Annotated in this window: 52 protein-coding genes, 1 pseudogene and 1 riboswitch (2 of these 54 cut by a window edge); of the genes and pseudogenes, 30 read left to right on the forward strand and 23 right to left on the reverse strand. The window is 51.7% G+C overall.

What is annotated here, in order from left to right:
- From LVQ77_RS15120 to LVQ77_RS15155, 8 genes are all read left to right on the forward strand, one after another.
- A protein-coding gene (locus tag LVQ77_RS15120) for a chemotaxis protein (RefSeq protein ID WP_232904835.1) crosses the window boundary here: on the forward strand, positions 1-254 show its 3' portion. 712 nt of this gene lie to the left of the window's left edge; the window shows 254 of its 966 coding nt (coding positions 713-966); its start codon lies beyond the left edge, outside the window; the stop codon is at positions 252-254.
- A gap of 136 nt (positions 255-390) precedes the next feature.
- Positions 391-555, forward strand: a complete 165-nt coding sequence (locus LVQ77_RS15125; protein WP_232904837.1) for an ash family protein — start codon at positions 391-393, stop codon at positions 553-555.
- A 22-nt stretch (positions 556-577) separates the two neighbouring features.
- Positions 578-1027, forward strand: coding sequence for a hypothetical protein (locus LVQ77_RS15130; protein WP_232904839.1), 450 nt, complete (start codon positions 578-580; stop codon positions 1025-1027).
- A 105-nt stretch (positions 1028-1132) separates the two neighbouring features.
- Complete coding sequence (locus tag LVQ77_RS15135; RefSeq protein ID WP_232904966.1) at positions 1133-2653, forward strand: type I restriction-modification system subunit M; 1521 nt, start codon at positions 1133-1135, stop codon at positions 2651-2653.
- The gene (locus tag LVQ77_RS15140) at positions 2646-3860 is read left to right on the forward strand and encodes a restriction endonuclease subunit S (protein ID WP_232904840.1); all 1215 of its coding nucleotides are present in this window, start codon (positions 2646-2648) and stop codon (positions 3858-3860) included. The genes LVQ77_RS15135 and LVQ77_RS15140 overlap by 8 nt, the downstream gene beginning before the upstream one ends.
- A gap of 39 nt (positions 3861-3899) precedes the next feature.
- Positions 3900-4946 carry a virulence RhuM family protein gene (locus LVQ77_RS15145; RefSeq protein WP_232904841.1) on the forward strand — a complete coding sequence of 349 codons (1047 nt, stop codon included), beginning with the start codon at positions 3900-3902 and terminating at the stop codon, positions 4944-4946.
- Position 4947: 1 nt separating this feature from the next.
- Positions 4948-8229, forward strand: coding sequence for a type I restriction endonuclease subunit R (locus LVQ77_RS15150; protein WP_232904842.1), 3282 nt, complete (start codon positions 4948-4950; stop codon positions 8227-8229).
- Positions 8230-8238: 9 nt separating this feature from the next.
- Positions 8239-9006: a M48 family metallopeptidase gene (locus tag LVQ77_RS15155; protein ID WP_232904844.1), complete on the forward strand. Its 768-nt coding sequence runs from the start codon at positions 8239-8241 to the stop codon at positions 9004-9006.
- A gap of 82 nt (positions 9007-9088) precedes the next feature.
- Here the strand turns inward: LVQ77_RS15155 and rhaM are convergent, their stop codons facing one another.
- From rhaM to rhaB, 5 genes are all read right to left on the reverse strand, one after another.
- Complete coding sequence (gene rhaM / locus LVQ77_RS15160; RefSeq protein WP_134185738.1) at positions 9089-9403, reverse strand: L-rhamnose mutarotase; 315 nt, start codon at positions 9401-9403, stop codon at positions 9089-9091.
- Positions 9400-10548: a lactaldehyde reductase gene (gene fucO / locus LVQ77_RS15165; RefSeq protein ID WP_151993715.1), complete on the reverse strand. Its 1149-nt coding sequence runs from the start codon at positions 10546-10548 to the stop codon at positions 9400-9402. Before fucO ends, rhaM begins: the two co-directional genes overlap by 4 nt.
- Positions 10549-10559: 11 nt before the next feature.
- Positions 10560-11384: a rhamnulose-1-phosphate aldolase gene (gene rhaD, locus LVQ77_RS15170; RefSeq protein ID WP_232904846.1), complete on the reverse strand. Its 825-nt coding sequence runs from the start codon at positions 11382-11384 to the stop codon at positions 10560-10562.
- 99 nt (positions 11385-11483) lie between these two features.
- A complete protein-coding gene (gene rhaA, locus LVQ77_RS15175) occupies positions 11484-12743 on the reverse strand; it encodes an L-rhamnose isomerase (RefSeq protein WP_232863838.1) in 1260 nt (419 codons plus the stop codon).
- Positions 12740-14212, reverse strand: a complete 1473-nt coding sequence (gene rhaB, locus LVQ77_RS15180; RefSeq protein WP_232904848.1) for a rhamnulokinase — start codon at positions 14210-14212, stop codon at positions 12740-12742. Before rhaB ends, rhaA begins: the two co-directional genes overlap by 4 nt.
- Positions 14213-14512: 300 nt before the next feature.
- Between rhaB and rhaS the strand changes: the two genes are divergently transcribed.
- On the forward strand, positions 14513-15349 hold the full coding sequence (rhaS, locus tag LVQ77_RS15185) for an HTH-type transcriptional activator RhaS (RefSeq protein WP_232904850.1): 837 nt from the start codon (positions 14513-14515) through the stop codon (positions 15347-15349).
- Between the two features lie 74 nt (positions 15350-15423).
- Positions 15424-16299 (forward strand): HTH-type transcriptional activator RhaR, encoded by an 876-nt coding sequence (rhaR, locus tag LVQ77_RS15190; protein WP_232863840.1) that lies wholly within the window; start codon positions 15424-15426, stop codon positions 16297-16299.
- Between the two features lie 95 nt (positions 16300-16394).
- Here the strand turns inward: rhaR and rhaT are convergent, their stop codons facing one another.
- Positions 16395-17429, reverse strand: a complete 1035-nt coding sequence (gene rhaT / locus LVQ77_RS15195) for an L-rhamnose/proton symporter RhaT (protein WP_151993721.1) — start codon at positions 17427-17429, stop codon at positions 16395-16397.
- Positions 17430-17656: 227 nt separating this feature from the next.
- Positions 17657-19078 carry an L-fucose/L-arabinose isomerase family protein gene (locus LVQ77_RS15200; protein WP_232904852.1) on the reverse strand — a complete coding sequence of 474 codons (1422 nt, stop codon included), beginning with the start codon at positions 19076-19078 and terminating at the stop codon, positions 17657-17659.
- A gap of 398 nt (positions 19079-19476) precedes the next feature.
- On the opposite strand from LVQ77_RS15200, the gene sodA reads away from it, so the two are divergent.
- Both sodA and yiiM read left to right on the forward strand, forming a co-directional pair.
- Positions 19477-20097: a superoxide dismutase [Mn] gene (gene sodA / locus LVQ77_RS15205; RefSeq protein WP_120065883.1), complete on the forward strand. Its 621-nt coding sequence runs from the start codon at positions 19477-19479 to the stop codon at positions 20095-20097.
- 70 nt (positions 20098-20167) lie between these two features.
- The gene (yiiM, locus tag LVQ77_RS15210; RefSeq protein ID WP_232904854.1) at positions 20168-20842 is read left to right on the forward strand and encodes a 6-hydroxyaminopurine reductase; all 675 of its coding nucleotides are present in this window, start codon (positions 20168-20170) and stop codon (positions 20840-20842) included.
- A gap of 64 nt (positions 20843-20906) precedes the next feature.
- On the opposite strand, the gene cspE is transcribed toward yiiM, so the two are convergent.
- The 4 genes from cspE to LVQ77_RS15230 all read right to left on the reverse strand — a co-directional run bounded on the left by cspE (position 20907) and on the right by LVQ77_RS15230 (position 22878).
- Positions 20907-21119 (reverse strand): transcription antiterminator/RNA stability regulator CspE, encoded by a 213-nt coding sequence (gene cspE / locus LVQ77_RS15215; protein WP_232904856.1) that lies wholly within the window; start codon positions 21117-21119, stop codon positions 20907-20909.
- 268 nt (positions 21120-21387) lie between these two features.
- Positions 21388-21726: a hypothetical protein gene (locus tag LVQ77_RS15220; protein ID WP_232904858.1), complete on the reverse strand. Its 339-nt coding sequence runs from the start codon at positions 21724-21726 to the stop codon at positions 21388-21390.
- Positions 21727-21740: 14 nt separating this feature from the next.
- Positions 21741-22010 (reverse strand): hypothetical protein, encoded by a 270-nt coding sequence (locus LVQ77_RS15225; RefSeq protein ID WP_232863845.1) that lies wholly within the window; start codon positions 22008-22010, stop codon positions 21741-21743.
- A gap of 157 nt (positions 22011-22167) precedes the next feature.
- Complete coding sequence (locus LVQ77_RS15230) at positions 22168-22878, reverse strand: DUF3053 domain-containing protein (protein WP_232904860.1); 711 nt, start codon at positions 22876-22878, stop codon at positions 22168-22170.
- A gap of 315 nt (positions 22879-23193) precedes the next feature.
- A riboswitch (guanidine-I (ykkC/yxkD leader) is annotated at positions 23194-23288 on the forward strand.
- Between the two features lie 60 nt (positions 23289-23348).
- Here LVQ77_RS15230 and LVQ77_RS15235 point away from each other — a divergent pair.
- The 9 genes from LVQ77_RS15235 (at position 23349) to uspF (ending at position 33792) form a co-directional block, all read left to right on the forward strand.
- On the forward strand, positions 23349-24404 hold the full coding sequence (locus LVQ77_RS15235) for a putative urea ABC transporter substrate-binding protein (RefSeq protein ID WP_232904862.1): 1056 nt from the start codon (positions 23349-23351) through the stop codon (positions 24402-24404).
- A gap of 14 nt (positions 24405-24418) precedes the next feature.
- Positions 24419-25231: an ABC transporter permease gene (locus LVQ77_RS15240; protein ID WP_232863848.1), complete on the forward strand. Its 813-nt coding sequence runs from the start codon at positions 24419-24421 to the stop codon at positions 25229-25231.
- Positions 25232-25240: 9 nt separating this feature from the next.
- Complete coding sequence (locus LVQ77_RS15245) at positions 25241-26005, forward strand: ATP-binding cassette domain-containing protein (RefSeq protein ID WP_232904864.1); 765 nt, start codon at positions 25241-25243, stop codon at positions 26003-26005.
- A gap of 15 nt (positions 26006-26020) precedes the next feature.
- Positions 26021-26734 (forward strand): urea amidolyase associated protein UAAP1, encoded by a 714-nt coding sequence (locus tag LVQ77_RS15250; RefSeq protein WP_232904866.1) that lies wholly within the window; start codon positions 26021-26023, stop codon positions 26732-26734.
- Positions 26728-27363 carry an urea amidolyase associated protein UAAP2 gene (locus tag LVQ77_RS15255; RefSeq protein WP_232863851.1) on the forward strand — a complete coding sequence of 212 codons (636 nt, stop codon included), beginning with the start codon at positions 26728-26730 and terminating at the stop codon, positions 27361-27363. Before LVQ77_RS15250 ends, LVQ77_RS15255 begins: the two co-directional genes overlap by 7 nt.
- Positions 27364-27441: 78 nt before the next feature.
- Positions 27442-30966 (forward strand): 5-oxoprolinase/urea amidolyase family protein, encoded by a 3525-nt coding sequence (locus tag LVQ77_RS15260; protein WP_232904868.1) that lies wholly within the window; start codon positions 27442-27444, stop codon positions 30964-30966.
- Between the two features lie 255 nt (positions 30967-31221).
- Positions 31222-32604: an MFS transporter gene (locus LVQ77_RS15265; RefSeq protein WP_154151135.1), complete on the forward strand. Its 1383-nt coding sequence runs from the start codon at positions 31222-31224 to the stop codon at positions 32602-32604.
- Between the two features lie 258 nt (positions 32605-32862).
- Positions 32863-33153 (forward strand): HTH-type transcriptional regulator, encoded by a 291-nt coding sequence (locus LVQ77_RS15270; protein WP_151993734.1) that lies wholly within the window; start codon positions 32863-32865, stop codon positions 33151-33153.
- 204 nt (positions 33154-33357) lie between these two features.
- A complete protein-coding gene (uspF, locus tag LVQ77_RS15275) occupies positions 33358-33792 on the forward strand; it encodes a universal stress protein UspF (RefSeq protein WP_151993735.1) in 435 nt (144 codons plus the stop codon).
- A gap of 122 nt (positions 33793-33914) precedes the next feature.
- Here the strand turns inward: uspF and tcp are convergent, their stop codons facing one another.
- From tcp to LVQ77_RS15295, 4 genes are all read right to left on the reverse strand, one after another.
- Positions 33915-35573, reverse strand: coding sequence for a methyl-accepting chemotaxis citrate transducer (gene tcp, locus LVQ77_RS15280; protein WP_232863853.1), 1659 nt, complete (start codon positions 35571-35573; stop codon positions 33915-33917).
- A gap of 169 nt (positions 35574-35742) precedes the next feature.
- Positions 35743-37812 carry a glycine--tRNA ligase subunit beta gene (gene glyS, locus LVQ77_RS15285; RefSeq protein ID WP_232904870.1) on the reverse strand — a complete coding sequence of 690 codons (2070 nt, stop codon included), beginning with the start codon at positions 37810-37812 and terminating at the stop codon, positions 35743-35745.
- Positions 37813-37821: 9 nt separating this feature from the next.
- Positions 37822-38733: a glycine--tRNA ligase subunit alpha gene (gene glyQ / locus LVQ77_RS15290; RefSeq protein ID WP_034460421.1), complete on the reverse strand. Its 912-nt coding sequence runs from the start codon at positions 38731-38733 to the stop codon at positions 37822-37824.
- Between the two features lie 119 nt (positions 38734-38852).
- Entirely contained in the window at positions 38853-39170 is a 318-nt protein-coding gene (locus LVQ77_RS15295) for a YsaB family lipoprotein (RefSeq protein ID WP_226812018.1), read from the reverse strand.
- A gap of 137 nt (positions 39171-39307) precedes the next feature.
- Here LVQ77_RS15295 and LVQ77_RS15300 point away from each other — a divergent pair, with 137 nt between their 5' ends.
- The gene (locus LVQ77_RS15300) at positions 39308-40303 is read left to right on the forward strand and encodes an acyltransferase (RefSeq protein ID WP_232904871.1); all 996 of its coding nucleotides are present in this window, start codon (positions 39308-39310) and stop codon (positions 40301-40303) included.
- Here LVQ77_RS15300 and LVQ77_RS15305 read toward each other — a convergent pair.
- Positions 40300-41217, reverse strand: coding sequence for a GlxA family transcriptional regulator (locus LVQ77_RS15305; protein ID WP_232904872.1), 918 nt, complete (start codon positions 41215-41217; stop codon positions 40300-40302). The two genes, LVQ77_RS15300 and LVQ77_RS15305, sit on opposite strands and share 4 nt — an antisense overlap.
- Positions 41217-41756 carry an isochorismatase family protein gene (locus LVQ77_RS15310; RefSeq protein ID WP_232904874.1) on the reverse strand — a complete coding sequence of 180 codons (540 nt, stop codon included), beginning with the start codon at positions 41754-41756 and terminating at the stop codon, positions 41217-41219. Before LVQ77_RS15310 ends, LVQ77_RS15305 begins: the two co-directional genes overlap by 1 nt.
- 177 nt (positions 41757-41933) lie before the next feature.
- Between LVQ77_RS15310 and LVQ77_RS15315 the strand changes: the two genes are divergently transcribed.
- The 5 genes from LVQ77_RS15315 (at position 41934) to ghrB (ending at position 47158) form a co-directional block, all read left to right on the forward strand.
- Entirely contained in the window at positions 41934-42953 is a 1020-nt protein-coding gene (locus LVQ77_RS15315; protein WP_232904876.1) for a LacI family DNA-binding transcriptional regulator, read from the forward strand.
- Positions 42954-43063: 110 nt separating this feature from the next.
- Positions 43064-43813, forward strand: coding sequence for a sugar phosphate isomerase/epimerase family protein (locus LVQ77_RS15320; protein ID WP_232904878.1), 750 nt, complete (start codon positions 43064-43066; stop codon positions 43811-43813).
- A gap of 3 nt (positions 43814-43816) precedes the next feature.
- Complete coding sequence (locus tag LVQ77_RS15325; protein ID WP_232904880.1) at positions 43817-44755, forward strand: sugar kinase; 939 nt, start codon at positions 43817-43819, stop codon at positions 44753-44755.
- 68 nt (positions 44756-44823) lie between these two features.
- Positions 44824-46122 carry an MFS transporter gene (locus tag LVQ77_RS15330; RefSeq protein ID WP_232904882.1) on the forward strand — a complete coding sequence of 433 codons (1299 nt, stop codon included), beginning with the start codon at positions 44824-44826 and terminating at the stop codon, positions 46120-46122.
- A 61-nt stretch (positions 46123-46183) separates the two neighbouring features.
- Positions 46184-47158, forward strand: a complete 975-nt coding sequence (gene ghrB, locus LVQ77_RS15335; protein WP_151993746.1) for a glyoxylate/hydroxypyruvate reductase GhrB — start codon at positions 46184-46186, stop codon at positions 47156-47158.
- Positions 47159-47211: 53 nt separating this feature from the next.
- Here the strand turns inward: ghrB and LVQ77_RS15340 are convergent, their stop codons facing one another.
- From LVQ77_RS15340 to LVQ77_RS15360, 5 genes and pseudogenes are all read right to left on the reverse strand, one after another.
- Positions 47212-47580, reverse strand: coding sequence for a HigA family addiction module antitoxin (locus tag LVQ77_RS15340; RefSeq protein WP_232863863.1), 369 nt, complete (start codon positions 47578-47580; stop codon positions 47212-47214).
- Positions 47581-47773: 193 nt separating this feature from the next.
- A complete protein-coding gene (locus LVQ77_RS15345; protein ID WP_232863864.1) occupies positions 47774-48136 on the reverse strand; it encodes a YibL family ribosome-associated protein in 363 nt (120 codons plus the stop codon).
- Positions 48137-48199: 63 nt separating this feature from the next.
- Positions 48200-48779, reverse strand: a pseudogene (gene mtlR / locus LVQ77_RS15350) (mannitol operon repressor MtlR).
- Between the two features lie 13 nt (positions 48780-48792).
- The gene (gene mtlD / locus LVQ77_RS15355) at positions 48793-49938 is read right to left on the reverse strand and encodes a mannitol-1-phosphate 5-dehydrogenase (RefSeq protein ID WP_151993750.1); all 1146 of its coding nucleotides are present in this window, start codon (positions 49936-49938) and stop codon (positions 48793-48795) included.
- 111 nt (positions 49939-50049) lie between these two features.
- Positions 50050-51969 carry a PTS mannitol transporter subunit IICBA gene (locus tag LVQ77_RS15360; RefSeq protein WP_232904883.1) on the reverse strand — a complete coding sequence of 640 codons (1920 nt, stop codon included), beginning with the start codon at positions 51967-51969 and terminating at the stop codon, positions 50050-50052.
- A 489-nt stretch (positions 51970-52458) separates the two neighbouring features.
- On the opposite strand from LVQ77_RS15360, the gene LVQ77_RS15365 reads away from it, so the two are divergent.
- From LVQ77_RS15365 to selB, 3 genes are all read left to right on the forward strand, one after another.
- A complete protein-coding gene (locus LVQ77_RS15365) occupies positions 52459-53067 on the forward strand; it encodes a glutathione S-transferase (protein WP_232863867.1) in 609 nt (202 codons plus the stop codon).
- Positions 53068-53137: 70 nt separating this feature from the next.
- Positions 53138-54526, forward strand: a complete 1389-nt coding sequence (gene selA, locus LVQ77_RS15370) for an L-seryl-tRNA(Sec) selenium transferase (protein WP_232904885.1) — start codon at positions 53138-53140, stop codon at positions 54524-54526.
- Positions 54523-56370, forward strand: coding sequence for a selenocysteine-specific translation elongation factor (gene selB / locus LVQ77_RS15375; RefSeq protein WP_232904887.1), 1848 nt, complete (start codon positions 54523-54525; stop codon positions 56368-56370). Before selA ends, selB begins: the two co-directional genes overlap by 4 nt.
- A gap of 61 nt (positions 56371-56431) precedes the next feature.
- Here selB and exaC read toward each other — a convergent pair whose 3' ends face one another.
- Positions 56432-57671: the 3' portion of an acetaldehyde dehydrogenase ExaC gene (gene exaC / locus LVQ77_RS15380; RefSeq protein ID WP_034460449.1), read on the reverse strand. Its footprint extends 299 nt past the window's final position; the window shows 1240 of its 1539 coding nt (coding positions 300-1539); its start codon lies off the right edge, out of view; it ends in the stop codon at positions 56432-56434.

Below are 57671 nucleotides of genomic sequence, written 5' to 3' on the forward strand. Positions count from 1 at the left end.
AGCCGATCACCGATCGTATTGGTATGGTATTAACAGACATTGAAATGCCGGAAATGGACGGATTTACGCTGACGCGCAATATCAAAACAGATATCACGTTAAAACACATTCCGGTGGTGATTCACTCGTCTCTATCAGGTAGCGCCAACGAAGATCACGTCCGCAAGGTGGGCGCGAACGGCTATGTAGCGAAGTTCGATGTGAAAGAGCTCTCGCAGGTGATTAATAAAGCGCTGGAAAGTGCAGTGGTTTAGTTTGCGAGCCATGCCGCAGAGCATAACTTTCCCTACGCAAACCCCTTGCTGGCGATAATCAATCGCAGTATTGTTGCGCCGCACCTGCAAAATCAGGTGCCGGGATTAGCCTCTCGATTATAGTTACAGGCGGTATATGACGCGCCAGCGTCTTTTTTTATACCGTGCGTTCGGCTACACCCTAATTATGGTGGGCTGGATGGGGGCATCGAAAGATGCGCCGGTTTCCTGTAACACCGGTAAGGCTAACCTCGTTCAGCTCACCACCCAGAGATTAGCCTCTCAGGTGGTGGGAATATAACCCGTTACAGGAGGCTGCCACTATGGCTACTACCCCAACCCAAACTCAAACTTCAGAAAACTCACCGCTTACGCTTTTTTTTGATATTAATACCGATTTCACTGTGCTTGCCGACTATTGCGAACACTTCGCCGACTCGTTGATTGAAAGTGCGAAGCCTGGGGAAAGACGCGTGCTTTGCTACCGCCTCGCTGAATGCCTGGAGCTGCTTTACTCGACGCTGAACGACCCCATTCCAGAACATCTGATTGAAAGTTTCACCGTGGATAACATTCCGGCACAAGTCCCCACTTTTGAACCTGAACCGGAAGATCTTTGCCGCTACTGCCTGACGCTGGCGCAAATTCTCAATAGCCACAATTTTTCCGCCAGCGAAGAAAAAGCGCTGACCGGGCTGCTGTTTGAACTCACAAACCATTTTGCCGATGAGTTACGAACGCCGCGTTTTGTCCGTACGGCAATAACGATGTAAATCTGCAAACCCGGCTCGCAAAAGCCGGGTTTTCCCTTTTTGGTTCTGCGTTACGAAGCCCATCCTGTATCATTGCGGCAGAGCAATCATAAGGACAACGTAGTGATGAACGAAAAAGTCAGTCAGGACAGCATCAACAAAGCATTATGGTCAGTGTGCGATACCTTCCGTGGCACCATCAGCGCCGACACCTACCGCGATTTTATTCTTACTATGCTGTTTCTGAAGTACATTTCGGATGTCTGGCAAGACCATTACGACAGCTATCAAAAAGAGCATGGCGACGAACCAGAACTGATTAACGAGCTGATGAAAAACGAGCGTTTCGTTCTGCCGCCGGATGCCAGTTTTTACGCGCTGTACGAGCGCCGCTTCGAGGCGGGCAATGGCGAGCGCATCGACCAGGCATTGCATGCCATTGAAGAAGCCAACGGCACCAAACTAAAAGATTCCGGTAAAAGCGTGTTCCAGGACATCTCTTTTAACACCGACAAGTTAGGTGAAGAAAAGCAGAAGAACACTATTCTGCGCCAGGTGCTGGAAGACTTCGCCAAACCTGAGTTAAACCTGAAACCAAGCCGCGTCGGTTCGCTTGATGTGATCGGCAACGGTTACGAATATCTGATTAAAAACTTTGCCTCTAATGGCGGGCAAAAAGCCGGTGAGTTCTATACCCCACCGGAAGTTTCCGACTTGCTGGCTGAACTGTTAGACCCGCAGCCAGGCGATACCATTTGTGACCCAGCCTGTGGTTCTGCTTCGCTGCTGATGAAATGTGGCCGCAAAGTGCGTGAAAACCACGGCGGTAAAAACTATGCGTTGTATGGCCAGGAAGCGATTGGTTCCACCTGGTCGTTCGCCAAAATGAACATGTTCCTGCACGGCGAAGACAACCATAAAATCGAGTGGGGCGACACCATTCGCAACCCGAAAGTACTCGATAAAAACGCCAACCTGATGCTGTTTGATATCGTGACCGCTAACCCGCCGTTCAGCCTGGATAAATGGGGCCATGAAGACGCCGCCAACGATCATTTTGGCCGTTTCAGCCGTGGCGTACCGCCAAAAACCAAAGGCGATTACGCGTTTATTCTGCATATGATTGAAACGCTGAAACCCAAGAGTGGGCGTATGGGCGTGGTGGTGCCGCACGGCGTGCTGTTCCGTGGCTCCACAGAAGGCAAAATCCGCGAAAAACTGATTGAAGAAAACCTGCTGGATGCTGTCATCGGCCTGCCGGAAAAACTGTTCTTCGGCACCGGTATTCCGGCGGCGATCCTTATCTTTAAGAAAGAGAAAGTTGACGATAACGTGCTGTTTATCGACGCCAGCCGCGAGTTTAAATCCGGCAAAAACCAGAACCAACTGAGCGATGAGAACATTGCCAGAATCGTTAAAACTTACCGCGATGGCGATAACGTGGAGAAATACGCCTATCTCGCCAGCCTGCAAGAGATCCGCGATAACGACTACAACCTGAATATCCCACGCTATGTCGATACTTTTGAGGAAGAAGAGGAGATTGATTTAATGGCGGTACGTGCCGAGCGCGTCAAGTTAAAAGAAAAGTTAGACGCGCTGGAAGTGGAGATGGCGGGGTATCTGAAGGAGTTGGGTTATGAATAAGGTGCCTGAGGGGTGGGAAAGGAAATATCTAAAAAATATCTTATCTGATGGTATTAAAAATGGTTATTCCCCCAATCCAGCAGAGACTGAAACTGGTTATTGGGTGTTGGGATTAGGAGCTTTAAGTGATAATGGTTTTAATGTTGCAGGAATTAAGCCAGTACACCCCGCAGATAAGGTACTAGCCAGTAAGCTAAGTGTTGATGATTTTTTAATTAGCCGCTCGAATACACCAGATAAAGTGGGTCGCTCGATACGATTCCGAGGTGAGGTTGTGAATTGTTCATATCCCGACCTTATGATGCGATTTAGAATTAACCCCAACTTGGCAAATATTGATTTTATTGAGCATGTTTTAAAAGCACCACTTACACGGCGATATTATAAAGATAGCGCAGCAGGAAGTAGTAGCTCTATGGTAAAAATCAATAAATTAACTGTTGAAAAGACTCCTCTGAACTTACCCTGCCTGGCAGAGCAGAAAAAAATCGCCAAAATCCTCTCAACTTGGGATAAGGCTATATCGACTACAGAACAGTTAATTGTCCATAGTCAGCAGCAGAAAAAGTCATTAATGAAAAAATTGCTGACGGGAACTATAAGATTTAAAGAATTTATTGAGCCATGGATGCAAGTTAAACTTAGTGATGTTTCTACAATGAACAGTGGTGGTACGCCACTGTCATCTGTTGCTAAATATTATGATGGTGATATTCCTTGGGTATCTATTGCTGATATGACAAAACATGGAAAATGGATATCAAAAACTCAGAAAAACATTACAACTTTGGGTTTAGAGAATAGCACTGCTCGTTTGTATCCAAAATATACAATTCTATATGCAATGTATGCTTCAATTGGAGAGTGCAGTATCGCCAATACCGAACTGGCCTCATCTCAAGCAATATTAGGAATTCAAACAGCTAAAGAACTTAATTATTTGTATCTTTACTATTACCTTTCCTCCTTGAAAGAAAAAATAAAGCTACAAGGGCAGCAAGGTACACAAGCTAATTTGAATGCCGGAATGGTTAAAGCATTTGAACTCAAACTTCCCCCACTTACCGAACAACAAAAAATAGCCCAAGTCCTGACCACCGCCGACCGTGAAATAGAACTGCTGCAACAAAAACTCGCAGGCTTAAAACAAGAAAAACAGGCGCTGATGCAGCAGTTATTAACCGGAAAACGGCGCGTGGTGGTGTAACACCACGCGCCCTGCGTACCCTACAAAAAGGACATTGTTATGACGAACTCATCTCTAACTCCTGCCCCGGATGGGGAGTTTGTTCTGTTTCAGTCAGCGGATGGCAAGGTACGTTTAGAGTGCCGTTTTGCATCAGATTCGCTTTGGTTATCCCAGGCGGCAATGGCTGATTTGTATCAGGTTACGCCGCAGGCAATAACCCAACATATCCGCGCGGTTTATGACGAAGGGGAGCTTGAACAAAGTTCAACCTGTAAGGATTACTTACAAGTTCAAACCGAAGGTGCAAGGCAGATCCAGCGCAAGATTCGTCATTACAATCTGGGGGTTATCCTCGCGGTCGGCTACCGTGTGCGCTCAACCCGCGGCACGCAGTTCCGCCAGTGGGCCACGCAAACCCTGCAAGAATACCTGATTAAAGGCTTCGTCATGGATGACGAACGCCTGAAGAACCCGCCGGTTGGTAAATCTGTGGTGCCTGATTATTTCGACGACATGCTGGAACGCATTCGCGATATTCGTTCCAGCGAGCGGCGCGTCTATTTGCGGGTGCTGGATATTTTCACCATGGCAGCGGATTACCGACCTTCTACTAAAGAAACCACACAATTCTTTCGCGTCATTCAAAACAAACTGCATTACGCCAGCACAGGTTTAACCGCCGCCGAGTTGATTGCTAAACGCGTGGATGCCAGCCAGCCGAATATGGGATTAACCAGTTTTAAATATGATGAAGTGCGCCGTACCGATGTCACGATTGCCAAAAACTATCTCAATGAAACGGAAATTGACGAACTGAACCGCATTGTTTCAATGTGGCTGGACTTTGCTGAAGACCAGGCAAAACGGCGCAAACAAGTATTCCTGCGCGACTGGCAGACCAAACTCGATCAGTTTCTGGCATTTAATGACCGCGAAGTCCTTCAGCATTCCGGTTCCGTCAGCAAAAAAGAGGCGGATGAGAAAGCGCAGCAAACCTTTGAAGATTTCGCCCAACGTCGCCGTCGCCTGAAAGAAGCGGAAGGCGAGCGTATGAATATTGAAGTTTTGCGAACCATCGCCAGCAAAGAGAAAAAAGGCCACTAAGATGAACCAACTCCCGCCGAAATTTAAGGAAGAGTACAGCGCCAAACTTCCGGCGCTGGTGCTGCTCACCAGCATGGGGTGGTCTTTTCTCACGCCAACCGAAGCGCTGGCGGCGCGTAATGGGAAATACGATGAAGTGGTGCTGCGCAATGAACTGCGCAGCCAACTGGCGAAACGCCGCTTCAGCTTTGCAGGCAAAACACATCCACTGTCAGAAAAATCTATCGATAACCTGATTAACGAAGTGTGCAGCCCGGCGCTAAACGAAGGGCTGAAAACCGCAAACGAAAAGCTCTATAACCACCTGCTGTACGGTATTTCAGTGACGGAGTTCGTCGGGAATAAAAAAGTCAGCACAACGGTGGCGCTGATTGACTGGCACAACGAAGCCAATAACAGCTTCCTGTTCAGCGAAGAATTTACCGTGGCGCGTTCATCGGGCGTCGGGCATCGCCGCCCTGATATCGTCTGCTTTGTAAACGGTATTCCGCTGGCGGTCATTGAAGCCAAACGGCCAGACAGCCACGCCAAAAAAGGTCCGACTATCGACGAAGGGGTTTCCCAAAGCCTGCGCAATCAGCAAGTTGACGAGATCCCTCGCCTGTTTGCCTACAACCAGTTGCTGCTGTCGATAAACGGCATTGACGGGCGCTATGCTACATGTGGCACTCCGCAGAAATTCTGGGCGGTGTGGAGCGAAGAAGATATTAGCCATGCGCAGATGTATGCGCTGAAAAACAAAGATCTTTCCTCCCACCAGGTGAATGCCCTGTTTACCCATCGCAAAGCGGAGTACCTGGAGTGGTACAAAGCCTGGCGCGCGGGCGGCGAGCTGGCTGTAAGTGGGCAGGATAAGTTACTGATAAGCCTGTTATCACCTGCACGTTTACTGGAAATGACACGCCTCTTCACCCTGTTCGATAAAAAAATCGGCAAACTGGTGGCACGTTATCAGCAGGTGTTTGGCATCAAGCGCTTGATTGAGCGTATCAGCCAGAAACGTTCCGACGGCGGGCGTGAAGGCGGCGTTATCTGGCATACCACCGGTTCGGGAAAATCGTTCACCATGGTGATGCTAAGCCGCGCACTATTGATGGTTGATGAGCTGAAAAAGTGCCGCATTTTTGTTGTGACGGACAGAACCGATCTGGAAACTCAAATTAGTAACACCTTCGCATCGGGCGGCGAGCTTTCCGGCAAAGACGACCACAAATTAGCGATGGCGACCAGCGGCCATCGTCTGGCGAAACAAATCAGTAAAGGCACCGAGCGTATTATTTTCTCGCTGATCCACAAATTTAATTCCGCCACGCGGCTACCTGAATGCGTTAACACCAGCGCGGATATTATTGTGCTGGTCGACGAAGGTCACCGCAGCCAGGGCGGAGAAAATAATATTCGTATGCAGCAGGCGCTGCCGAATGCAGCATTTGTGGCCTTTACCGGCACGCCGCTACTGAAAGACGATAAAACCACCAATAAATTTGGCCCGATTGTTCATGCCTACACCATGCAGCGCGCAGTAGAAGATGGCACGGTCACGCCACTGTTGTATGAAGAGCGCAAGCCGGATTTAGACACCCACTCACGCGCTGTTGATAAAGGTTTTGAACGCATTACCGCCGGTCTTTCTCAGGAACAAACCACTGACCTGAAGAGAAAATTCACCCAAAAGGGGCTGATTTATCAGTCTGATAATCGTATTGAGATTATCGCGCAGGATATCGCCGATCACTTCAGCAAAAACATCAAAGATAATCTCAGAGGGCAACTGGCCTGCGACAGCAAAACATCGGCTATCAAGTATAAAAAGTATCTCGATAAAGCCGGGCTGTTCGAGTCTGCCATTGTCATGAGCCCACCGGATACCCGCGAGGGCAATACCGACACTGAAGAGGAGTCGATGCCTGAAATCAGCCAGTGGTGGAAAAAGAATGTCGGTACCACTGATGAGAAAGTGTATACCCGTCAGTTAGTCGAGCGTTTTGCAAGCGAAGGTGATTTGAAAATGCTTATCGTGGTGGATAAGTTACTCACCGGTTTTGATGAGCCGAAAAACACCGTGCTTTATATCGATAAGCCTTTGAAAGGCCATAATTTGATTCAGGCAATCGCCCGCGTCAACCGCCTACATCCTGATAAGGATTTTGGCTTGTTGATTGATTACCGGGGGATTCTGGCCGAGCTGGATACCACTATCGCAAAGTATCAGGACCTCGCTGCGCGAACCCAGGGCGGCTACGATATTGACGATCTTACCGGGCTTTATCGGGCAATGAGCACCGAGTATAAGCGTTTGCCACAGCTGTATAAAAACCTGTGGGCGATTTTTAAAGAGGTCAAAAATACCCATGACCACGAGCAAATGCGCCAGGTTCTGGTGCCTAAAATGGAAATGCGTGATGGCGAGCTGGTAGATGTGAATCTAAAAGTAAGGGAAGACTTTTATCAGGCACTCTCTGAATTTGCTACTTGTATGAAAGTCGCCCTGCAATCTGCCACGTTCTTTGAAGATAAAACCTTTAGTGAGGCAGACCGCGAGCATTACAAAGTGACCTTGCGGGAATTTATCTCTTTACGCCAGTCAGCAAAACAGGATGCTGGCGAAACGGTCGATTACGATAAATACGCTGATGAAATAAAAAAACTGCTCGATAAACATGTTATTGGCGTTGAAGTGCGCGAGCCGGATGCCAAGTATGAAGTCAATAAGATGGGCAAACACACGCAGCCAGAAGAGTGGTCTGAAGATAAAACTCGCAACGAAACTGATATTATTAAAACGCGGGTGACCAAAATGATTGAACAAGACCTGCGTGACGACCCGTATGCCCAGCAAGCCTTTTCTGTTTTGCTGCTCAAAGCGATAGAAGAAGTGGAAAGCTTGTTTGACCATCCGCTGAAAGAGTATCTGTTGTTTAGCGAATTTGAAGATCGCGTGAAAGCACGAACGCTGGATACCATCCCCAATCTCTTTCACGGCAACCATCATGCGCAGGCGTATTACGGCGTGTTTATGAAAATTTTGCCGCATGTTTTCGCGGTCAATGATGAACAGGTACAAGGCAAATGGGCGGGGCTTGCTTTTAAAATTGATGAGTTGGTGGAAAAGTCGGTCACGGAAAACTCGATTAATCCACAGAATATCGAGGCTGATATTCGCAAGAAGCTGCTGCCGATGATGTTCCAGGAGTGCAAAGCAATTGATGGTGGGATGGATCAGGCAAAATCCATTGTGGAAATGGTGGTGCAAATTACCCGTGTCGGACTTAGCGGTATTTAAGGGGACAAGATGAGCGTCAGAATTCCTCGTACTGTGATAGAAGCCAATCGCCCTGCACTATCATTCTGGTATGGCGATGAACCGATTCGTTTCGAACGAGTAGGTCGCAGTAGCCAAAAATCGCAGGTACTGATTAAAGTCCATCCTGACTGCCGGATTCAGGTTGCAGCCCCTCAGTCAGCCAGCGATGAAGAAGTGGTTCAGGCGGTAAAAAAACGTGCCCGTTGGGTTTGGCTACAACTGCGTGGTTTCCAAAAACAGCTGGAACACATTACCCCTCGTCGTTATATCAGCGGTGAAAGCCATTATTATTTGGGCAAACAACATATGCTCAAAGTTATTGAAAGTGAGGGTGAAATACCCCGTGTGAAGCTACTGCGTGGCAAGTTAGAGGTTATCGTGCGTCAGCGCGATCCACACGTCGTGTGCCAATTGCTGGATAAATGGTACCGGCAGCGCGCCAGAGAAGTTTTTGCTCGCAGGCTTAATGTCATGATGGAACAAGCTCTATGGGTGGAAAAGTTACCGCCATTGCGTGTTCAGGCGATGCAAACACAGTGGGGAAGTTGTTCACCTTCGGGGCGCATCACGCTCAATCCACATCTGGTTAAAGCTCCGCGAGAATGTGTTGATTACGTGATCTTGCATGAGCTTTGCCATATTGCAGAACACAATCACAGCGAGCGCTTTTATCGCCTGATGAATCAGGTCATGCCGGGATGGGAGAAGGTTAAAGTCAGACTCGATAATATGGCAAACCGACTCCTTTCGGCATAAACGACAGCGGCTCGCTAGTTTGTTACGCCAGGAAACGCCACGCTTCCCCACTTTTACTGGTTCCGCGTAGCGTCTTTGGTGATTACTCCAGATAAAACACTTCTTTCAGCTCCGCACTCACCGGGCTGTTGTCGGCATTGCTCGGCATAATCTCGCTCATATGCTTCCACCAGCGCTGGCAAACTTCCGTTTGTGCGACAGCATTCCAGCGGGTTTCAGACTCAATCTCTACCGTGGCAAAAAGTAGGTGGCGTTGTGCATCAAGATAAATAGCGTAGTGATGAGCACCGTGCTGTTTAAGTACCGCTTCCAGCTCTGGCCAAATCGGCGTATGGCGACGTTGATATTCTTCATGAGCATCCGGGTTTACCTGCATCACAAAAGCTTTGCGGATCATAACGCCTCCAGATACAGCTCGCGCACTTCCTCACGGGTTGCCACGCGTGGATTACATGGCGCACATGGGTCAGCCAAAGCGTTATCCAGCCAACCTTCGATATCTGTGGTTTGAATTCCAAGCTGGCTAAAGCCAGATGGAATGCCGACGCGAGTAGAAAGCGCACGAATCGCCAGAATTGCCTCAAAGCTGGCTTCTTCTTCGTTCATATCCTGAGTATTGACTCCCATCGCTGCGGCAACTTTTGCAAAACGTGCAACGGCTTTCGGGCGGTTAAAAGCTTCAATAATTGGCAGTAAAATCGCGTTGCAAACACCGTGCGGCAGGTTGTGCGTGGCACCCGGTTGATGGGCCAGCGCATGTACCAATCCAAGGCCTGCGCTGTTAAACGCCATACCTGCCAGGTATTGCCCGTAAGCCATCATTTCACGCGCTTCAAGGTTATGACCATCGTCGACTGCTTTCGGCAACCACTGGCTAATCAGGCGGATAGATTCCAATGCGTTAGCATCAGTTAACGGATGCGCGGCAACGGAAACATAAGCTTCAATGGCGTGAGTTAACGCATCCATACCTGTTGCAGCAGTGACACTTGCCGGAATATCGAGCATTACGCTTGCATCATCCACAGCAATATCCGGGATGAGGTTAGTGTCGATAATCACTTCTTTTACATGGCGCACAGAATCGGTGATGACGGCGTTACTGGTCATCTCTGCCGCCGTTCCCGCAGTGGTGTTAATCGCCACCAGCGGAACACCAGGGTTAGTGACTTTGCCAACGCCCGAATAAGCGGTTGATGGACCTGGGTTTGCAGTCAGGATCTTCACCGCTTTGGCAGTATCGATTGGACTGCCGCCACCGAAGGCAATCAGGTAGTTACAGTTGGCAGCCTGATAAGCGGCAAAGCCTTTTTGCACCAGTTCTTCGGTCGGGTTCGGGAACACTTCATCAAACAGTTCATAAGAAAGCTGATGCTCATCAAGCGCGCTAAACAGGCTGTCTAGCAAGCCCATTTTCACCAGTTGCCCGTCAGTAATGATTAACGCTTTTCCCCACGGTTTGGCGGCAATCAATTTCACCATATCGCCGATGGCACCTGCGCCGTGAAGGCTGATTTTTGGTAAGGCCAACATAAAGCTCATCGTCATGTTCCTTATAGTTCTAAAGCGCTTGCTAACGGGGTGACGCCAAAACGTTTACCAAGAGCGATAAGCTCGTCACGACTGATGGTTTGTTTCATGCCGCCCATGGAAATGACTTTTACCAACACTTCGGCAGACTTCTCGGCTGTGTCGATAAGACCGAATGCCTCATCAAGCGTTGGGCCACTACCGAATACCCCGTGGAACGGCCACAGCACCAGCGAGTGTTTTGCCATTTCACCTGCGGTCGCGTTGCCAATTTCATCGGTACCCGGCACCATCCACGGCAGAATGCCGACGCCGTCCGGGAATACGACTAAGCACTCAGTGCTGCCTTCCCACAGTTTGCGGGTGATGACGTCGGTTCTATTTTCCAGCACGTAGGTCAAGGCAATCAGGTTGGTGGCGTGGCAGTGCATGATCACGCGGTCTTTCCCGCCGGTAGTTTTGATACGCACACTGTGTGACTGGAAATGCGCCGCCAGCTCAGATGTTGGCACAGCTTCGTTTTCCAGGCCCCATAAGATGTGGTAGCCGGTACCCCGGTTGTCGACTTTCACCACGCCGATATTTGCCGCCGGATCAAGTTGCACATTGCGGAAGAATTTTCCTGAACCAGTGACGATAAATGGCGTGTTAGCCAGTTCAGGCATTGGCTGGCTTAATGAGATGTAACGCGGTGCGGCGTGGAAATCAGCCTGGAATGGCGCGATATCGGCTTCATCCAGGCGCATGGTAATGTTGCCGCCATTGCGCTCGTCCCAACCTTTCAGCCAGGCATCGCTGGTTACTTTGATCATGCCTTCTACAAACCAGGCGTTGAGGATGTTCTGCATAGTCTTGTGTTCCTGTTATTCGTCTGGCAGATGGCTCTGCCCTACGTTCGATAATAAGTAGTAGGGTGGATAAGCGAAGTGTCATCCACCGTTAAGTCGTTAAGCGCGTTTGCTCAACACGTCTTTTTCATAGCTGCGTACTGTTTTCAGCCACTGGGCATCAACCGGCGTGTCGTTGCGCTGGCAGTACATTTCCCACACCGCCGCCCACGGCAGGGATTTTTGCTCTTCGAGTAACGCCAGGCGCGCGGTGTAATCACCTTCAAGTTCCAGCTGGCGCAGCGTCTCGGTTGGCTCGAGCAGCGCGCGTAGCATGGCTTTCTTCATGTTGCGCGTACCGATAACCCAGGCGGCGATACGGTTGATTGAGGCATCGAAGAAATCCAGGCCAATATGAACGCGGTCGAACAGGTCATTGCGGATAATCTCGCTGGCAATGGCCTGAGTTTCGTCGTCCAACAGCACGACGTGGTCGCTGTCCCAACGCACCGGACGGCTTACGTGTAGCAGCAGGCGCGGCACATACAACATGGCGCTGGAGATTTTGTCGGAGATGACTTCGGTTGGGTGGAAGTGACCGGCATCCAGACACAGTGCGGTCTGGCGGCTGGTTGCGTAACCAAAATAAAACTCGTTAGAGCCGACGGTGTAGCTTTCCGCTCCAATGCCAAACAGCTTGCTTTCTACCGCGTCGATATGGTGCTCAGGGTTAAGTTTTTCGCTCATCGCTTCATCAAGAGCGGCGACTAAACGCTGGCGCGGGGCCAGGCGGTCGACGGTGATGTCTTTCATGCCGTCCGGGATCCAGATGTTCATCACCGACGGCGTGCCGAGTTGTTCGCCGAAATACGCAGAAATTTTGCGGCTGGCTTTCACGTGGTCAATCCAGAACTGGCGGATTTCATCGTTAGCATGGGACAGCGTAAAACCGTCGGCACTGAGCGGGTGCGAGAAGCAAGACGGGTTAAAATCCAGACCCAGTTTGTTGGCTTTCGCCCATTCCACCCAGTTTTTAAAATGCTCTGGTTTGATTTTGTCGCGGGAAACCGGTTGTTCAGACTCCAGATAAATCGCGTGCAGGTTCAGGCGTTTTGGCCCAGGAATCAGGCTTAATGCACGTTCCAAATCCGAGCGTAATTCGGTGGCACTGCGTGCTTTACCTGGGTAGTTCCCCGTGGCCTGAATCCCACCGCTCAGCGCACCTTCCGGGTTTTCAAATCCGGCAACGTCATCGCCCTGCCAGCAGTGCATAGAAACCGGTAAACGATCGAGCTGTTGCAGTGCGGTTTCAACATCAACACCGACAGCAGCAAAGCGCTGTTTTGCCAGTTCCCAGGCTTGATCAAGAGGTGTGGTCATGCGCAAAACTCCTTACTTGTTTGAATGTTGAGCTGAAACTGCGCGATGTGGCGAGCAATTTCGCTATCTAATTGAGGGGTAAAAGATTTCAGTTCGTAGCTGGCGGCGACAATTTTGCGGAAGTCGTCGACATCAGTAATTTCGTCCAGCGCCATTAACTGGCAGCCAATATTGCCAAGCGTTGAAGCTTCAATCGGTCCGGCGAAAACAGGAATACCGCAGGCATCGGCACAAAGTTGGTTAAGCAAGGCGTTCTGGCTACCGCCGCCAACAATGTGCAGGCAGCTAAACGGGCGGCCACGGACGGCGGCCAGTTCTTGCAGAGTTTTGGCATACAGCAGCGCCAGGCTGTCGAAAATACAGCGCGCCAGTTCGTTGTCGGTGAACGGCACCGGTTGGTTGCTTTCGCGGCACGCAGCCTGAATTTCGCGGCTCATGCTTTCCGGGTTAATAAAACGATCGTCGTTCGGGTTGATCACAAAACGGCAGGCAGCGGTTTTTTGAGTGCGATCGATCAGATCGGGTAGATCGGTGATCCCCAATTCTTTGGTCACGCGCTGCAAAAGCCACAGCCCCATAATATTTTTCAGTACCCGGTAGCGCCCTTCTGCACCGCCTTCATTAGTGATGTTTGCGGCTAACGCAGCACTGTTGGCGTAGGGGGTTTTGCTCTCAAAGCCCATTAACGACCAGGTGCCGGATGAGAGATATGCCGCGTCTTTGTCTTTGAGCGGCGCACCAATGACCGCGCTGGCGGTATCATGCGTGGCAACGGAAACCACCGGGATTTTGTTGCCTTCGCGGCAAACCCATTGGCCGATAACATTGCCAGGATGCGTCGGCTTGCCGAACCATTTATGCGGCACGCCCGCCCAGTTGAGCAGCGTTTCATCCCAATTGTCGCTGTTGATATTCACCAGTTGTGTGGTGGTAGCGTTGGTGTATTCCCAGTTGAGCGCACCGGTCAGCCGGAAGCAGAAATAGTCCGGGATCAGCAGCGCATGTTCGACGTTATCGATAAGTTCTGGCTGCTGCTCCACCAGCGCACGCAATTGATAAAGCGTGTTGAATGGCATGAACTGGATGCCCGTACGACGGTAAATCTCGTCACGGCCAAGTTGATTTAGCGCGGTGTCCATCACCCCATCGGTGCGGCTGTCGCGGTAAGAAACTGGCTGCCCAACGCGATTACCGTCGCAACCAACCAGCACGTAATCCACACCCCAGGTGTCGATGCCGATGCTGTCGATGGCGATGCCTTCGTCGCAGGCTTTTTGCAGGCCGGTACGGATTTCACCTTCAAGCGCATCGACGTCCCAGACGGTTGAACCATCGATCTGTTTTAAGCAGTTGGTAAAACGATGAATTTCACGCAGACAGATGCTGCGGGTTTCACGTTCAAAGCGTGCCAGCATGACACGGCCGCTTGATGCGCCCAGGTCTACCGCAACACTATGGCGTAGAGTCATTTTGGGGGTCCTTGCTAAATGAATTGCCCCCACTCTAAAAAGTTACGCTGTCGTGCACCTTCTCGACACTGACAGCGCCAATCAGCCGTTGGCAAAAAGGCAAAGGTGAACGTGAGTGATGTCACATATTCGTGTTTATCACCCCTAAAACCGCCCTGTGACGCCCTCCGCATTTCCTGATAATTCCCGGCCTTTCTTAAAAAACGAACAGTTTTTAGCTAGTTTTGTGTCGAAACTTTAAGGTGCTGATGAGAAGCGTTATCTACTATCGAGCTACTTTAAATGAGCCTGGGGGTAATGATGACGATATTGCATGGTTTTGATTTTTTCCCATCTGGACATTCATCCGTGGCGATTGAGCCGCGTTTACCCCAGCCCGCATTCCCGGAACACCATCATGATTTTTATGAGATTGTTATCGTAGAACACGGTACTGGAACGCATGTTTTTAATGGTCAACCGTATACGTTGAGCGGGGGCTCCGTCTGTTTTGTGCGTGACCACGACCGCCATTTGTACGAACAGACCGAAAACCTCTGCCTGACCAATATTCTGTATCGTGCACCCGATGCGTTTTGCTTTTTGTCCGGGCTCGATAAGCTGCTGCCACAGGAGCAGGACGGCAATTATCCATCCCACTGGCGCGTGAACCAGCCGGTGTTGCAACAGGTTCGCGGTTTGATTGAAAAGTTTGAACAGATTGGTGAAGCAGCGGATACCCACGCCGTCGCTAACCGTGAAATTCTGTTTATGCAACTGCTGGTGTTGCTACGCAGAGGCAGCATGATGGAAGGTGCTACCAACTCGGAAAGCCGCTTAAACCAACTAATGGCGTGGCTTGAAGACCATTTCGCCGAAGATATATGTTGGGAGCAACTGGCCTCGCAATTCACCCTTTCCCTGCGCACGCTGCATCGCCAGTTAAAACAGCAAACCGGCATGACACCGCAGCGTTATCTCAACCGTTTACGCCTGATGAAAGCCCGTCACCTGCTGCGCCACGGCGAGGAGAGCGTAACGGATATCGCCTTCCAGTGCGGGTTTGGCGACAGTAACCATTTTTCGACGCTTTTTAAGCGCGAGTTTTCCTGGTCCCCGCGTGAGATTCGCCAGGGGCGCGACACACAACTTCAGTAATCGCGAAGGCAATCACCGTTTTTTTAGCCAAAAAAGCCAATACTTTCTGATTGTTCTGGTTTTGAGGTATTGCTGTGGCGGGTCATTTAGTTCTCAAAAAAGCAGATTTTTTCGCCTCCACCGTACAACCCGTAGCGGTGGCCGACCGCTATCCGCAAAACGTCTTTGCCGAACATACCCATGATTTCTGCGAGCTGGTGCTGGTGTGGCGCGGCAACGGCCTGCACGTACTGAACGACCGCCCCTATCGCATCACCTGCGGCGACCTGTTTTATATTCGCGCCGAAGATCGCCACAGCTACGAATCGGTTAACGGCCTGGTGTTGCATAACATTATCTATTGCCCGGAACGGCTGAAGCTCAACGTCGACTGGAGCGAACTGCTGGATAACGCGGCAGCTTCTGGAAAAGACCCGCGCTGGCGTTTGAGCAGCCATGGCATGGCGCAGGCACGCCAGTTAATTGGCCAACTGGAACACGAAAGCGTGAAGCCCGATGCGCTGTCGTTGTGTTTGACGGAAAGCCTGTTTCTGCAGCTGTGTATTCTGCTGCGTCGCCACCGTTACAAATCTCAGGATGCCGCCGGGCCAGACAGCAACGAAACCCTCGATTTATTGATGGCTGCGCTTGGGAAAAGCCTCAACACGCCTTTTGAACTATCGCAATTTTGCCAGCAGCATCAGCTGGCAGAGCGCTATTTGCGACAGTTTTTCCGCCAACAAACCGGCATGTCCATCAGTCAGTATTTACGCCAGCTAAAGATTTGCCAGGCGCAGGATTTATTGCGCCATAGCGAGCTGTTGATTGGGGATATCGCCACACGGTGCGGCTTTGAGGACAGTAACTACTTTTCAGTGGTGTTTACTAAGGAGACGGGGATGACGCCACGGATGTGGCGTCAACGATACACGCTTCAATTGGATACCCTAAATAATTCAAGTTGTAGGTAGGCGGCAAAGGAACTTATCCCCAGGAGCTTACTAAAGTAAGTGACTGGGGTAAGTGAGTGCAGCCAACAACCCTGTGACTTGAAGTATGACGGGTATTACGCAGCCATACCAAGGCCGACGATGTTTGCCGCAATGATAATGACGACACAACCGATGCTCAGTACACCAACAGGCTTTCTACCTGCTGACTTCCACTCTTTCATGATCAAGCCAACCAAACCGCCGCACAGCACGTAGAAACTCATGTGCAACATCCAGCTCATGTAGTCGTATTGCGCAGGAATTTTGGCGTGGCCCCAGGCGTAGAAGAAGAATTGCAGATACCACATCAAACCGGCAAGGGCTGCGAAAAGCACGTTGCTGATGATCAGCGGTTTTGCCAGTGAGAAGTCGGCTTTTATCGACAAGCTCTGCATTTTGGCCAGACGAATGAAGCAGTAGCCAAGGTTAATTACCGCGCCGCCACCCATAATGATGACGTAACTCGGCAGCGCGACATACAGTGGGTCAACGCCCAATGCTGCTGCGGCCTCATGCATCGGTTTTGCGGCGTCCATCGCAAAAGACATACCCGCCGAGAAGATGCCGCACATTACCGCTAGTATCAGCCCTTTTTTCAGGTTGAACTCTTCGGCTTTAATGCCCATTTTGCGTTCTTTAAGTTGCCCTGCGCGGGTGACAATCGCCACGCCCACCAGTGCCACCAAAACGCCCAGCAGTGTCATGCGCCCGCCAGGTGTGCCGATTAAAACATCAAATTTTCCGGCAATAATTGGCGTCATTAACGTACCGACAATCAGCGTGATACCAATTGCGATGCCAATGCCCATCGACATGCCGAGATAGCGCATCGTCAGGCCGTAGTTAATGTTACCAATGCCCCACATCGCACCGAACAGGAAGACTGGCAGCAGGGTTGAAGCGTTAAACGAACCGTAGTAAGCCCAAAAATCAGGAAGCAAAATGTAGCTGACCAGCCATGGCAGGATTATCCACGAGACGAAACCGCCAACGGCCCACATGGTTTCCCATGACCAATGCTGTACTTTCTTAAAAGGGGCGTAAAAGCAGGCGGCGCTTGCAGCACCCACCAGATGCCAGATTATCCCCATTGTTATTGCGTTACTCATTTTCTATCCCTCTGTTTTAGCCAAAAACGCAGGGGTGACAACTGGCAACCCCAATGCCATTGAGTCTAAAGAGTGAACAATGGGCGAACCTTCTACGTGCTGCCGTCGCAGGGATAAAACTGGCAAAATTCAGGGGGTAGGATTGATGGGCATCACAGTTCTTTATATCCCTTCAACCTGTTTTTGTAGGGTGGATAAGCGGTACGCGTCATCCACCATTTCTCGGATTAACAGATTTTCACGCTCTGTACGCCAAGCAGCCAGGCGAGTTTTTCCAGAACCTCACCCTGATGCCCAAGACCAATTGCACAATGATGAGCTGGCCCGCCGAGGCACCATTGGGTGGTGAAATCACGAGCATTTAACGGGAAACGGTAGCGGCTGTTGGTGTTGCCGATATCCAGCACTTCGCCCGGCACGGCTTCACCTTCGGCGTACTGCAAACGCACACCGTTTTGTGCATCCTCAACAATAGAAAGGAAAGTTACCGGGCCGGGTTTCACCGTCATCTGAATCGACACGCCTTTGCCCGGTTTGCCGTGATAAACCGGCAGAGGAACAAGGCACACATCTCCTTCGGCCATTAGCGGATGCGCCGGGCCATCATGTCCCCAGAGCACTACATCATCTTTAAACTCAATGCCATAAGGTTCCGAAAACGAGCCACCCGCCCCCAGAAGTTGCTGGATTTTCATTGCCAGTACGTTTTTGATCTCATACTCCCCGGCGACCGGAACGCCGCGCTGAGTCAGCAGCGTGTTGCCGAGAATAATTGAAGTAATTATGTTCTCGTAAGCGTTGCAGTTGCGTCCTTCGTAGTAATAGGCCAGCGCGCCGAGGCGGTTGTTTTCGATGAGTTTGTCCATTGCACAGGCGGTTTGCACCGCGCGTTCCAGTTCGACCTTTTCACAAGACGGATCGATTTGCAGCGAGGATTCAACTTCCTGCCATTTTTGTGCGCAGGTCTCAGGCGTGACTTGCTCGCGATATTCCGCCAGTTCGCACATTTCAAGCGGTTTGAAACGCACGCCGAGTCTGGCACTCAGATTGGTCATGTTGCTGTAAACATCTACCATGCCATCGTAATAGTGACCCAGAACGCCCACCTGGCAAGCAGACAACCCTTTTTGTACTTCCAGCGCCTGTAGCCATTGCGAGGTTTGCTCCCAGACATAGTCATCACCTTGTAATGCACCAACGATAAGTTGATAACGAATACCTGCGCGATTAAATACGTTCGCCAACTCTGGTGCGCTGCACGCCTGGCAATGAGCAAGCCACTCACCGGTACGTTGACCGCGATCGGTCATGTCACGGATTTTGGCGTAGGGCAAACCTGGCTCCGGTTGCAGCGCCAGGATAATCACCGGCTTATTTATTTTTTGCACCAGCGGCAGCACGGTTGAGCTAAGCGCGTAAGTGCTGATGTAAAGCACAATGGCATCGACCGGCTGGCTTTGGAGTTGCGTAGCAAACGTATCTGCATTGGCGACGCTATCAATCAGCCCACCGTTAATGACCGTGGCGTTAAGCGTTGTGAGGCGTTGGTCAATGTGCTGCAAATAGTCCGTCAGGCGTTGTTCGAGGCCCGAAAACTGTGGCCAGTAAGTATCAAGGCCAATACCGAAAAGGGCGATATTAAGCGACATAAGGATGCTCCTGCGTATGAAGAAACGCTGACTATCACCCTAATTTTTCCGTACTGCCTTTGCCGCAATGCCAGTTTCTGAACAGCGTGGCAAAAAACGATTTATCCACCTGACAACGCTCACATTTTCGCCATCATGCCAAAAAGTTATAACCTTATAAAAACTACGGCATTGATAATCATTTTCAATATCATTTAATTAACTATAATGAACCAACTGATTACGCGGCGTTAACAGCTTGTTCGCCGTTCGATAATATCCCTAAGACCTTCGAGTTACAGGAAGGCGGCAAGTGAATGAGTCCTGATGAGCTTAGTAAACTAAGTGATTCAGGTGAGTGAACGCAGCCAACGCATCTGCAGCTTGAAGGGGGACGGGTATAAATGGAGATGATGAATATGAGTTATACACTGCCATCCCTGCCTTACGCATACGACGCCCTGGAACCACATTTCGACAAACAAACGATGGAAATCCATCACAGCAAACACCACCAGGCGTACGTAAACAACGCGAATGCAGCGCTGGAGTCTCTGCCAGAGTTCGCAAGCCTGCCTGTTGAAGAGCTGATCGCTAAACTGGATCAACTGCCGGCAGACAAAAAAACCGTTCTGCGTAACAACGCAGGCGGCCACGCTAACCACAGCTTCTTCTGGAAAGGCCTGAAAACTGGCACCACTTTGCAAGGTGATCTGAAGGCAGCCATCGAGCGTGATTTCGGTAGCGTTGATAACTTCAAAGCTGAATTTGAGAAAGCAGCAGCAACACGTTTCGGCTCCGGCTGGGCGTGGCTGGTTCTGAAAGGCGACAAACTGGCTGTTGTTTCTACTGCAAACCAGGACAGCCCTCTGATGGGCGAAGCGGTCGCTGGCGTTTCTGGCTTCCCAATCGTGGGTCTGGACGTTTGGGAACACGCTTACTACCTGAAATTCCAAAACCGTCGCCCTGACTACATCAAAGCATTCTGGGATGTGGTGAACTGGGACGAAGCAGCAGCACGTTTTGCCGCTAAAAAATAAGTTGCATTGCAGCTGACGAGAGGCGAGCCTGATGGCTCGCTTTTTTTATGTCTGTTGCAGGGAGGTTCAGATGCACTATTCGCTAAACGTTTATATCGGCAAAATTCGTGAATATCAGGGCAGTAGGCCGAGTGCTATCGCCAAATATCAGGTCGATGGTGAACTTAAACTCACCGAACTGGGCCTTGAAGGCGATCAGCAGGCTGAAAAAGTTATTCATGGCGGGCCGGATCGCGCGTTATGCCACTACCCACGTGAACATTATCTTCACTGGGCGCGTGAATTCCCCGAACAAGCTGAGCTTTTCACCGCTCCTGCCTTCGGTGAAAACTTATCGACCGAAGGCCTGACAGAAAAAGATGTCTATATCGGCGATATTTTCCGTTGGGGAGAAGCGTTGATTCAGGTCACGCAACCGCGCTCACCCTGCTTCAAGCTGAATTACCATTTTGGCATTAACGATATGTCTTCTTTGATGCAGGAAACAGGTTATTGCGGCTGGCTTTATCGAGTCGTAATGGCAGGAAATGTATCGACGGAATCACCGCTTGAGCTGGTTTCTCGCGTTAGTGATGTGACGGTCGCAGAAGCGATTGCGACAGCATGGCATATGCCATTTGATGATGAGCAGTATCACCGGTTACTTTCGGCTGCGGGGCTATCCGTGAGCTGGACACGGACCATGCAGAAACGGCGACTGCTGGGGAAGATCGAAGATAATTCCCGAAGACTTTTTGGGAAATAAACCCCAGATACGAAAAAACCCGCCGAGGCGGGTTTTTAAATTCTTAGCTTTGCTAACGTTAACCTTACAGGTTAGTTACGTTACCAGCAGCTGGGCCTTTAGCACCACTTTCGATGGTGAAAGACACTTTCTGGCCTTCGTCCAGAGACTTGTAGCCATCAATCTGGATAGCAGAGAAGTGTACGAACACGTCTTTTGAGCCATCGTCAGGAGTGATGAAGCCGAAGCCTTTGTCAGAGTTGAACCATTTTACGAGACCAGTCATTTTGCTAGACATAGATATTACCTTTTAAATTAAATTTGCCTTCCGGCGCAATTGGAATGTTTTACAGATTTTTTAAAGCGATAAAGGAAGGTAGATCACGTCGAAGGGTATCTATGATAACTCTTTGAGGACTGCGCTACTAAACTGCTTAAGGGTCTGTGCTTCAAACCGATGAATGCATTAACTCATATAACAGCAGTGAATAACAAGGTTTATTTTAGCCGTCCGAAGGGCTGGAGCTCAGGCCATCTGCGGTCTGGACGCTCAGAGTAGGGGTAACTCAGTAAATAACATTGTGGCGATAGAGCGCCGATTCGAAATCTTCCTTCATGCTTGCATAGAGTAAAATGCCGATTTCAGAATGGTTGCTGTCATCATAAAAACAACGATACTCATTTTCCACATCCAGCCACTCACGAATCCTGACACCTTTGTCCGCGAGAGTACCGTTTATACGATATCGGCTTGGGTCCTCTAAAATAGCCGCAACCGAACGTAACAACAGCGATTCAATGAACGTTCCCGCAGCTTCCACACCGATAAATTGTGACTTAAAGAATTCAATATCCTGGAGGCTTTTCACCGCAGTTTCGGTAAGTACAATGCTGTGTTCCTTCACTTTATACTCCCTGTTTATTTCCTTGCGGAACGGAGTCGTTGGAGGGCCGCTTCAGGCAAAACCGTTTTCCCTTCTGTCACCTCGAGCTTAGCCTTCATCACCAGTTTTAATAGCGCGTTGCTCTGGCGCTCACGTAGGCGTTCAGCCTCTTCCAACTGGCGCTCTGCCGCTGTCTGAACAAAGAGTTCCGCGACACCGTTTTTCGTGACGTAAACGCCGCCTTCAAAAAGCTCAGGGTTGCTTAACCCTTCTCGGGCAGTCTTTTGGGACATTGTATTTGGCATGAGAACTCCTCATAACGGACAGTTAATGACGAGTTTATGAACAGCATCAGGTGGTGTCAAATTTATGACAAATTTGTACCCTGGGTAGGAATTAAGCGCGGATGTGGAATGCTAAAGCGGGAGAATATTCCCCGTCTTTCGACGGGGAAAACTGCAATTACTGCATTGAAGTTTGAGCGGCTGAATAAGCCTGCATAAACGCCTGATGCTGTGAAGTCAGCGGAGCAATCAGCGAGTTGTACTGGCTTGCCTGCTGTGAGGTTGGGAACTGAATGCCACCTGCAGTAAAGCCAACTTGAGTGCCCTGCTGCTGGATGAAGTTACCCACTTGCACCAGTTGTGCTGTGAAAGTTTGTGCCGCAGGGATCAGTGGAGCCATAGCGTCTGCCGGAGCAGTAACCACTTTCTGATAAACCTTGTCGTAAACAACTTTCAAATCGTCAGGCTGCTTTAAGGTGGAACGAGCGCTGTCTGCCTGCATTTTGGCATTCTGCACTTGTTGGCCTAACACGTTCAGTGAACCGTTAGCCTGGCTCAGAGGTTCGCGCTGAGTCATATAATCTTGTGGTACACGAATGCTGTTTACGCTGTCAGCGACTGGCTTCATGCCGTCATCCATTGCCTGGTTTACCTGTTGGGCAAAGCCATACAAAATCGCGTAATCAGAAACCAGTGGACCAAATTGCTTTTTCTGATCGGTTGTCAGCGTTGGCAGGCGTTCACCGCTGCGCATCGCTGTGTTTTGTAAGAAATCGATAAACGCTTTACGTTGATCGCCTTCTTTATCAAAACAGCCACTCAGACTCACCACCATTAAAATTGCCGCAAGCGGCGCAAACCAGCGTGACCAGGACTTACCTGTCGCCATCTTTTCTACTCCTTCACCATTCAATGCAAATACGCAAATGCGCACCCAATAATGCTGCTAAGGATAGTCCAACCTGACTTTGCAAGATACCCTTTCACAACAATCTCTTTCAGGCAGATTTGCGCTGAAATGGTGCATTTTCATACGCTACTCTGCACCTTATTGGCACATTTCCCTTCAATTGTGCACACCCCTAAATGTAGGTTAATCCTCTGTAATAAATAGATAAATTATCTATTTTTCACACCTGGCATTCATCTTGCTGATATCTGGATGCAGGGGTGATACGGGCAACCGATGTCGCCATACAATTTGGTAATGGATCACTAGGGTTCCGGTCGAAAGATGCTGGTCCGAGAGTGATCGACCGCCCTCTGGCGGTTACACGGCGGGACAAAAGCCCGGGAGGATAAGCGACCATTGAGCGCCGCCCTCCTGCACCTTTTTCCGCAACCGTCAGAGGAACCACCATGCTTAAAGCTTGCCACCGTGGAATCTTGTTTGCCGCAATCGCGCTGTTTAGTGTCAGCAGCTTTGCCGCAAAACCCTCGTTTAAACTCTGCTGGTCTATCTACGCAGGCTGGATGCCGTGGGATTACGCCCAACAAAGCGGCATCGTCAAAAAATGGGCCGACAAATACGGCATCGATATTAAATTTGTGCAGGTTAACGACTATATCGAATCGGTGAACCAATACACCGCCGGAGGGTTTGACGGCTGCACCATGACCAACATGGACGCGCTGACCATTCCGGCCGCTGGCGGCGTCGACAGCACCGCACTGATTATTGGCGACTACTCCAACGGTAATGACGGCATCCTCTCTAAATCCGCAAAATCTATTGCCGAATTAAAAGGCCAGCCCGTTAACCTGGTCGAGCTTTCTGTTTCACACTATTTACTGGCTCGCGCGCTGGAAAAATCAGGCCTGAGCGAGCGTGATGTGAAGGTGGTGAACACCGCCGATGCGGATCTGGTCGCGGCATTTACCACGCCGGACGTGAAATCTATCGTCACCTGGAACCCGCTGTTAGCCGAAGCGCAAAAACAGCCCAACGCCAAACTCCTGTTCTCCTCCGCCCAAATCCCCGGCGAAATTCTCGACCTGTTGGTGGTGAACACCGAAACCCTGAGAGCCCACCCGGAACTCGGCAAAGCGCTGACCGGAGCCTGGTTTGAAACGCTGAAAGTCATGCAGGGAGAATCGGAAACTGCCAAAACCGCTCGCACGCAAATGGGCCAGGCCGCAGGCACCGATTTAGCCGGGTTCGACGCCCAGCTCGCCGCCACGCATTTATTCAGCGACCCGAAACTGGCGCTCGATTTCACCGACAGCCCACAACTGAAAACCACCATGCAGATGGTTGCCGAGTTCTCCTTTAAACACGGCTTATTGGGCGATGCCGCGCCGTCTGCCGACGTCGTCGGTGTGGCGACACCGGCCGGAAACTGGGGCGATACCAACAACACCAAACTGCGTTTCACCGATGAGTTTCTTCACCTCGTCGTGAGCAACGCGCTGTAAACCGGAGGTGCCCGATGCGCAAAATCATTAACTATCACCCTCAGCCAATGACCCGAGTGCTGATGGGCGCCTTGCCATTAGTCGCGCTGATTTTCTTCTATCTGGTGTCGTCTGATGCCCGCCTCGCCGCCAACAGTTACGACAAACTGCTGCCGGGGTTTGATGCAATGTGGGCGGCTATCGACCGCATGGCGTTCACGCCAAGCCCGCGTACCGGGGAATATCTGTTCTGGACGGACAGTGCGGCAAGCCTGCTTCGCCTTCTGGTCGGCGTGGGGCTAAGCGCATTTCTGGCGCTGATTTTTGGCCTGTTTTGCGGGGCGCTGCCAGTTGTGCGTTCGGTGCTTTCACCGCTGATTACCCTGATAGCGCTGGTCCCACCGCTGGCGATTTTACCGATTCTTTTCATCACCTTTGGTTTGGGAGAAGTGTCAAAAGTGGTGCTGATTGTCATCGGCATTACGCCGTTTATCGTGCGCGATTTACAGCTCCAGGTGCAGGCGATTCCCCACGAACAAATGGTAAAAGCCCAGACGCTGGGCGGCCACAGTGCACAAATTCTCTGGCGCGTCGTTCTGCCACAACTGTTGCCACGCCTGATTGATGCGGTGCGTTTGTCGCTGTGTTCCGCCTGGCTGTTCCTGATTGCCGCCGAAGCGATTGCCGCCACCGAAGGGCTGGGTTACCGCATCTTCCTGATGCGCCGTTATATGGCGATGGACGTAATTTTGCCGTACGTGGCGTGGATTACGCTGCTGGCTTTCACCCTCGACCTGCTGCTGCGCGTGGTTAACCGCCGCTGCTTCCCGTGGTACTACGCAAAATAAGGAGGCGCTATGGCGTTGCTCGAACTGAAAAATATCGAAAAGCACTACGGCGACCAGGTGGTGCTGGAACGGCTGAATGTCAGGGTGGAAGAAGGCGAGTTTGTCTCGATTGTCGGCGCTTCAGGCTGCGGGAAAACCACCTTTCTGAAGATGCTTCTCGGCACGGAATCAGCCACCAAAGGCGAATTTTTGCTGGATGGAAAACCTATCTCACAAGAACCGGATGCTCAGCGTGGCGTGGTTTTCCAGCGCTACTCGGTGTTTCCGCACCTCACCGTAATTGGCAATGTGATGCTGGCGGAGGAGTTCAGCACCGCTCGCTGGTTGGGCCGTGTATGGGGCAAGAAACGCCGGGAAATTCGTGAACGCGCCCGCGCCATGCTCGATCAAGTCGGCTTACTACCCGCACAAAACAAATACCCGCACCAACTTTCTGGCGGTATGCAGCAGCGCCTGGCGCTGGCTCAGGCATTGATGAAACAGCCACGCATTCTGCTGCTTGATGAGCCTTTTGGCGCACTCGACCCCGGCATTCGCAACGAAATGCACTTGCTGATAAGCGATTTGTGGGAGCGCCACCGCCTGACCATTTTCATGATTACGCATGACCTGAAAGAGGGATTTTCGCTCGGTTCACGTCTGTGGGTGTTCGACAAAGTGCGTCACGACCCGCAAGCACCGGACCGCTGGGGTGCGAGCATTACCTACGATATCCCACTTGATAAGAAACCCGCCAGCGCGGTGGATGCCGAACCCGAACGTAAAGTCGCCTGAACTAAGGAGCCAAACATGACCTACCAAACCGAACTCCCCGCGGGCAGCCACTGGTCGCTGATCATGCGCCGTGGCACCGCGTTGACGCTTACCGACATTGACGGAGGAGTGAACGCCGCCGCACTGTTTTACAACCCGGAAAACCTGCTGGAGCGCTATAACGCGCCGGACACCCTGAAATGCCAGCACACTTTCCGCTTAACCGCCGGGCATTGCCTGTATTCCGATATGGGCCGCATTTTCTGCGGAATCGAACAAGACATTTTCGGCTGGCATGAAACCGTCTGCGGCAGCAGTAACGCCGCACAAATCGCGCAGCAATTTGGTGCGCTGGATTACCAGCAAGCCCGCAACGAACGCCACCAAAACGGCTACGACAGCTTCCTGATTGAACTGGCGAAATACGGCCTTGGCAAACGCGACATGGCGGCAAATATCAACTTTTTTGCCAAAGTCACCGCAAGCGATGAAGGCGATTTAAAACTGGAACAACAGGGGCTTGCGGGCGCGTCCGTCACGCTGCGTTTTGCGATGGACACCTTAGTGATTCTGCATACCTGCCCGCATCCGCTGAATGAGGCAATGACTTACCCGCGCCAGGCGCTCGGCATTCAACTGGACGCCACCCGCCAGCCACTGCCAGAAATCTGCCTGCAACGTGAAGAAAACTGCCGTGGCCTGCATAACAACGAACTTTATATCCTGACTGAAGGAGCCTGCGGATGCTGACTGAAAGCCCACGCCATACAGAAACCGCCCAGCTCAAAGCCACGGTAAACGCCGGAGATTACTGGGTTTATCGCCTGCAAGAAGGCCAGACGCTGCGCATTACCGATCTGGAAGGCAACCAGGCGGCGGATACGCTGTTTTATAACGCCGACGACACCGCCGAACGCTATAGCGTAACCGATACACTGCGCGGCCAGCGCAACGTTTTCCTCACCAGTGGCAGCGTTTTGCGCTCGAACGAAGACCGCCCGATGCTGGAAATTGTGGCCGATACCTGTGGCCGCCACGACACTCTCGGCGGTGCCTGCGCCACCGAAAGCAACACCGTGCGTTACTCATTAGAAAAACGCCATATGCACGCCTGCCGCGACAGCTGGCTGCTCGCCGTGGCGCAGCACCCGGAATATGGCCTGACGCGCCGCGACATCACCCACAACATCAATTTCTTTATGAACGTGCCGGTCACTCAAGAAGGCGGATTGCAGTTTGCCGATGGCATTTCAGCACCGGGGAAATACGTCGAACTGGTGGCGAAAATGAATGTTCTGGTGCTGATCTCCAACTGCCCGCAGCTCAACAACCCTTGCAACGGTTACAACCCAACGCCGATTGAAGTCGCCGTCTGGTAATCATTTAGCGCTGCGGGACGGCCCGCACTCCAGCGCCCGAATTGACAGCAGGACGACCTGCGAGCCTGAGAAACCGCTATGTTTAAACGAGTCTTGATTGCCAACCGTGGCGCGATTGCGGTGCGTATCATCCGCACCCTCAAGCAAATGGGCATCACCGCGATTGCGGTTTATGCCGAAGCCGACAAACACTCCCAACACGTGCGCCAGGCCGATCTCGCCTTCTCTTTAGGCGACGGCAACGTGCGCGAAACGTACCTCAACCAGGACAAACTGTTTGCGATCCTCAAAGAATGTGGCGCAGAAGCAGTGCATCCGGGTTACGGTTTTTTGAGTGAAAACGCCAGTTTTGTCGAGCGCTGCGACAGTGAAAATATCGTGTTCCTTGGCCCCACCGTTGAACAAATGGCGGCTTTCGGCCTTAAACATCGCGCCCGTGAACTGGCAGAGTTGAACCATGTTCCGCTGCTTTCCGGTAGCGGCCTGTTGACTTCGCTGGATGTCGCACTGGAAGAAGCAAACCGCATCGGCTATCCGGTGATGCTGAAAAGCACGGCGGGCGGCGGCGGAATTGGTATGCAGTGTTGCGACAACGCATCCGCATTGAAAGAAGCATTTACTCGCGTAAAACGCCTCGCAGGCAACAACTTCTCCGACGATGGCGTCTTTTTAGAGAAATTTATCGCCCACGCTCGCCATATCGAAGTGCAGGTCTTTGGTGACGGAGCGGGCAACGTTATCGCACTGGGCGAACGCGATTGTTCAGCACAGCGCCGCAACCAAAAAGTCATTGAAGAAACTCCCGCACCACGCTTGTCTGACGCGACCCGCAGTGCCCTGCACCGCACGGCGGTCGAGCTTTGCAGCGCGGTGAATTATCGCAGTGCCGGAACGGTGGAATACGTTTACGACGACATCAGCGAGCAGTTCTGGTTCCTCGAAGTCAACACGCGTTTGCAGGTGGAACATGGCGTGACCGAGATGGTTTATGGCGTGGATATTGTGAGCTGGATGGTGGCGTTGGGTGCAAATGAGCTGCCCGCACTCGAAACTTTGCGCACTTCGCCGCAGGGCCATGCGATTCAGGTGCGCGTGTATGCCGAAGATCCAGCGAAGAACTTCCAGCCGGTGGCCGGGCTGTTAAGCGAGGTGATATTCCCGCCAGAGGTTGACGGCGCAACGCTTCGCGTCGATCACTGGCTGGCGACGGGCTGTGAAGTGTCACCATTTTATGACCCGATGCTGGCAAAAGTCATTGTTCATGCGGATTCTCGCGAGCAGGCGCTTTCTTCGCTTGCAAACGCTTTGCAGCAAACGTCGCTGTATGGCATCGAAACCAACCTAAACTGGCTGCGATATTTGCTGACTTTGCCAGAAGTGCAGCAAGGGCGAGTGATTACCGCCACGCTCGGCAAGGTGAACTGGCAACCTGCGACGCTGGATGTGTTGACCGGCGGTACCATGACCACCATTCAGGATGCACCGGGGCGCAGCGGTTACTGGCATGTCGGCGTGCCGCCTTCCGGGCCGTTCGACAACCGCGCCTTTACCGTCGGCAATAAATTGTTGGGGAACAACGCGCAAGCCGCTGGACTGGAAATCACCTTACGCGGCCCGACGCTGCGCTTTAATCAACCGTGTGCATTCGTGCTAACCGGGGCTGAAATTGCCGCAAAACTGGATGATAAAACGGTTTCAACGGGTGTGGTCGTCAATGCCAACGCGGGGCAAGTTTTAACGCTCGGCGATATTATCGGCGCGGGTTGCCGCAGCTATTTGCTACTGGCGGGTGGGCTGAATTGCCCGCAATATCTCGGCAGCCGCAGCACCTTTACGCTGGGTAAATTTGGCGGACACGCCGGGCGCGCTTTACGTGCCGGAGATGTGCTGCATCTTGCCGCCGCCGAGCACCGCACCGCCGCGTCGTTAGCCGCAGAAGATTATCCGCAGCTCAGCAATAACTGGCAGTTGCGCGTGGTTTACGGCCCGCACGGCGCGCCTGAGTTTTTCACAGAACAAGATATTGAGGAATTTTTTGCCGCCCGCTGGCAGGTGCATTACAACTCGAGCCGTACCGGTATTCGCCTGATTGGCCCGAAACCAGCGTGGGCGCGCAGCGATGGCGGTGAGGCGGGAATGCACCCGTCAAATATTCACGACAACGCCTACGCTTTCGGCACCGTGGATTTTACCGGCGACATGCCGGTGATCCTCGGCCCGGACGGCCCGTCGCTCGGCGGATTTGTCTGCCCGGCGACGGTGATTAGTGACGATTTGTGGAAGCTCGGGCAGCTTAAAGCCGGGGACACAATTGAGTTTGTCGCGGTAAGTCTGGATGACCGCCCAGCTCAATCGCCAATCCTCTACCACGATCCCGCCAACAACGGCATGCCATCCCTCACCATCCGCGCGGCGGGTGACCGCTTTTTACTGGTGGAATACGGCGAGCAAGTGCTGGATATCGCGCTGCGTTTTCGCGTTCACGCACTGATGCATTGGCTGGAAGCGCTTCCGCAGGAAGGCCGTCTGGAACTGACGCCAGGCATTCGTTCGCTACAAATTCATTTCGACAATCACCTTTGCCCGCGCCAGCAATTACTGGAAACGATTATCACCGCCGATCACGCGCTGGCCGATTTGCAGAACGCCAAAGTGCCATCGCGTACCGTCTGGCTGCCGCTAAGCTGGGACGATGCCGCCTGCCGCGAAGCGATAACTCGCTACACCCAGTCGGTTCGCCCCGGAGCGCCGTGGTGCCCGAGCAATATCGAATTTATTCGCCGTATTAATGGGCTGGACTCCATTGAAGAGGTGAAAAAAATCGTCTTTGACGCCAGCTATTTAGTGATGGGTTTGGGGGATGTTTACCTGGGCGCACCCGTCGCCACGCCGCTTGACCCGCGTCACCGCCTGGTCACCACCAAATACAACCCGGCGCGCACCTGGACTGCGGAAAACTCCGTGGGAATCGGTGGCGCTTATATGTGCGTTTACGGTATGGAAGGTCCTGGCGGCTATCAGTTTATCGGGCGAACCCTGCAAATGTGGAACCGCGACCGCCAGACTGAAGTTTTCACCAAACCGTGGCTGCTGCGCTTTTTCGACCAGATTCGCTTTTACGAAGTCAGTGCCGAAGAGCTGCTGGAAATCCGCGAGCGTTTCCCGTGGGGCGACTATCCGCTGCGCATTGAGGACGGGGAATTTAGCCTCGATGCGTATCAGCAAATGCTTGAGCAAGAAGCCGAAACTATCGACACCTTCCAGCAGCAACGCCAACACGCGTTTGATGAAGAACTGGCGCGCTGGCGGGCGGAGGGGCAATTCACATTTGACAGCGCGCTTGATGAAACGCCGACCAACGACGAGTTCATTCCCGACTCCTGTTGCGGAGTGGAAAGCCAGGTCGCCGGAAGCGTGTGGCAATGGCTGGTTGAGCCAGGCGAGCAGGTGAAAGCAGGGCAAACCATTGGCATTCTGGAGTCGATGAAAATGGAAATCCCTATTACCTCGCCGGTTGATGGCGTTATTCGCACCTTCCAGCGCCAGCAGGGCCACCAGGTTCATGCCGGGCAATTATTGATGGTGATTGAAACCGCAGCATAAACGTAAATGTTGCTTGATTGTTAAGCCCCTCACAAATCCGGTGACATCCTGTCGCCGGAAATCTCATTTCAACCTATTAATATTTAACGCTTAATTTGACTCGCTCTGCTGACACCTACGTAATCAGTACGATAATCGCACACAAACACCTGCCGGATGATTGCCCAATAGCCTGCTGAGTGGTTTGATTTAACGAACGATTAACGAATTATTGTTCGATAATCGAACACCTCAGCATCCTTCAGGACGTGCCTTATGACAAAGACAACAACGACAGATATTCAGGCATTTATTAACAATAATAAGTTTTCCAGATATCAGTGGATGATCCTTATCCTCTGTTTCATTACGGTGGCGTTGGACGGCTTCGATACCGCGATTATTGGTTTTATCGCCTCTGATCTGGTGCAGGAATGGGGCGTGCAGAAATCTGACCTTGGCCCGGTGATGAGTGCGGCATTGGTCGGATTGGCGGTGGGTGCGTTAACCGCCGGGCCAATGGCTGACCGCATCGGGCGCAAAAAAGTGTTGGTGTTGTCGATTCTGGTATTCGGTGGTTTTAGCCTGCTGACAGCATTTGCTACCAGTCTGACATCACTCGCTCTCCTGCGTTTCCTTACCGGGCTTGGTCTGGGTGCGGCAATGCCAAACGCAGCAACGCTGATGTCAGAATACGCACCGGAACGTAAACGCGCACTGCTGGTGAACCTGATGTTTGTCGGCTTCCCGATTGGTTCTTCAATGGGTGGCTTTGTCTCCGCATGGATGATCCCGCATTACGGCTGGCAGAGCGTACTGGTGCTGGGCGGCGTGATGCCACTCATTCTTTCTGTGGTGCTGATGATTTGGCTGCCGGAATCCGCACGTTATCTGGTGGTAAAAAACAAACCGCAGAAAGATATCGCCACGATTTTAAAACGCATTGCCCCGCTGCCATCAGGCGAAAACCTGCGCTTCGTGCTTAACGAAGTCGGCGGTCATATCAAAGATAAAACCGCGCTGGGCGTGATTTTCTCGCCACGATATCTGGTGGGAACCTTAATGCTGTGCCTGACCTATTTTATGGGCCTGCTGATTTTCTATCTCCTGACCAGCTGGCTGCCGCTGCTGATTCGTGAAACCGGCGCGACACTCAGTCAGGCGTCGATTATCACTGCGCTGTTCCCGCTCGGCGGCGGCATTGGCGTGCTGATTATTGGTGCTCTGATGGACAAGCTGAACCCGAATAAAGTCGTCGCGGTGGGTTATTTACTGACGGGCCTGTTCGTCTGCCTGGTCGGTTTCTCCACCTCAAGCCTGGTATTAATGGGCGTGATGGTGTTTATCGCGGGCACCATTATGAACGGCGCACAATCGTCGATGCCTGCGCTGGCGGCAGGTTTTTACCCCACGCAAGGGCGTGCAACTGGTGTGGCGTGGATGTTAGGGCTGGGGCGTTTCGGCGGGATTCTTGGGGCGTTTAGTGGCGCATTCCTGATGCAAGCTGAACTGTCGTTCAAAACTATTTTCATGCTACTGGCAATTCCGGCACTACTTTCCGCCACCGCGTTGATGGTGAAATCCTGGGCGGGCCAGCGCACATTGGCAGAGAACCGCGCCAATAACCACGAGCTGGATAAAGTTACGCAAAAAGCATGATGGAAAAATCTATAAGCACGGCGGGCCAGTCCCGCCGTTTTGCGTAAAATGCATAACCATTTACAAATTTATACTCAAGCCCGCTCATCACAGGCTTTTCAATTCGTTATACCGCTTAGTTTTTTTGCTGAAACGCATAAGCCTGACGCTGCAAGAAAATAGTTAGCCTGAAAACCATCGGCACGCTTTTTTTCCAACTACTCTTAATAGGCTTCTTACCGTTCACGAGGTCGATGTGTGATTTATGAGGAGTTCTCGATGGAATACAAAGATCCAATGTTTGAGCTGCTAAGTAACCTTGAGCAGATTGTTTTTAAAGATAAGCATCAAACGATGGCACTTAATGATAAGCCCAATGCATTTTCTGAATTTGAACAACTTAGAAAAAGTACCGGGCTTAAGATTGATGATTTCGCCCGCGCAATGGGTGTGAGTGTTTCAATGGTACAGGAGTGGGAATCAAAACGACTCAGACCCTCCAATACCGAGCTGAAGTTGATGCGCTTAATGCAAGCGAATCCAACGATCAGTAAGCAGTTGATGGAATGATTTTGTACTTTGTACCCTGATTGCCTTGTCCCAAAATTGTTAACCAAAACCCCGCCTGAGCGGGGTTTGTCGTTTTGAAAGCTACGTAAATAGTATGAAACGAAACGGCAATGCTCGAAAATCTGACCTGTGTCACTCCCGTAATCACAAATCTAATCCATAACTTAATGAGGGTTATTAACACGTAAAGCAAAAGGAGGTTGTATGTCTAAGAAAATCCTGGTTCCTATCGATATTTCCGAAACTGAGCTGACACAGCAGGTTATCCCTCATGTAGAAGGGTATGCAAAGCAGGACGATGCCACGATCCACTTCCTGGCCGTCATCCCTGACTATACCTATTTTGCCGCTTACGGCCTGGGCTATACCTCGATTGCACCAGATGCCAGGGAAAGGGAAGCTGCCGCCATGGAATCGCTGAGCGAAATAGTGGCTAAATTTAACCTGCCTGAAGATCGGATTGAAAAGCATGTTCTGAGCGGTTCGCCGAAAGATCATATTCTCCAACTGGCCGATGACATTGACGCCGATGTGATTATTCTGGCCTCCCACCGCCCAAGCATGTCTACCTATCTTCTTGGCTCAAACGCCGCCGCCGTAGTTCGCCATGCAAAATGCTCAGTACTCGTGGTTCGCTGAATCATTAAAAAACCCCGTATAGGGCTAACGCCATTAGTTTAAGAGCAAGGTATTTGGGGCGACCACCGGGTTTGGCATCCCTTCGGGAACCAAGTCCCGGTGTTTGTCGTTTATGGCGCGGCTCAGAACGTTTCCCAATTTGCATCAGAGCTTGCAGGTTGCGGCTTCAACGATGTTGGTTTTATACGTGGTGCTCGGGCTGGAGGTATAATTTCTTGCCTGGAATTTTGCTCTATTCGGAACACGGCTACAGCCTGGCGCAACTGGCGGGCCTGGTCTTCCAGTGCAGACGCGGCGGCAGCCGATTCTTCCACCAGCGAGGCGTTTTGCTGAGTCACACTGTCCATTTCTGAAACCGCCTGCGCCACCTGTTCGATACCCTTGCTCTGCTCATCAGATGCCGATGAAATCTCGCTCATAATGTCAGTAACACGGGTCACAGCCGAGACAATTTCCTTCATCGTATCGCCAGCCTCACGAACCTGATTTGAACCGGTATCAATTCGGGAAACCGAGTTCTCAATCAGCACCTTAATCTCTTTTGCGGCCTGGGCACTACGGCTAGCAAGCGTTCGGACTTCCCCTGCCACCACGGCAAAACCACGTCCCTGCTCACCCGCACGAGCCGCTTCTACTGCCGCATTTAGCGCCAGAATATTGGTCTGGAACGCAATACCATCGATAACGCTGGTGATATCAACAATTTTCTCAGAGCTTTCAGCAATTTCGTTCATGGTGTTAACCACGCTGTCCACCACTCGACCACCTTTTAACGCAGTATCCGAGGCGTTCTTCGCAAGATGTGTCGCCTGGCGTGCGTTGTCGGTGTTCTGTTTCACCGTAGCGGTAAGCTGTTCCATACTGGCGGCAGTCTCTTCCAAAGAGGCCGCTTGCTGTTCAGTTCGGGATGACAGATCGCTGCTGCCAGCCGAGATTTCACTCGCCCCAGTGTAGATAGAATCAGCGTTGTCACGCACTGTGCTTACGGTACGAACCAGAGATTGCTGCATAGCATTCAGACCAGCCGCAAGTTTGCTCATCTCACTACGCCCTTCGGCATCAATGCGACGAGTCAGATCGCCTTCCGAAATGGCGCTAATATGCTCCATCACGCCTTGTAATGGGCGCAGCAGTACACGTTGTAAACCCAACCAAATCAATACGATTACCGCAATCACAATCAGCAGAATCGTCCCAAGCGTCCACTGCATATTGGTGAAGCTGCGCTGGTTTTCTTCACTCGCCGCCTGTAGCAGCGCAGTGTTCTGTGTCAGCCATTGGTCATAAACCGCTTTCATGTCGTCCTGCGCCTGCTGTGCTTCGAGGTTTCCGTAGGCTTCGTAGTTATCCGCACGCAAGAACTCGATAGATTGTTTCAGCACCTCGTACATTTTCTGGTAACGCACCTCGGCCTGGTTGTCGATGGACTCATCCTGGCCTTCAACATGCGGTGATTCTTTATAATTTCTAAAGTATTTCTCTGCGTCACTAAGTGAGAGCGTCGCACCCGCCAGTAGCTTATTCATGGCTTCCAGTGCCGCAGGATCTCGCTGATTTTTCAGCATCCGAATGGCGACCCGGTTGATGGTGACACGTGTTTGCACCAGCGTCTGGAAACTGCCGCCTAATTGCTGTTGTTGATAGTTTAGAAGCCCGGTGTTCTGGAAGTTCTGCCGGTCGTTACTAACAGAGGAGTAATACAGCGAGCCGGTGACCAGCAATAACACGCTGAAAATGCTCAGCGTGATGATGATCCCCGTTATAACTTTGATATTTTTCATTATGTGTAGCGCGCCTGTAGGAATGAATGTTCTTTTATTCATTATCGGTTTTGCTAATTTTTACTTTAGACACCCAGACGTGGGTCGGCTGCTAGTACATTGATAAGAAAGAGTAAATAGTTGGCGAAAAAAAACCCGCCGGAGCGGGTTCGTTAAAACAGCAGAGAACTTATTGCAGCAGAGAAATATCCGCAACCTGCAAGAACAGCTCACGCAGTTTGGAAAGCAGCGTCAGGCGGTTAATACGCAGCTCTTTGTCTTCTGCGTTAACCATCACTTTGTCGAAGAATTTATCGACCGGTTCACGCAGCGCAGCCAGTTCTACTAACGCTTCCTGGTAGCGGCCTTCAGCGAAGAATGGCTCCAGTTTATCGCGCAGGATAACCAACTGACGGGCGAGATCCATTTCTTCCGCTTCTTTCAGGACCGAAGCACGCACGTGGTCTTGCAGCGTTTCGTCTGACTTCGCCAGAATGTTGGAAACACGCTTGTTCGCAGCGGCCAAAGCTGACGCCGCTTCCAGGGTACGGAAGTGCGAAACCGCTTTCATGCGCGCATCGAAATCAGCAGGTTTAGTTGGACGACGCGCCAGCACGGCCTGGATGGTATCCACGCTGTGGCCTTCTTCCTGATACCAGGCGCGGAAACGGCCCAGCATAAAGTCGATGACTTCGTCGGTAACCTTCTGGTTGGTCAGCTTATCACCGTAAAGACGCACGGCCTCTTCGGTCAGAGTTTGCAGATCAAGCGGCAGGTTTTTCTCAACGATGATACGCAGAACACCAAGGGCTGCACGACGCAGAGCAAACGGGTCTTTGTCGCCTTTCGGATGCTGGCCAATGCCGAAGATGCCCGCGAGGGTATCCATTTTATCGGCGATTGCCACAGCACAGGCCACCAGGTTAGACGGCAGTGCATCACCCGCAAAGCGCGGCTGATACTGCTCGTTGAGCGCAACAGCAACGTCTTCGGCTTCGCCGTCGTGAAGCGCATAGTGCATGCCCATCACGCCCTGGGTGTCGGTAAACTCGAACACCATGTTGGTCATCAGGTCGCATTTAGACAGTAAACCGGCGCGCGTTGCGTGGTTTACGTCTGCGCCAATCTGGCCAGCAATCCAGCCTGAAAGGGCTTCGATGCGGTTAGTTTTGTCGCGCAGCGTACCGAGCTGTTGCTGGAACAGAACGGTTTCCAGACGCGGCAAGTTATCTTCGAGACGCTTTTTACGGTCGCTGTTGAAGAAGAACTCGGCATCTGCCAGGCGCGGACGTACAACTTTCTCGTTACCAGAGATAATCTGAATCGGGTCTTTCGACTCGATGTTGGCAACAAAGATAAAGTTCGGCAGCAATTTGCCGTCGTTGGCGTAAACCGGGAAGTACTTCTGGTCACCTTTCATGGTGTGAACCAGCGCTTCCGCAGGAACGGCGAGGAATTTCTCTTCGAATTTCGCGGTCAGAACCACCGGCCATTCCACCAGAGAAGTCACTTCTTCAAGCAGGCTTTCGCTCAGGTCAGCGTTGCCGCCAATCTTGCGAGCCGCTTCTTCAGCGCCTTCTTTGATAACCGCTTTACGCTGCTCGTAGTCGGCAATGACTTTGCCGCGGGTGAACAGAATTTCAGGGTATTGATCGGCATTGTCGATGGTGAATTCTGGCTCGCCCATAAAGCGGTGGCCACGAATCACACGGTCAGATGCGATACCCAGAATGTTCGCTGGAATCACTTCCTCACCCAACAGCAGGGTCACAGTGTGAACCGGACGCACGAATTGGGTGTTGTTATCGCCCCAACGCATCAGTTTTGGAATCGGCAATTTGGTCAGCGCGGTGGCAATCATCGCAGGCAGAAGGGCTTGCGCGCTTTCACCTTTAACGTGCGCACGGTACAGCAGCCATTCGCCTTTGTCGGTCGCCAGACGTTCAGCCTGATCAACGGTGATGCCACAACCACGAGCCCAGCCTTCAGCGGCTTTGCTTGGTTTGCCTTCTGCGTCAAATGCCGCAGAGATAGCCGGGCCACGTTTTTCAACTTCACGGTCAGGCTGAGACTCCGCCAGATTAGAAATTTTCAGGGCCAGACGGCGTGGGGCTGCAAACCATTTTACTTCGCCGTGAGCGAGGTTAGCCGCATCCAGTTCCGCAGTAACGTTTGCAGCAAAGGATTCCGCCAGGCTGCGCAGGGCTTTTGGTGGCAGCTCTTCAGTGCCAATCTCCACCAGGAAAGTTTTTTCAGACATGGCAGCCTCTTATTTGTTCTTATTGCACATCGGGAAGCCAAGCGCTTCACGAGAAGCGTAATAGGCTTCGGCCACGGCTTTAGTCAGAGTACGAATACGCAGAATGTAGCGCTGGCGCTCGGTAACCGAGATGGCCTTGCGGGCATCAAGCAGGTTAAAGCTGTGCGCAGCTTTCAGAATGCGTTCGTAAGCAGGCAGCGGCAGTGGGTTTTCCAGCGCCAGCAGGTGCTGCGCTTCTTTCTCATACTGCTCAAAGCAGGAGAACAGGAAATCCACATCGGCGTGTTCGAAGTTGTAAGTTGATTGCTCAACTTCGTTCTGGTGGAACACGTCGCCATAAGTGGTTTTACCCAGCGGGCCATCGCTCCAGACCAGATCGTAAACGCTATCTACGCCCTGGATGTACATCGCCAGACGCTCTAAACCGTAAGTGATTTCACCGGTAACCGGTTTGCATTCCAGGCCGCCAACTTGCTGGAAGTAGGTGAACTGAGTCACTTCCATACCGTTGAGCCACACTTCCCAGCCCAGACCCCAGGCACCCAGCGTTGGGTTTTCCCAGTTGTCTTCTACGAAGCGAATGTCATGAATAGTTGGGTCCATACCCAGCTCTTTAAGCGACCCAAGGTACAGCTCCTGAATGTTGTCAGGAGAAGGCTTGATCACCACCTGGAACTGATAGTAGTGCTGTAAGCGGTTCGGGTTTTCACCGTAACGGCCATCGGTAGGACGGCGAGATGGCTGCACATATGCAGTCGCCATCGGCTCTGGCCCTAAAGCCCGTAGGCAGGTCATTGGGTGAGAGGTGCCGGCGCCGACTTCCATGTCCAAAGGTTGAACAATGGTGCAGCCCTGGCGCGCCCAGTAGTCCTGTAAAGTCAGGATCAGGCCTTGAAAGGTCTTGGTATCAAACTTTTGCATGTTGATTTCGCACGCGTTCGAGAGGGTTAAAAAGGGAAGCGGCCAGTATACCTGTTGAGTGCAAGATATACAGCCTGAATACACGCGTAATATCCGGCTGTTTGCCTTGTGTTGCGGCTTTATGTCGTCGAAAGGTGTAAGAATTGACCACTTTCGTCGAATGAGCAGGTAAACCCTTCCCGGCGAACAGTGCTGCCTTGAATCTCATAACTACCCTGATACTGCTTAAAATCGACAACGCTAATCTGTTGCTCGCGGGTGTTATAACGATATGCAGCTTCCTGCCGACAGGTTTCAATCATCGCATCACCTTCAACAATAGGGTGTTGTGCGACTTGCGCGTATTGCGGTTGTTGCTCTGGTGTACTGCAAGCGCTCAATAACAGAACGCAAAAAACGAGAGCCCAGCGGCTATTTTTTATTTTTGGCATCATCATTAGTTATCTGTAAGTTAAAATCTTTTCTGTTATTCAATAATTAACAGGTATTGAGCATTCTGCAAACCCGCATGACACCTTACAAGGGTGCTTACGCAAACTCAGATTAATACCCGCTTAAAACACCAGAGGAACGAATGCAGCAGAAAATTAACTGGATTGATAATTTACGCGGGATTGCGTGCCTTATGGTGGTCATGATCCACACCACAACCTGGTACATCACTAACGCAAATATTGTCACGCCATTTAGTTGGGATTTGTCGAACGTACTCAATTCTGCTTCTCGCGTCAGCGTTCCCCTGTTTTTCATGATTTCAGGTTATCTGTTTTTTGGTGAGCGCAGCGCACAACAACGCCACTTTTTGCGTATCGTCACATGCTTGCTGTTTTACAGCATAGTTGCGCTTATCTATATCAAGTTGCTCACCCCTATCAACGCTGGGCTTTCGCTGCGGTATATCCTGCAAAAACCAATGTTCTATCACCTGTGGTTCTTCTTTGCGATCATGGTGATATACCTGCTTTCACCGTTGATTCAGGTGAAAAAGGTTAATGCGATGGTGATTCTGGGGCTGATGGTTTTACTCGGTGTTATCGCCAACCCGAATACCGTGCCGCAGACGCTGGGCGGGGTGAAATGGCTGCCGATTAATTTATATATTCGCGGCGATACGTTTTATTACGTGCTGTATGGCTTACTGGGCCGAGCAATTGGCATGCTGGAAACGGATAAGCGCTGGATTAGCGGGCTGGCAGCAGGCTTGTTTGCGTTGTGTATCTTTTCAATTTCGACCGGCACGCGCCACCAGTTAGAAGTGAACGGTAATTTTGCCGATACTTTCTATGTTTATTGCGGGCCGCTGGTGTTTATCGCGGCGATTAGTTTATTGGTCGTGGTAAAAAACTGCCTTAATAACAGGCCATTGCCGGGTTTGGCTTTAATTTCTCAGCATTCGCTAGGGATTTACGGCTTCCATGCGTTAATTATTCACTTCTTGCGCACTCACGGTTATCAGCTAACCAGCTCGCCGGTCCTCGACATTTTGTGGATTTTCGGCGCAACACTCACAGGAAGTTTACTGCTGTCCATGGGATTACAGCGGCTGGATACGCGAAAATGGGTGAGCTAAGCATTCCTGGCGCGGGCACGGTGCAACTGGCGGGGCGAAGAAAAACCAGCAGCTATGGCCGCCTGCTCCATGCGTTGCCCCTGCAATAAGCGCTGTTCGGCGACTGCCAGGCGCAACTGCTCGAGATAATCCCGCACTGAAATCCCCAAATGCTGTTGAAAAAGCCGTGATAAATGGCGTGAGCTAACGTGAACTTTGTCGGCAATTTCCTGCACATCCCACGCCGATTCCGGTGCGGCTGACAACAAATCCTGCGCACGATGCACGGCCGGGTGGATGTGGTTGCGATAGCGCAGCCAGGGCGATAATTGCGGGTCATCACCCGAACGGCGAAACCACACCACCATTTCACGCGCCACGTCGAGTGCGGCTTTCGGGCCGCAGTAGCGGTTAATCAGATGCAGCGAGAGATCAATCCCGGAGGTAATTCCGGCACTCGTCCAGATGCCTCGGTCTTCGACAAAAATACGGTTTTCTTTCACCTGCGCGGTGGGCGCTGCTGCGCGCAATCTTGCCAGCACATCGTGGTGGGTGGTGCATTGCACGCCGTTCATCAGCCCCGCTTTCGCCGCCAGCAGCGAACCGGAACAGACGCACATTAAGTTGAGTTGTTGGCTATGAATTTGCGGTTGCAGCCGCGTCAGCCAGCGGCGCACCAGCTCGGCCTGTGGCGTATCAAAGTAGCGGTTTGAATCGCACACGCCCGACAGCACCAGCAAACTGCCTGGTGGGAAACTTTCCGGCAGCGGTTCGATGCCCGAAAAGTTAAGCCCGATGGAGGTGGAGACTTGTGGGTCCGGGCCGATGAAATGCAGATGAAATGCATCACCTGCCAACACCAGCGTTTCCGCAGGGCCGCTCAGGTCAAGAGACAGAACACCAGGCAACACAACGAACCAGACCCCAATACTCACTATAAAGACTCCAGGCACTCGGCAACGGTTTGAATGTGGGCAAAACGCCCTGCCAGCACGGTTTCCGTGCGATGGCGCAGAGTTTGCGTATCCAGCGTAACCCCTTTCCAGCTCATCGGGAAGGTGAGCATCGCTTCGCTAACAAATGAAACACGATAACCCAAATCGGACGCCACTCGCGTGGTGGTTTCGCAACATTGTTCGGTACGAATACCGCAGATAATCAGGTGGTTAATGTCACGCTGGCGCAGCCACAGATCGAGGCCGGTATCGGTAAACGCGTTGTGTACGTGTTTCTGGAACGCCACATCAGCGTGGTGCTGCAAGAAAGGCATCGCTTTAACGTAGCCGGAAGCCAGCGAGAACGGGCCTTCATCATCAACATGGAAGATATCCACCACCGGTATTTTCAAATCCTGGCAGCCGGAAATCAGCTGCGAAATGGCTTGCTGGAATGCCGGAAAGTCATCTTCTTGCCAGTATTCGCGATGGAAAAAAGATTGCTGCGTGTCGATATTAATCAGAGCGGAACGAGACATTTTCGGACTCCTAATCACTGGGTATGAACCCATTGTGACAAGGGTTAGCGTAGTTGCTAATACCAAAAACGGACAGAGTGAGGGTGAAATAGGACAATCTTCTGCTTAGCCATGCACACCGCCAGATTCAGCTGCAAAATGTGTTACTCTCCAGCCTGAAACCTTTCGGAGAAAACCATGATCAGCAAGGCAGCGCGCCCAACGATAAGCGACGTCGCAAGAGCGGCAAAGACCGGTAAAACCAGTATTTCCCGCTATCTTAACGGCGAGCAAAATGTCCTGTCTGACGACTTACGTTTGCGAATCGAAACCGCCATTGCTGAACTCGATTACCGTCCAAGCCAGATGGCTCGCGGCCTGAAACGTGGGCGCACACGCTTAATTGGCCTGATCATCGCCGATATCACCAACCCCTACTCTGTCGATGTTCTAAGCGGCATAGAAGCGGCCTGCCGTGAAAAAGGCTTTACGCCGCTGGTTTGTAACACAAATAACGAAGTCGATCAGGAACTACATTACCTGGATTTGCTGCATAGCTATCAGGTGGAAGGCATCGTAGTGAACGCCGTAGGTATGCGCGAAGAAGGGTTAAATCGCCTGCAACAATCCGCCCTACCGATGGTGCTTATCGATCGGAAAATCCCTGATTTTGCCTGCGATGTGGTCGGGCTGGATAACACTCAGGCTGCAACCACGGCAACCGAGCACCTTGTAGAACAGGGTTTTGAAGCCATTCTATTTCTGAGCGAACCACTCGGCACGGTGAACACTCGCCGCGAACGTCTGCAAGCATTCCACACAACGCTCAAACGCTATCCTGCTATTGTCGCCGAAAACGCCGAAGTGCCTTTGCATGAAGCCGATTTGATGGATAACACGCTGCGCCAGTTCCATTCCGGCCATCGGGGAATGCGTAAAGCGGTGATTTCCGCAAACGGCGCACTCACACTTCAGGTGGCCCGCTCCCTGCGGCGTATCGGCCTGCACTGGGGCTCCGATATTGGCCTACTAGGGTTTGATGAACTCGAATGGGCAGAGCTTGCGGGTGTTGGCATCACCACGCTAAAACAACCGACCTGGCAGATTGGTTACGCTGCTCTCGAGCAAGTCGTAAAGCGTATCGAAGGCGGTAGTGACACCGTTTATGAGCAGGTCTTTTCTGGCGAATTAATCGTTCGCGGCTCCACCACCCGTTAATCAATGTTCGTGATAGCGATCATAAATTAGACACTGCTGGCTTTTCTTTGGAACCGGTTCCATCTAGCGTAATAGTTATATTAGTTAGATGAGCCAGGCCGGAGAATTTTATGCCGAGAAAAATTATTGTCGTCACTGCCGCTTACGGGCATGACCGCATCGCAGCACTAGGCGGGCAACACGCCCTGCTGCCAATTATCGCCAATGCCGGAGCTGACGGCGTGGAAATCCGTCGCGAATTGTTCAATCACGCGCAACTGGATGTCCTGCCTGAGCTGGCGCAGCAAATTGCCGAACATCAACTAGAAGCCTGTTATTCCGCGCCGGAACCGCTGTTTGTGGAAGACGGCAAACTCAATCCGCTGATCCCTTCTTTGCTGCTTGAAGCTCACCAACTCAACGCAAGCTGGCTGAAACTTTCACTCGGCCATTTTCGCGGCAGCCAGCAGTTTTCTGTTTTGCAGCAGTGGCTGGTACAAAGCGACGTGGCTTTGGTGGTGGAAAATGACCAGACCAGCAGTGGCAAACTTGCTCCAATGCAACGCTTCCAGGCCGCCTGCAATGTGCTAAACCTTCCTGTGACGCTCACTTTTGATATGGCCAATTGGCTATGGGTTGATGAATCGCCAGAAGCTGCGGCACGCGTACTTGCACCGTCGGTCAGTTATATCCACGTGAAAGCCGCCGTAGCGCACCATTATCACTACCGGGCGATTGCGCTCGATGATGCCGAACCTCGCTGGCTGGAACTGCTTAATAGTCTGCCAGCAGATGCACCACGTGGGATTGAGTTCCCGCTTGAAGGCCGCGATTTGACGGCTGTAACCCGTCATTACGTCAATTTATTACGCGAGGAGTAAGCGATGTCGACACAACTTGATGTCATTACCATTGGTGAAGCGATGGCGATGTTTGTCGCAAAGGAAACCGGCGATTTAGCCGCCGCAGAGTCTTTTGTTAAACGGGTCGCGGGCGCAGAACTGAACGTCGCCACCGGGCTTGCGCGCCTTGGGCTGAACGTGGGCTGGGTCAGCCGTGTGGGCAATGACTCTTTTGGCCGCTACGTACTACAACAACTGGCAAAAGAGCAGATCAATAGCCACGGCGTGACTACCGATGAGCGCTACGCAACAGGCTTTCAGCTTAAATCTAAAGCAGAAAATGGAACCGATCCCATTGTGGAATACTTCCGTAAGGGGTCCGCCGCCAGCCATCTTTCTGTTGCTGATTTCAACGAAGAGTACTTTTGTTCGGCACGCCATCTGCATTTGAGCGGCGTGGCGGCAGCGCTTTCTGCCAGCTCATTAGAACTGCTCAATCACGCAGCGAAAGTGATGAAAGAAAAAGGCAAAACGATTTCGTTCGACCCAAATCTGCGTCCGGTATTGTGGAAAAGCGAAGCGGAAATGGTGAAGCAGTTGAATAAACTCGCTTTCCAGGCCGACTGGGTTCTGCCTGGTTTGAGCGAAGGAGCAATTTTGACAGGGCACAAAACCCCGGAAGCGATTGCCGATTTCTATCTCGACCACGGCGTGAAAACCGTGGTGCTGAAAACCGGTGCTGACGGAGCGTGGTTTAAAACTGCCACTGGCGAGAAAGGCGCAGTAAATGCGGTGAAGGTCGAGAATGTTGTCGACACCGTTGGTGCTGGCGACGGCTTTGCCGTAGGGGTGATAAGCGCCCTGCTCGAAGGAAAATCCTTACCACAAGCAGTTAGCCGCGGTAATAAAATCGGCTCACTGGCGATACAAGTCATCGGCGATAGCGAAGGGTTACCCACCCGAGCAGCACTTGGCGAATAAACTAAGATTGCGTCAGCTGTGCCCTACACTCGGCATGATGCGTCTCTCCTCAACATAGAGGCTAGCCTATGAAAACCCAGTCACTTTCATCAAAGACAATTGCGCCAAAACGTTGGTGGTACATCATGCCAATCGTGTTTATCACCTACAGCCTGGCGTACCTTGATCGTGCCAACTTTAGTTTCGCTTCCGCCGCAGGCATTAACGAAGACCTCGGCATCACTAAAGGTATTTCGTCGCTGCTGGGAGCACTATTCTTCCTCGGTTATTTCTTCTTCCAGATCCCAGGGGCGATGTATGCCGAGCGCCGCAGCGTACGCAAACTGATCTTTGTCTGCCTGATTTTATGGGGTGCTTGTGCCTCATTAACCGGCATGGTCAGCAACATTCCAGCGCTGGCGGCGATTCGTTTTATCCTCGGCGTAGTTGAAGCCGCCGTGATGCCAGCAATGCTGATTTACATCAGCAACTGGTTTACTAAATCTGAACGTTCGCGGGCTAACACCTTCTTAATTCTTGGTAATCCGGTGACGGTGCTGTGGATGTCTGTCGTTTCCGGCTACCTGATTCAGGCATTCGGCTGGCGCGAAATGTTTATCTTTGAAGGTATTCCGGCGGTCATCTGGGCATTCGCCTGGTGGGTGCTGGTAAAAGACAAACCGACCCAGGTTGGCTGGTTATCTGATGCTGAAAAAGCGGCGTTGCAGGCGCAACTTGAGAAAGAACAAGAAGGGATTAAAGCGGTACGTAATTACAGCGAAGCCTTCCGCTCGCGTAATGTTGTGCTGCTTTGCATGCAGTATTTCTGCTGGAGTATTGGCGTATATGGCTTCGTGCTATGGCTGCCATCAATCATCCGTAACGCAGGTGCCGCGGGCATGGGAATGGTTGAAGTTGGTTGGTTGTCATCGGTTCCGTATCTGGCGGCGACCATCGCCATGATTGTTGTCTCCTGGGCCTCGGACAAAATGCAAAACCGTAAGCTTTTTGTCTGGCCATTACTGCTTATTGGCGCGTTTGCATTCCTCGGCTCCTGGTTGGTAGGTGCCGATCACTTCTGGGTTTCCTACACTCTGCTGGTGATTGCTGGTGCTGCAATGTATGCACCTTATGGCCCATTCTTCGCGATTATTCCGGAAATGCTGCCGCGCAACGTTGCCGGTGGCGCGATGGCATTAATTAATAGCATGGGCGCTCTCGGTTCGTTTGTTGGCTCCTGGTTTGTTGGTTACCTTAATGGCGCAACCGGCAGCCCGGCCGCCTCCTATGTATTTATGGGGGTAGCATTGCTTGCCTCGGTGTGGCTAACTCTGATAGTGAAACCGGCGATAAACCAACAAGTTCCGGTGAGAGCACACCACGCCTAATTTCAAGTCGGGCGGTCGTTATACCGCCCGGCGATTTTTAAACTGTTCAACGGAGAACGCCATGAAGCCGTCCGTCATCCTCTACAAAAAGTTACCTGACGACCTGCTTGCCCGTCTTGAAAGTCACTTTACCGTCACTCAAGTCAGTTCACTGAGTGCTGAAAATCTCCAAAAAAACGCGGATGTTTTCGCTAATGCGGAAGGGATTTTGGGTTCCAGTGAAACGGTCGGAAAAGAGTTTCTGTCCCACACTCCTAAGCTGCGTGCGGCTTCAACGGTGTCCGTGGGCTATGACAATTTTGATGTCGATGCCCTGAATGCGCGTGGAATTGTACTGATGCACACGCCAACGGTGCTCACCGAAACCGTTGCGGACACCATGATGACGCTGGTGCTGGCGACGGCTCGCCGCGCGGTGGAAGTGGCTGAACGCGTGAAAGCCGGTGAGTGGAAAGGCGGTATTGGCGCGGACTGGTTTGGCATCGACGTGCACCATAAAACGCTGGGGATTCTCGGCATGGGCCGCATTGGCCTGGCGCTGGCACAACGGGCGCATTTCGGCTTCAACATGCCGATTTTGTATAACGCACGTCGCCATCATCAGGAAGCGGAAGAGCGCTTTAACGCCCGTTATTGCGACCTCGACACCCTGCTGGCCGAATCCGATTTCGTCTGTATTTCCCTGCCGCTGACCGATGAAACGTATCATCTGATTGGTGCGGAACAGCTGGCGAAAATGAAATCTTCAGCGATTTTGATTAACGCCGGGCGCGGGCCTGTGGTCGATGAAAAAGCATTAATTCAGGCACTGAAAGACGGCAAAATTCACGCCGCCGGTCTGGATGTGTTCGAGCAAGAACCGCTGCCGGTTGATTCGCCACTTCTCAGCCTGCCGAACGTTGTGGCGCTACCGCATATCGGTTCCGCAACGCATGAAACCCGCTACAACATGGCGGCTTGCGCGGTGGATAATTTAATTGCGGCGTTGAGTGGCAATGTGAAAGAGAACTGCGTGAACCCGCAGGTATTGAAGTAATGTATTGCGGCGGATGACGCTTGCGCTTGTCCGCCCTACGGATTTATCGGCGTTTAATTAAGATCTTGCATTAACTTATCAAAAACCTCATCTCCGTCAGATAACTTACCTGTTTCAGCCTGGACGGAGGAACGAATAAGTTTATCGCGCAAAGCCTGCAATTTAGACATATCAACGGCTCTTTCCGCCGCAGCAAGACTATGAGCATTTTGTAATTTCAACCACACATCAGCAGAACTTCCGATCACGACTGCCAGCTTAACCGCCATTTCAGGCGTAAGCGCTGCTTTTTCAGTTAACAATCGGCTTGCTGTTGAAGGTGCGATATCCATCGCTTTGGCAAACTCACGCAGGCTCACGTTAAGTTCATCAAGCGCTTCCTGAATAATCGCTCCTGGATGTGGGGGATTTTTCATTTTCATTAATGGTAGTCCTCGTAATTTAAGATCCAGGCATCTGATGATACCCTGGATTCTGTTCCCTTGTAGGGAACACTACCATTACTGTTCCGCATCGCGCAACAGCATTTGCTTAGAAGCTTCGCAAAACAGGAATTTTAAGAAAAATAAAAGGGATGAACCTTAACGGATCATCCCTTTTTAAATTCGGACTTTATTAGAAATCAGTCTTAGAAAAACCGGTCATTTCTTCGAGGTCCATCTCACGGCCTAACGCCGTCATTGGATGCACGATAACCAGGCCGCGCACTGCTTTCTTCAGAGCGCCCATGTTGGCTTGTTCTTTCTTAGTGATGGGACGCTTGTACGGCAACGCCATCAGTTTTTGTGCTTCTTTGCTCAGCTTCTGGTTACGCACCGCTTGCAGGCGAACGATCTCAATTTCCAGTTTCGCTTTCTCTTTTTCCATCTCAGCGTACTTTTCAGCATCGTTGATCAGATGCAGTTCTGGCATCTCGTGACGGATAAGATCGAGGCGATCGCTCAGGCGTTTGATTTCTGCTTTTTCGATTTCTTTCATTTTTGATTAACCGTGAATAAAGTTCATTGCTGGCAAGGATACACCATTCGGCGTGAGAGGGACTTACTTCTGGAAGGCTTTTTTTAAGCTGATCCGGGAGATCAGCTCGGTCAAAGAGAGCACCATCGTCGATCGAACAATTTGTTGATAGCGCTGTTTTTGCATGGCAAACAGCTCAGGATCGCTGCCATCAACAAACTTTGGCGTCGGCGGCAGGGCTGAAACACAATGCAGTTCACCGAACGGGCCGAGCATCTCATCGTCGGTAAAATTATATTCGCTACCGTCGTGATTCAACTCTTCGCGCAGCGCCATAAGCAGCTCGCAATCTTCGTACTCTGGGCGATTAAGCACGCCGAGGCCGTAGATAAGTTTGAGACGCACGGAAAGATCCCCTAACGGGCCATCGCCATCCAATAACGGTTCAACCGCGTATTTCACCGCATAATCGTCTTTACGGAAGACCTGCAACACCAGGATATTCACCGCTTCGGTAAGAAGCTCAACCGCGGTGATCAGCAGGCTGCGTACGGTTTTACCGGCATTAAGACGCTCAAGCACACGGTTTTCAAAGGCCTGGGTTTCTTCCATCTTTGCCTACATCACTAAAAGTATTATTGGGTGCAGCCACTTCTTGCCGCACCCGCTTTCCATCACTATTTGCCGTTGTATGCGCTCACCGCTTCTGCCACAACATCGCTATTGGCATCGAGGCCAGAAATTTCAGCAAGCGTCGCCTGCGGGCCTTTTTCTGCCAGCAATTTCTCAAGCTCTTGCGCTTGCGGGTCTTCCGCACTGCGGTAATGCATCGCCGCAGCAATACCTTTGATCAGGTATTGGCGTGGTAAACCGTATTCGATAGTGCCCAGCAGCGGTTTAATCAGACGGTCACCCGCACTCAATTTACGCAGCGGCTGGCGGCCAACGCGCTCCACATCATCTTTCAGATAAGGATTCTCGAAACGACCAAGGATTTTCTGGATGTAGGCTGCGTGCTTGTCTGCATCAAAACCGTAGCGCTTGATCAGCACCGCACCACTTTCGTCCATTGCACCTTTCACGACGCTACGGACTTTTTCATCCAGAATCGCATCGCGAATGGTCTGATGACCGGCCAGTTGGCCAAGGTATGCGGTTATAGCATGCCCGGTATTCAGCGTGAAGAGTTTGCGCTCAACAAACGCCATCAGATTATCAGTAAGTTCCATGCCAGGAATGTTCGGGAGATCACCTTTGAACTGGGTTTTATCAACAATCCATTCGCTGAATGTTTCAACCGTGACTTCAAGCGGGTCATTAGTGGCAGATTCTGACGGTGGAACGATACGGTCAACGGCGGAATCAACAAAGCCAACGTGCTGCTCAACCCACGCTTGATCATCTTCTGAAAGCGCCTTCATGACATGAGCTTTAAGCTGGCTGGTGCCGCGCACCATATTCTCGCAAGCGATGATGTTCAGCGGTTTCTCATTACCGTTGGTACGACGTAGAACCAGACCTTTCGCCACGGCTGGTGCAATGCGTTCAAGCACGACCGGGCCGACTGCCGTGGTCACCAGGTCCACATCGGCAATCAGGGTAATAACTTCATCGCCAATGCTGCTAACAGCATTAACATTGGAAACGGTATCGATTTGCTTTTGCTCGCCAACAACGTGAACCTGGTAGCTATGGCGCGCATTCAGCGCGTCCAGCACAGTCTGGTTCACATCGGCAAAGGTCAGTTGAATACCAGCGTCTGCCAGCAGTTTTCCGATAAAGCCACGTCCGATATTACCTGCACCAAAATGTAATGCTTTCATGTCGTTCACCTTCTTAAATTTGAATTACCCGAGAGGGTTCGGGTGAGGAGGTTTGTGGTATTGACCACCCTCACCAGAGCCCTCTCCCATTGGGGAGAGGGAAATGGAGACTTACTTCTTACCTGCCAGCAGGTCGAGAACTTCCTGAACACTGGTGGTATTGGCCAGGCGATCAATTACTGAATCATCATCCAGCGCGTTGGTCAGGCTGGTGATAACCTGGATGTGTTCGTTATTGCGAGCAGCAATACCGATAACCAGGCGGGCAATATCATCAGTTTCTTCACCGAAGTGAACACCGTGTGGATACTGGCAGAACACAACGCCGGTTTTCAGTACGCGGTCTTTCGCTTCAACTGTACCGTGTGGAACGGCGATACCTTCACCCAGATAAGTTGGGGTCAGTTTTTCACGCTCAAACATCGCATCAACATATTCAGGCTGGACGTAACCACCATTCACCAGTTGCTCACCCGCAAAGCGAATGGCTTCTTCTTTGTTGGTAGCAGTCAGGCCGAGGAACACGTTGCCCGCACCCAGGCGGAACAGCCCTTCTTCACTTGGTACAAAGCTGTCTTCCAGGCTGGTCATCACCTTCACTTCTTTCTCGCTCAGGTTATGGGAGGCCACCAGACGCTCGGTCAGGTTGGAGTACAAGCTGCTGTCGAGGAAGTTAGTCAGGGAAATATGCTGTGCCTGTGGAACCTGGCGCATCGCACGCTCGGTCAGGTCACGGTGGGTAATCACCAGGTCAACATCATCCGGCAGGCTGTTGATTGCACAGTTAGTGACGGAGATATTTTTCAGGCCTGCATCGCTGACTTTCTTACGCAGCACGCCGGCACCCATAGCACTTGAACCCATGCCTGCATCACACGCTACGATGATTTTGCGCACGTGGCTCAGGTCGTTAGACAAGCCTGCACCGACCGCCAGTGGCGCAGTTGCACCTTTGGACTCAGCTTTCATCTCAGCCATACGGCGAGCTGCTGCTTCGATATCGTCTTCTTCTTTCACTTTGCTGGTTTTCAGCAAGATGGCTGATACCACGAAGGACACCACTGTTGCTGCCACAATAGCTGCGATGTTCGCGAAGTAAGCACCTTTTGGCGTCATCGCAAGAACCGCCAGGATGGAACCCGGAGATGCCGGAGAAACCAGGCCGCCGTTCAGCAGAGTCAGAGTGAACACGCCAGTCATACCGCCGAGGATAACGGCCAGAATCAGACGTGGGTTCATCAGCACATATGGGAAGTAAATTTCGTGGATACCGCCCAGGAAGTGGATGATTGCCGCGCCACCCGCAGACTGCTTAGCATTACCACGACCAAAGAACATGTACGCCAGCAATACGCCCATACCTGGACCTGGGTTTGCTTCAATCAGGAAGAAGATTGATTTGCCCAGTTCGTGGGACTGCTGAATACCCAGCGGCGAGAAGATACCGTGGTTGATGGCGTTGTTCAGGAACAGGATTTTCGCTGGTTCTACGAAGATAGAAGCCAGTGGCAACATGTCATGGACAACCATGAAGTTAACGCCTGCCGCCAGAACTTTGGACAGGACTTCAACCGCAGGGCCGATACCCATGAACGCCAGAATCGCCAGAATCATACCGATGATGCCAGCGGAGAAGTTGTTCACCAGCATTTCAAAGCCGGATTTGATTTTGCCGTCTACCCACGCGTCGAAATGTTTAATCGCCCAGCCACCCAGAGGGCCTGCAATCATCGCGCCGAGGAACATCGGCATATCCGCACCGACGATAACACCCATGGTGGTGATTGCACCCACCACACCACCACGGTCACCACCAATCAAACGACCACCGGTATAACCGATGAGCAATGGCAGCAGGTAGGTAATCATTGGGCCTACCAGTTTCGCCAGTGTTTCACTTGGCAACCAACCGGTCGGGATAAATAAGGCGGTGATAATACCCCAGGCGATAAACGCACCGATATTTGGCATTACCATGTTACTCAGGAAACGACCAAAGCTTTGCACTCTGATCTTGATATCGGATGACATACGCACACCCCTTATTGTGTTTACGCGCTGAAAAGAAGCCCGAGGTTTATTGTTAATGTGGTGGCAAGCAACGCTGCCAGATGTTCTAAGTGACGCAAATCTGGCACTGAATCGTTAAGGTGTCCAGCAGGCTAGATTTTGTGTGACTAAGATCACTCATTGCAGGGTGTGGTGAGGCATGATCAGGCGATCCAGATCACATAATTGGTGTGTAAAAAAAACACAGCGGCTGAATTTTGCTCATCATTGACGCCTTTGTGTGATTAGCATCACATTTCACGAGAGGTACTTTGTTATTTAAATGTGATGAGATTCACAAAATATTTTACGTGGATTTTTGCGAGTGTGATCCAGGGCAAATCGGGCATAGGGCGAGAATGGATTTTGTCAGAAAATTACAGCGCAGCGGCAAACAACATCGTGGGATCCCAGGCGTCTTAAGTCTTCCTGATCCATACTTACCCTTTGTCGATTAAAATGGACGATGTAATGAAACTTATCGGTAATTACACCAGCCCGTATGTGCGCAAAATCTCAGTGATCCTGCTGGAAAAGGGCATCACGTTTGAGTTTGTAAACGATAACCCCTGGACTTCAGAAAGCACCACGCCGCAATACAACCCGCTAGGCAAAGTCCCGGCGCTGGTCACCGGCGATGGGCAATACTGGTTCGATTCACCGGTAATTGCCGAATATCTTGAGCTGTTGGATATTGCCCCAGCACTAATCCCACGCGATCCCTTAGCTGCGTTACAGATGCGCCAGATAGAAGCGCTGGCCGATGGCATTATGGACGCGGCCCTGGTTTCGGTGCGTGAACGCCAGCGCCCGCCGGAGCAGCAATCTGAAACGGAACTGCTACGCCAACGTGAAAAAATAAGCCGTAGCCTGACACTGCTCGAACAGTACGTCGCAGATAAAAAACTGGATGCGGAAAACCTAAGCGTCGCGACCATTGCGGTGGCATGCGCTGTGGGCTACCTCAATTTCCGTCGCGTTTCGCCAGGCTGGTGTGTCGATCGCCCACATTTAGTCAAACTGGTGGAGAAACTTTTCGAACGGGAAAGTTTTGCACGTACTGAACCGCCAACAGCATGATCTCCCGCCATGACAGGGGGGCAACTCCCCCTGTAAACTATCGCAATATTTCACCATTCTGCGGCTTGCTATGACTACCCATCGCACCTTGTACAGCCAACTTCCAGCAATCGATAAACTGTTACGTGACGCCTCATTCAGTACTTTGCTGCACCATTTCGGCCACACTCAGGTGGTGAACACCTTACGAGAGATGCTGGAGGTGGCACGGGAACACATTCGTACTCAGGAGATCCTGCCGCCCTGGAACAGCGATTGGGCAGCTCATGCGCAGCTTCAGCTTGAGTCAGGCCAGCGCAGCGCCCTATTACCAGTATTTAACCTGACCGGCACGGTACTGCATACCAACCTGGGTCGCGCATTGCAGGCAGAAGCCGCAATTGAAGCTGTGACTCAGGCAATGCGCTACCCCGTAACACTGGAATATGATTTACATGGTGCAGAGCGCGGGCACCGTGACAGAGCATTGGCGGGCCTGCTTTGCGAACTGACCGGTGCGGAAGACGCCTGTATCGTTAATAACAATGCGGCAGCCGTATTGCTGATGCTGGCGGCATGTGCCAGCGGCGAAGAGGTTGTAGTTTCACGTGGCGAGCTGGTCGAAATAGGTGGTGCATTCCGTATTCCTGATGTGATGCGCCAGGCGGGTTGCCAACTTGTGGAAGTTGGCACGACAAACCGCACGCATTTGAAAGATTACCGCCAGGCGGCGAATGAAAATACGGCGCTATTGATGAAAGTCCACACCAGCAATTACCAGGTTGCGGGCTTTACTAAAGCGGTCGATGAAGCAGAACTGGTAGCACTCGGTAATGAGTTAAATATTCCTGTTGTGACTGATTTAGGCAGCGGTTCGCTGGTCGACTTAACTCAGTGGGGATTGCCAGAAGAGCCTATGCCGCAACAGTTGATCGCCGCAGGCGTAAGCCTTGTGAGTTTCTCTGGTGATAAACTGCTCGGCGGCCCGCAAGCGGGCATTATCGTCGGCAAAAAAGATCTTATCGCCCGCATTCAAAGCCACCCGCTTAAACGCGCATTACGCGCCGATAAAATGACGCTGGCTGCACTCGAAGCGACGTTGCGCCTTTATCAACACCCGGAAACATTGGTCGAACGATTGCCGACGCTGCGTTTGCTAACCCGTAACGCCAGTGAAATCACACAGCTTGCACAACGCCTGTTACCTGCCCTTGAAAGCAAATATGGCGAGCAATTTACCGTTTGCGTAGAACCATGTTTATCGCAAATTGGCAGCGGCTCGTTGCCGGTGGATAGGCTACCCAGTGCAGCTGTGACTTTCACACCAAAAGATGGGCGTGGCGCAACACTTGCCGCGCTCACACAAGCCCTGCGCGAACGACCAAAACCGATTATTGGCCGCATCAGCGATGGGCGTTTATGGCTGGATTTACGCTGCCTTGAAGATGAAGCTGGTTTCATGGAGAACCTGAACCCATGATTATTGCTACCGCCGGGCATGTTGACCACGGCAAAACCACCCTGCTGCAAGCCTTAACTGGCGTGAATGCTGACCGTCTGCCCGAAGAGAAAAAGCGCGGCATGACTATCGACCTGGGCTATGCATACTGGCCACAACCCGATGGCCGCATCCCTGGTTTTATTGATGTGCCAGGGCATGAAAAATTCCTCGCCAATATGCTGGCAGGCGTGGGAGGTATCGACCACGCGCTGTTAGTTGTCGCCTGTGATGATGGCGTGATGGCGCAAACTCGCGAACATCTCGCAATCTTGCAATTAACCGGCAAACCGTCACTAACCGTGGCCTTGACCAAAGCCGATCGGGTGAGTGATGCGCGAATCGATGAAGTACGCGAAGCGGTGCTGGAAACACTCAGTGAATTTGGCTGGCAAGAGGCGGCTTTGTTTGTCACAGCAGCCACCAGCGGCACAGGAATTGATGAGCTACGCACACATCTACTCGCTCTGCCGGAACGTGCACACCCGCGCCAGCATCGTTTCCGTCTCGCTATTGACCGTGCTTTTACCGTCAAAGGTGCCGGTCTGGTCGTGACCGGAACCGCATTAAGTGGCGAGGTAAAAATTGGTGACACACTATGGTTAACCGGTGCTGATAAACCGATGCGTGTCCGCGGTTTGCATGCCCAAAATAGTAAAACCGACACCGCTTTTGCCGGGCAACGCATAGCTGTCAACATTAGCGGCGATGCGGAAAAACTGGATATCAAACGTGGTGACTGGCTGCTGGCGGAACAACCCCTTCAGCCAGTTGAGCGCGTGATCGTACAACTGCAAAGCCATGCACAGCTGCAACAATGGCAGCCGCTGCATATCCACCATGCAGCAAGTCATGTCACCGGGCGCATTTCTCTGCTAGAAGATGACCTCGCCGAACTGGTTCTGGATACGCCGTTATGGCTTGCAGACAATGACCGCCTGGTTCTGCGTGATATATCCGCTCGCGTCACACTTGCAGGAGCGCGCGCCATTCTTCTGCATGCCCCACGCCGCGGTAAACGCCAGCCTGCATTCCTCGCGTGGTTACAACAGCTTAAACAGGCAGAAAATGACCCGCAGGCGCTCGATATCCATCTACAACGAAGCGCCGTTACGCTGACTGATTTCGCCTGGGTGCGGCAGCTGACCTCTCAGGGCTTGCAAGATTTGCTAAACAGAACCGATTTTCTGCGCGCGGGCAATAGCCTGCTTAGCGAGGAAATGGCCGCACGCTGGAAGCAAAAACTACTCGATACCCTGGAGCGCTATCACCAACAGCATGACGACCAACCCGGTCCTGGCCGTGAGCGTCTGCGTCGCATGGCTTTACCAAGTGAAGATGAGCCACTGGTTTTGGCATTGATTGAAAAAATGCGCCAGGAAGGGTTACTCGCAAGCCGACAAGGCTGGCTGCATCTGCCCGATCACAAACCGGGCTTTTCCGCAGAGCAGTTGGCAGTATGGGATAAAATTGACGCACTATTTGGTGATGACCCTTGGTGGGTTCGCGATCTGGCTCGGGAAACACAACAAGATGAACAAGTAGTACGTCAGCTACTGCGTTTTGCCGCGCAACTTGGGTTAGTGACTGCGATCTTAAAAGATCGTTATTACCGTAACGATCGGATTCAAACCTTTGCTAATTTGATCCGCGAGCTGGATCAAACGCAAGGAGCCACCAGCGCTGCGGATTTCCGAGACAGCCTCGGCGTGGGTCGCAAACTAGCGGTGCAAATTCTCGAATACTTTGACCGAATTGGTTTTACCCGCCGCCGTGGCAATGACCATTTACTGCGTGATAAGGCGCTATTCCTGGCCGAGAAATAGCGTAATAAACACATCTCACCTGGCCCAATGCCAGAGTGAGACGTGTCTTTTTCAACTCATATCAGAACAACCCTAACGGCTTATCGGAGTAACTCACCAGCAGACACTTGGTCTGCTGATAATGATCCAGCATCATTTTATGGGTTTCACGCCCGATACCGGATTGTTTGTAGCCCCCAAACGCCGCATGCGCTGGATAAGCGTGATAACAGTTAGTCCACACGCGCCCCGCCTGAATGCCACGGCCCATTTTGTACGCCAGATTACCGTTACGACTCCAGACACCAGCGCCGAGGCCATATTCGGTATCGTTCGCCAGCTCCAATGCTTCTTCTACAGTTTTGAAGGTCGTCACAGCGAGCACCGGCCCGAAGATCTCTTCCTGGAAAACGCGCATATTATTTTTGCCGAACAGAATGGTTGGCTCGAGGTAATAACCCGCTTTCAGGTCACCCTCCAGTGCTTTGCGGCGCCCACCAGTCAGGACATCAGCCCCTTCTTTTTTGCCGATATCGATGTAGTTCAGAATGGTTTCCATCTGCCCTTGTGACACCTGCGCCCCCATTTGGGTACGTGAGTCCAGAGGGTTACCACTGCGGATAGATTCCACACGGCGAATCGCACGCTCCATAAAGCGTTCATAGATGGATTCCTGCACCAACGCGCGGCTCGGGCAGGTACACACTTCGCCCTGGTTGAAGGCGAACAGCGCAAAACCTTCCAGTGCCTTGTCGAAAAATGCGTCCTCTTCGTCCATCACATCAGCAAAGAAGATATTTGGGGATTTACCGCCCAACTCCAGCGTGACCGGGATAATGTTTTGAGTCGCATACTGCATTATCTGCTGGCCCACTTCAGTGGAGCCGGTAAAAGCAACTTTGGCGATACGTTTGGACGTTGCCAGATATTCACCGATTTCACCGCCAGCACCGTTCACTACGTTGATGACACCCGGCGGTAGCAAATCGCCCACCAACTCCATCAGCAGCAGAACCGACAGCGGCGTTAAACGTGCAGGTTTGAGCACGATGCAGTTGCCCGCAGCCAGTGCCGGAGCCATTTTCCAGCTCGCCATCAGCAGTGGGAAGTTCCACGGAATAATTTGTGCTACTACACCGAGCGGTTCATGGAAGTGATACGCCACCGTATCGCCGTCCACTTCACTGATCCCGCCTTCCTGAGCGCGAATACAGGACGCAAAATAGCGGAAATGGTCGATAGCCAAAGGCACGTCGGCACCGCTGGTTTCACGGATTGGTTTGCCGTTATCCCAGGTCTCAGCCGCCGCCAGCAGCTCAATA

This window comes from Buttiauxella cochleicola (assembly GCF_021282435.1).
GTDB classification, from domain to species: domain Bacteria; phylum Pseudomonadota; class Gammaproteobacteria; order Enterobacterales; family Enterobacteriaceae; genus Buttiauxella; species Buttiauxella massiliensis.

What these genes read in the sequence shown, in the direction of transcription:
- LVQ77_RS15125 (WP_232904837.1), top strand. Translation starts at nt 391, where the DNA reads ATGACGCGCCAGCGTCTTTTTTTATACCGTGCGTTCGGCTACACCCTA.
- LVQ77_RS15130 (WP_232904839.1), top strand. Translation starts at nt 578, where the DNA reads ATGGCTACTACCCCAACCCAAACTCAAACTTCAGAAAACTCACCGCTT.
- LVQ77_RS15135 (WP_232904966.1), top strand. Translation starts at nt 1,133, where the DNA reads ATGAACGAAAAAGTCAGTCAGGACAGCATCAACAAAGCATTATGGTCA.
- LVQ77_RS15140 (WP_232904840.1), top strand. Translation starts at nt 2,646, where the DNA reads ATGAATAAGGTGCCTGAGGGGTGGGAAAGGAAATATCTAAAAAATATC.
- LVQ77_RS15145 (WP_232904841.1), top strand. Translation starts at nt 3,900, where the DNA reads ATGACGAACTCATCTCTAACTCCTGCCCCGGATGGGGAGTTTGTTCTG.
- LVQ77_RS15150 (WP_232904842.1), top strand. Translation starts at nt 4,948, where the DNA reads ATGAACCAACTCCCGCCGAAATTTAAGGAAGAGTACAGCGCCAAACTT.
- LVQ77_RS15155 (WP_232904844.1), top strand. Translation starts at nt 8,239, where the DNA reads ATGAGCGTCAGAATTCCTCGTACTGTGATAGAAGCCAATCGCCCTGCA.
- rhaM (WP_134185738.1), bottom strand. Translation starts at nt 9,403, where the DNA reads ATGATCCGCAAAGCTTTTGTGATGCAGGTAAACCCGGATGCTCATGAA.
- fucO (WP_151993715.1), bottom strand. Translation starts at nt 10,548, where the DNA reads ATGAGCTTTATGTTGGCCTTACCAAAAATCAGCCTTCACGGCGCAGGT.
- rhaD (WP_232904846.1), bottom strand. Translation starts at nt 11,384, where the DNA reads ATGCAGAACATCCTCAACGCCTGGTTTGTAGAAGGCATGATCAAAGTA.
- rhaA (WP_232863838.1), bottom strand. Translation starts at nt 12,743, where the DNA reads ATGACCACACCTCTTGATCAAGCCTGGGAACTGGCAAAACAGCGCTTT.
- rhaB (WP_232904848.1), bottom strand. Translation starts at nt 14,212, where the DNA reads ATGACTCTACGCCATAGTGTTGCGGTAGACCTGGGCGCATCAAGCGGC.
- rhaS (WP_232904850.1), top strand. Translation starts at nt 14,513, where the DNA reads ATGACGATATTGCATGGTTTTGATTTTTTCCCATCTGGACATTCATCC.
- rhaT (WP_151993721.1), bottom strand. Translation starts at nt 17,429, where the DNA reads ATGAGTAACGCAATAACAATGGGGATAATCTGGCATCTGGTGGGTGCT.
- LVQ77_RS15200 (WP_232904852.1), bottom strand. Translation starts at nt 19,078, where the DNA reads ATGTCGCTTAATATCGCCCTTTTCGGTATTGGCCTTGATACTTACTGG.
- sodA (WP_120065883.1), top strand. Translation starts at nt 19,477, where the DNA reads ATGAGTTATACACTGCCATCCCTGCCTTACGCATACGACGCCCTGGAA.
- yiiM (WP_232904854.1), top strand. Translation starts at nt 20,168, where the DNA reads ATGCACTATTCGCTAAACGTTTATATCGGCAAAATTCGTGAATATCAG.
- cspE (WP_232904856.1), bottom strand. Translation starts at nt 21,119, where the DNA reads ATGTCTAGCAAAATGACTGGTCTCGTAAAATGGTTCAACTCTGACAAA.
- LVQ77_RS15225 (WP_232863845.1), bottom strand. Translation starts at nt 22,010, where the DNA reads ATGCCAAATACAATGTCCCAAAAGACTGCCCGAGAAGGGTTAAGCAAC.
- LVQ77_RS15230 (WP_232904860.1), bottom strand. Translation starts at nt 22,878, where the DNA reads ATGGCGACAGGTAAGTCCTGGTCACGCTGGTTTGCGCCGCTTGCGGCA.
- LVQ77_RS15235 (WP_232904862.1), top strand. Translation starts at nt 23,349, where the DNA reads ATGCTTAAAGCTTGCCACCGTGGAATCTTGTTTGCCGCAATCGCGCTG.
- LVQ77_RS15240 (WP_232863848.1), top strand. Translation starts at nt 24,419, where the DNA reads ATGCGCAAAATCATTAACTATCACCCTCAGCCAATGACCCGAGTGCTG.
- LVQ77_RS15245 (WP_232904864.1), top strand. Translation starts at nt 25,241, where the DNA reads ATGGCGTTGCTCGAACTGAAAAATATCGAAAAGCACTACGGCGACCAG.
- LVQ77_RS15250 (WP_232904866.1), top strand. Translation starts at nt 26,021, where the DNA reads ATGACCTACCAAACCGAACTCCCCGCGGGCAGCCACTGGTCGCTGATC.
- LVQ77_RS15255 (WP_232863851.1), top strand. Translation starts at nt 26,728, where the DNA reads ATGCTGACTGAAAGCCCACGCCATACAGAAACCGCCCAGCTCAAAGCC.
- LVQ77_RS15260 (WP_232904868.1), top strand. Translation starts at nt 27,442, where the DNA reads ATGTTTAAACGAGTCTTGATTGCCAACCGTGGCGCGATTGCGGTGCGT.
- LVQ77_RS15265 (WP_154151135.1), top strand. Translation starts at nt 31,222, where the DNA reads ATGACAAAGACAACAACGACAGATATTCAGGCATTTATTAACAATAAT.
- LVQ77_RS15270 (WP_151993734.1), top strand. Translation starts at nt 32,863, where the DNA reads ATGGAATACAAAGATCCAATGTTTGAGCTGCTAAGTAACCTTGAGCAG.
- uspF (WP_151993735.1), top strand. Translation starts at nt 33,358, where the DNA reads ATGTCTAAGAAAATCCTGGTTCCTATCGATATTTCCGAAACTGAGCTG.
- tcp (WP_232863853.1), bottom strand. Translation starts at nt 35,573, where the DNA reads ATGAAAAATATCAAAGTTATAACGGGGATCATCATCACGCTGAGCATT.
- glyS (WP_232904870.1), bottom strand. Translation starts at nt 37,812, where the DNA reads ATGTCTGAAAAAACTTTCCTGGTGGAGATTGGCACTGAAGAGCTGCCA.
- glyQ (WP_034460421.1), bottom strand. Translation starts at nt 38,733, where the DNA reads ATGCAAAAGTTTGATACCAAGACCTTTCAAGGCCTGATCCTGACTTTA.
- LVQ77_RS15295 (WP_226812018.1), bottom strand. Translation starts at nt 39,170, where the DNA reads ATGATGATGCCAAAAATAAAAAATAGCCGCTGGGCTCTCGTTTTTTGC.
- LVQ77_RS15300 (WP_232904871.1), top strand. Translation starts at nt 39,308, where the DNA reads ATGCAGCAGAAAATTAACTGGATTGATAATTTACGCGGGATTGCGTGC.
- LVQ77_RS15310 (WP_232904874.1), bottom strand. Translation starts at nt 41,756, where the DNA reads ATGTCTCGTTCCGCTCTGATTAATATCGACACGCAGCAATCTTTTTTC.
- LVQ77_RS15315 (WP_232904876.1), top strand. Translation starts at nt 41,934, where the DNA reads ATGATCAGCAAGGCAGCGCGCCCAACGATAAGCGACGTCGCAAGAGCG.
- LVQ77_RS15320 (WP_232904878.1), top strand. Translation starts at nt 43,064, where the DNA reads ATGCCGAGAAAAATTATTGTCGTCACTGCCGCTTACGGGCATGACCGC.
- LVQ77_RS15325 (WP_232904880.1), top strand. Translation starts at nt 43,817, where the DNA reads ATGTCGACACAACTTGATGTCATTACCATTGGTGAAGCGATGGCGATG.
- LVQ77_RS15330 (WP_232904882.1), top strand. Translation starts at nt 44,824, where the DNA reads ATGAAAACCCAGTCACTTTCATCAAAGACAATTGCGCCAAAACGTTGG.
- ghrB (WP_151993746.1), top strand. Translation starts at nt 46,184, where the DNA reads ATGAAGCCGTCCGTCATCCTCTACAAAAAGTTACCTGACGACCTGCTT.
- LVQ77_RS15340 (WP_232863863.1), bottom strand. Translation starts at nt 47,580, where the DNA reads ATGAAAATGAAAAATCCCCCACATCCAGGAGCGATTATTCAGGAAGCG.
- LVQ77_RS15345 (WP_232863864.1), bottom strand. Translation starts at nt 48,136, where the DNA reads ATGAAAGAAATCGAAAAAGCAGAAATCAAACGCCTGAGCGATCGCCTC.
- mtlD (WP_151993750.1), bottom strand. Translation starts at nt 49,938, where the DNA reads ATGAAAGCATTACATTTTGGTGCAGGTAATATCGGACGTGGCTTTATC.
- LVQ77_RS15360 (WP_232904883.1), bottom strand. Translation starts at nt 51,969, where the DNA reads ATGTCATCCGATATCAAGATCAGAGTGCAAAGCTTTGGTCGTTTCCTG.
- LVQ77_RS15365 (WP_232863867.1), top strand. Translation starts at nt 52,459, where the DNA reads ATGAAACTTATCGGTAATTACACCAGCCCGTATGTGCGCAAAATCTCA.
- selA (WP_232904885.1), top strand. Translation starts at nt 53,138, where the DNA reads ATGACTACCCATCGCACCTTGTACAGCCAACTTCCAGCAATCGATAAA.
- selB (WP_232904887.1), top strand. Translation starts at nt 54,523, where the DNA reads ATGATTATTGCTACCGCCGGGCATGTTGACCACGGCAAAACCACCCTG.